The following is a 52516-nucleotide window of genomic DNA, read 5'->3' on the forward strand; positions in this document are numbered from 1 at the left end:
ACTCAATCTCGGCCGACGAATGCACAAACTACTTCGCTAATGCAGGATACGGACAAACCTAGATTCATCCCGCTCTAGCAGAAGAAGCGGCGTGGCCAAACCCGGACGGTAACGGCAGGACCATCGAGCATCCCCTTATCCTAGCAGAAGAAGCGGCGTGGCCAAACCCGGACCCATCGAGATTTCAGTCAGGTCGGTCCAATATCCTAGCAGAAGAAGCGGCGTGGCCAAACCCGGACTCGGCCAGCAGCAGCCCGGTGTCGCACTCCTATCCTAGCAGAAGAAGCGGCGTGGCCAAACCCGGACCACAGATTGTTGCTTCCGATGACGAGAATGATCCTAGCAGAAGAAGCGGCGTGGCCAAACCCGGACTCATCCACAGCGTCATCGCGGCGAGGTACCATCCTAGCAGAAGAAGCGGCGTGGCCAAACCCGGACATCTCGGAGGGTCTTGAGCCCCTGGTCAGGATCCTAGCAGAAGAAGCGGCGTGGCCAAACCCGGACCTGATACCGCTCTCTGCGCCGTCCACGCGGATCCTAGCAGAAGAAGCGGCGTGGCCAAACCCGGACGCGCTATCCTGGGCCTTCATCTCGTGCGACATCCTAGCAGAAGAAGCGGCGTGGCCAAACCCGGACCCGCTCGTTCGAAGCTGATGCCGAAAAAGCATCCTAGCAGAAGAAGCGGCGTGGCCAAACCCGGACGGAAAGCTGAGAAGTCGCCCCCCCCTCTTCGCTTCACTCACCGACGAGAGGACATCTTCGGTCTCAGAACTTCCGAACTCGGTCGCAGCAACCCCAAACACGACTCCAATCCAAGCAATTTCAGGGGCCTATATTTCATCAATATCTACAGTGGTTTAAAGGCAATTCACCAAATCCGCGCAGTCATGAGGTCCGGAGAAAATCGACCCTGAGAGACCGCTTCCGGGCCTCCTGGCGCGGGGGGCAGTGCTCAGCCCTTCCCGCATAACCCTCGAAAACAACGGAAAAATCCGGCCGCAGCCGGATGGGGAGAACGCTTTCGCGGGGGCAAGTGGCGGAGAGGGAGGGATTCGAACCCTCGATACGGTTGCCCGTATGCCGCATTTCGAGTGCGGTGCTTTCAACCACTCAGCCACCTCTCCAAGCCTTTGAAGACATTCACAAATTCGGCTTAGCGACTGTGGTTGAAACCGCCTTTTGCTACCGATTTGCTACCGAATGCCTTCGGCCGGGCGCTTCCTTAGCGCCAATTGCAGTGCTTCGTCAACGCGGGATGCCGCGTCTTCCTGCATTCCCGGCAGCACATGGGAGTAGATGTCAAGCGTGACGCCGACGCGGGAATGACCGAGGCGCTCGCTCGCTACCTTCGGATGCACGCCGCTTTGCAGGAGATGCGTCGCATGGGCGTGGCGCAAATCGTGGAAGCGAATACGTGGCAGATCGGTCTTGGCGATAGCCTTCGCCCAGGCGTGCGTTAGCGTGCGCGGCTGAAGCGGGCTGCCATCCTCCTGCGCATAGACGAATGTCGCTTCATCCTGCCGGATGCCAAAAGATAGGAGTTCTTCGGCCTGTCGCAAGCGGTGCTGGCGCAGCTCTTCCCGCACTGTGGCTGACAGCGCCACCGTGCGGCCCTTGCCCGACTTCGGCGCTTTATAGCGCACGCCTTCCCTTGTCTGCTCGGCGCTCTCGACAATCGACAGAACCCCGGCTTCAAGATCGACGTGACGCCAGCGCAATGCGACAATCTCACCGCGCCGAAGCCCGCACAGGACGGCCAACATGGCCGGTATGAGCATCCGCGATCCGCGCAGCCCTTCTATCAGGGCGGCGGTCTGTGGCATGTCGAGCGTCTTCAGACCGGCACGCTCGGCCTTCGGCGGCTTAACCGCATCGGCAGGATTGCGAACGAGCATCCCCCACTTTACCGCCTGCGCGAGCGCCTGCTTGATGATCCGGTGCATGTAGATGATAGTGGACGGAGCAAGCCCGCCCTTCCCGTCGCGCCGGCCGGATGCAAGCGCCTTCGCATAGGCGTCGGAAATCTGGACCGGGCGCAGCTTTGTCAGTGGAACGCTGCCGATCAGCGGCACGATGTTTTTTCGCGCGATCTCCGAATAGCGTTCGTGCGTGCGTGGCGTCACCTGCGACTTCATATGGTCAAGCCATGTCTCAAGGTGCTTCGCGATGGTGACCTTGCTCGGCTCGACGTACGTGCCGCCGCGCATCTCCGCGATAAGCCGGGCGCATTCCTCTTGCGCCTGCCGTTTGGTCCCGGCGAAGGAATGCCATTTTCTCCTTCGCTTGCCCGTTTCGTCGTAGATGTCGAGAACAATCGCCCACCGGCCGGGCGAACGTTCGCGGATGTGTCCTTTCATTTCCGATCCTCCTTCAACGCCGACATATGCACGTCAACCTTCTTCATGAGCGCGTCCACGTCGCTGGTGTCTTTCCCATCTTCGAGAATACCGGCGGCAGTCAGTGCGACATAGGCGGCGCGGGTTGCTTCCATTTGTTCATTGAGGGCGGCCGCAAGGCCGCCCCGCAGGCCCTTAGGAGCCTTCGCCAATTCGCCTTCGGTTTTTTCCAACAGCATGATGAGGGCCTTCGTGGCCCGCTCGGATCGCTTTTGGACCGTCTGTAGCTCGCGCTCGGCGGCAATGCCGATCTGGCAAAGCCGCCGAACGGCTTCGGATTTTGACGGGACGCGGTGCTTGTAGCGCCAGTCTTCTATCGCGGTCATCTCGTCGGCACTGATGACCATGTGCAGGCGTTCAGTCCCGCCCTCGCTCAGTCGTGGTCGAGCCATCCTCATCTCCTTCATTCATCCGACAATGCGGATACTTGCGTATTTTGCACATAAAAAGGTTGCGATCAATACGGATGATGGTAAGATGTGCAAGTTACACATCATTCAGGAGACATGGATATGACCCTGAGCCTTGACGAAGCGCTTTCGCGGCCGACGATTTCAGTGCCGGAGGCGGGCGCGATCTTCTTCAATCTCGGTCGCAACGCGGCCTACGAGGCCGCAAAGCGCGGCGACATCCCGACGATCCGAGTTGGCGGAATTATCCGCGTGCCCGTCGCGCCGCTGGCGCAGAAGCTTGGCCTTCAGCCCAACATCGGAAGGACAGGGAGAGGCGCGCGCAGCGAAGGCGAGGCGGACGGATGAGCCGCATCGACCACGCGCGCGCAAACGCGCGCGACCGCATGGCCCGGCAGGGCGTGGAGCGCATTGACGATTTTGACCTTCCCGCCGCCTTTCGCGCCCCGCCTAAGCGGCGGGCGAGCAAGGCCGGGCTTCGGGCGGAGCTTGAAGCAGCCACCGCGAAGATCACGCGCATCGTCCGCTGCCAAGGCTGCGGCCACGCGGCCACCGTCGCGCTGCCGCCCGCGCGCGTTGGCGCGCGGCTGCGCTGTTCAAAGTGTGGGGAGCTTGCAAGATGAGGATTAGCTTAGGCGGCACTTGCCTCGAATATTCACCGATGGAGGGAGCAAAAGCCTTCGTCCACCACATAGCCATCGCTCAGGAGATTTTCATGGCAATGGGTGAGCAGCACGACGGCCTATACGCCATCGCAGCACAGGAAATGGCCTCGGGGCAGGAAATGCTGGCGCGGATGGTGAACGCTGTCGTTCGCGAGGCAATCCAATATTGCGACGAACTGGAAGAAAGCCTCGGGGAAGCGGATGACGATGATCCTGAGCGCGAGGAATGACAGCCCCGAAAAGAAGGGCCGCCGCCAGGAAGGCGACGGCCCAAGTCCAAGCCGAAATCAGGAGTACGATAATGGCGGAAAAAAGTCCTAAAAGCAAGTCCGATAGCAGCCTCGCGTCGTGGAAGTTCGACGTTGAGAACATGGTCAACGCCGATCCTGACCTCCCGGCCTGCGCTCTGAACGTCGTACGTGTCTATCTGGAATTCTTCAACGAAGATAATCCGCACCCCTACTGCGCCATGTCGAAGCTGATCGCGCGGACGAAGCTTTCAGCGCCGACGATCAAGCGCGCAAGGGCAGCGCTTGTCCGGCATGGATACATGGTGCCAAAAGGGGCGTCGGCAGGCAAAGGCGCAACGCGTTACGAGTTGCGAAACCCGCGACGGGAGCTTGTCCAACGGCTCATTGCGGAGCGTGAAGCGGAATTGCAGGAGGCCAACGGCGGCAGGTGGAAGGCCGAGGACGACCAGAATATCAGGGATCAAATTTTTACCCCAAGTGCCAGAGGCGATGGGGATCAAGATCAGGTATCAAATTTTACCCCGCCTAAGGATCAAATTTTACCCCCCAAGGGGGCAAAAATTGATCCCCTAATTACCGTTGAGATTACCGGGGAGAATACCGGGGGGGCCGCTGAAGCGGCCCCCCATAACGGAGAGATTGCAGAAGATAATCTCTATGTAGGGGACGGCCCTAACGGCCGTCCCCCTACCGGCGGGGAAAAAGATACCCCCGTTCGCAAGCAGAAGCCAAATCCTGCCGCTGGTCAAAATCATCAAGGGCGCGCCTTGAAGGCATTCGAGCTTGTTATGAGCAAGCTCGACCTTTTGAACGACCCTAAACGCCAATTCATGGCCGAGCTTGAGGCTAAGCTCGACGCGGGCGCACCCATCAGTGATGACGACGCCGAGCGTCTGTGGTCCATCTATGACTTCGTCGCTCCCAACGATGAAGCTGGATTATCGCCGGTCGCATCAATCCCGTTTTGAAGGAGGCATGAATGCAACAGCTTGAATTTGACTTCACCGGCGCTGTCCCCGCGTCGCAACCCGACCGGCCGCGATCTGCCGCAAAACGGCGGGCCAAAGCTGCGCCGCAAAGCGCCAGGATTTTCCCCTTCCCGAATAAGCGGCGCGTCCATCTCGTCCGCTACGCCGCTGAGCAGATGGCACGCTTGCCGCCCGAGTTCGCGAAGGAGTGGTTGAGCAATCATCTGGCCGAGCTTCGGCGCGAAGCTTGGGCGGAGGCCGATGTTCGCGATGCCGTCCTAGTCCAGCGCGAGTACATGGCCGCCGTCCGTTGCCTAGAAGCTTACCTGCGCGCGGATCGCGGATGCCGGCCTTCCGGCCGCCCGACGCGGCGCGCGTGATTTCACCCCCCAAGCCACGGAGAGACCACGATGCTCAAGACCCTGATCGTCGCAGCCGCAGCCGCCCGCCTCGCCGCGCAGGCGATGAAGCCTGCCGCAGCCGCCGCCCGGCTGTCGCGCCGGGTTGCGCGGCGCTGACCCCGACCCACCGCGCGCGGCCGCTGAAGCGGCCCGCTCCAACTGAAGGAGATTATTCCTATGATCGAACCCAAGCCCACGATCACCGCCGAAGCGCTGGCGCTTTGCCGCGACCATCCGCTTGCCGAGGATACCGGCTTTCTGATCCAGCTTTCCGAAAGCCTCGCCCGACTTCACCCGACCGCACCGCTTTCCGAGCGCCTCGCTATTCTGAACAAGACGACCGCCGAGCACGCCGAACGCGCCGATGCCGACGCCGTTGCCAAGGCGCGGGCCGAAAGCGCGAAGGCCGAGCGCGAGCGGATTGCTGCAATCCTGCGCTCGCCCGAAGCCAATGGCCGGATGGCAACGGCAATGGCATTGGCGCTCGACGGCGATACGCCAGCCGACGCCGCAATCGCGGCCCTGAAAGCCGCGCCCAAGTCGTCAGCGCTCGACGCGTGGTCTCAGCAGCCCGCGCCGGCCGAACCGCCTGCGGTAGCAGGGCCGCGCACCCTCGACGGCGAAGGGCTTCTCACCCCGGATGGTTCGTTTGTCACCGTTGCGGCCGAGCCGGCCCCGGTAAAGGCCGCCGGAAGCGGCGCAAAGGCGCTGTGGCGGAAGGCCATCGCCGAGGTCAACCAGAAGGCCAAAGCTGGCTGACTGGGCGCGGCGGGCTTCTGCCCGCCGCCGCCAACGCGAGGACGAGGGCGATGAGCGATCCCGATCCTTCCAGCATAGACCTTAGCGACCGCCGCCGGTGGCTGACCACAGGGCAAGCAGCAACCGCGACCCGTCATAGCGAGCGGGCGGTTCAAAGGTGGATCGCTGAAGGCAAGGTTTTCGCCGTCCGAACGCCGTCCGGTCGCGTGTTTATCGACCGGCAGAGCCTATTCGAACCGCTTGCGCGTCGCGATTGTCGTGAACTGGCGTAACACGTCGAGCGCGCTCGCCGGTCGCGCACGCTACCGTGGCCGCAAAATAGGAGCCACCGATATGGAACTTGACCAAAAAGCCCTCGCCCTTCTCCCCGGCCCCAGCCGGGCCAAGCTTGAGCGGCTTGCCGCCGAGCGCGATGCCGCGCACGCCGCATTCCGCGCCGCTTCAGACCACGAGCAGGAAGCGAGAGGCGACCTTGCCCGTCTTGAAGCTCAGATGCGCGACCGCTTGGCCCTGCCGGCCGGCGTCGAGCTTGACCAGCACCCCGCCGCCGCTGTCGTGGCTGCCCGGTCGGGCCGAGCGGAGCGCGAGCGGGCGGAAGCCGAAGCGCGCCTAATTGAGCCCGTCGAGGCGGCGCGCCGCCGCCATCAAGCAACGCTCGACGCTCGCGAGCGAGCGGCCCAGCGCTGGCATCAATTCGCCTTTCTGGACGGATGCGCTGGCTGGCTTCAGCGCGCCGCTACGCTTGGGGTGGGCCGGCTCAAACACCATGCGCCGCCTGCGCCGAAGACGCGCGACGCAGTGGCCGAGATTGCCAAGCTGCGGGCCGAGCTTCAGGCGCTCGAAGCCCAGTGGGCCGAAGCCGAGGCCGCGCCTGTCCCGGCCCAAATCCTGCGGCAGCAGGCCATTGCCGAGATCGACGCGATGGCCGCCGCCGGCGCGCTGACCATCAGCGCGGGCGACCGCAGCGGGACGCCGCTTGGCCTCGCGCGGAAGCTTCAGCTTGGCCTTGTGCCCACGCCAGCAGGCCCGGACGGCGCGCCGCGCTTCTCCATCATTGGCGACGGCGGCGCGGCGCTTTTCACCTGGACGATGCGCGACGCGCTGGTTGAGCGCCTCGACGCGCTGATTGCGGCGCTCCCGCAGGACGGCGCGCTTTCCGATGATGAGCGCGATGAGCGCTTCCGTCAGATCGCAGCCAAGCGCCTCGATTTGGAGCGCGCGGAGGAAGCGCTGATCTGCGCGGCCGAAGCCGAAGGCCGGATCGTCCAACGCCGCCGTGACGCCGACCCGCGCGCCGTCCTCGAAGTCGCGGAGGTCTGATGCTTGCGCGGCGCGTCCAGCCATCGCGCGCCGCAAGGCGAGACCGGTTTGCGGCTCCGGTCTCGCCGCGCGGGGACCGGCCTTCAAGCCGGTCCCCGCTGCCCGCGCAGGCGGCCAGAAACGGCCGTGGAAGCGCGAGAGCTTCGGGCGGCTTCAACCTCATCCGAAGCGCCGAACGCGCGTCAGCGAGCGATTACGGGCGAAAGAGAGGCAATTAAAAAAGGGACCGTACACAGGGGTGAAGCCTGCGGCGCACGCCGCGCCCAGAATTTGCGTATTTCTTGGCTGAACAATTTCCGACTTTCGTTTTCGCTTTGTGAACAATGGGAGCCCGCAAATGACCGACCTTGCAGACCTCGACGCGCTGGTGTCCGCAAAGCACATGGCGGCCATTCTTGGCCTGACCACCGCCCGCCTGCGCCAGCTTGAAAAGGATGGAGTTATCCACAAGGCGGCGCGCGGGAAATACCGCTTGGGCGAGACCATCACTGACTATTTGGGTTTCCTGAAGCGCCGGGCTGCCGGTTCGGCCGCCGATGCCGCCGGCGCGGCGCTGGCCAACGCCAAAGCCCGCGAGATTAACCTGCGGGTCGCCCGGCGCGAAGCGCATCTGATCGACATTGAGGATGTGGAGCGCTTCCACCGCTTCTCGTCCGCCCTATACCGGCGGGAGCTATCCGGCCTGGGTGCAGCCGTGACGGCCGACCCTATCGTTGCTGGCCAGATCGACGCGGCGTTGAATGCGGCGCTCGACCGCTACGACCGTCGCTTCCGCGAAGCAATCGACCGCCTTCGGCGCGGCGAAGACCCGCTTGAGCCTTAACCGCCGCCGCCACGACGCGGCGGCGCTCAGCCGTGTGACGCCAAATCTGGCGTTTGCGACACGAAATCGCGCCGCTGTGACAGCTTTGGTGCGCCTTGCGACACGAAATCGGCTCCGTGTGACACGAAAGAGGCCGGTTGTGACATTCGGCCCGGCCTTAATGCCGGGCCGGATTACAGGCCCACCACATCAAGCTCGCTCACGAGCTTTTCCACAACTTTTCCCTGCATAGCCTTGCGCACGATCAGCGCCGCCAATTCGCCCGGCTCGCGGTCGAGCCTGTCCGCGAGCGCGTTGAGCCGCTCGCGATCTTCACGCTTCCAGCGAATTTGAAGGATATCCTCATTGCCGCGATTACGAAGCAGCGGGATGCCGTGCACGCGCAGCATTGCCCGGACCCGTTCCCCCGTGGTTCCGCCGATAACCGTTGCTATCTCGCCGCCACTCGCGCCTTGGCCGGCCATGTGGGCCGCCCGGATTATATCCCCTGTGCTCCACCTTTTGCGCGGCGGTGCCTTGTCCCCCTTCATGCCGCTTTCCTCGCGCCGTCCAGCGTCGCTAGGGCGAGCCGGACATTCATCGCCAGATTGCGAGCCCTGCGCGATTTTCGATTGGTCAATTCCGCCTCAAGCCGGCTAAGCCGGTTCATATCCCGGTGCGCGCGAGCCTCGATAAACTCGGCCGCCAATTCATGGATGTGCATTTTTCTCAGGGGGCGAGCGTCCATTCTTTCCTCCTTTTCTGCCTGCAGTGGGCGGGTGCAGCTTGCGCCGCACCCGCCCGGCCGGCAGGCGTTGGCCGCAGGGGAGGCGGCCGCATCATGCGTATTATCAATTCGCGCTCGGCGCAATAATGTGAGCCAAAATAGGCGCCTTCTCTGCCATCATTATTTGGAAATCTATAGCATTCAGTTTGCAAAACCGAATTTCTACGCAAGGATAAGGGATTAGACCTTTCCGGCTTCTGTGATAGTATTTGCCCGCGATATTCGCTTCTTCAATTGCAGCGGCAGGTGCAAAAATGAATTGGAAGACTGTTACCCATACGCTCAAATTCCCCCTTCAATTTGAGGGCCGGAAGATCGAGAAGATCACGCTTCGCGAGCCTGATGTTGAAGCATTGGAAAAAATTGACGAGCTCGACATTCAGCCCGGCAAGCCCGTTCGCGTCCGCCAAATGCGCGGGATGATCGCGGCCTTGGGCGACTGCCCCCCGGAAGCGCTCGGAAAGCTACACCGCGACGATCTTGCCGCGCTCGGAGAGCTTCTCGGCCCTTTATTAGAGGGGGAGCCGGAGACGGCGGCAGCGTCCTAATCGCCCTTCTCGAATGGCGGCGCGACCACGGAGATGAGGTTACTGCGATGGTCTCCCATTTCCTCTCCACTCCCTTCGCGGAAGTCCGCCGCACGCCAGTCAGCTTGCTGATGCGGATGTTCAACCAGCTTCCCGGGATCGTGAAGCTGCATCGCCCGAAATGAGGTATCACGACCGTGGCTAATCTGACTTCCACCCTCACGGTTCGCCTTCTGGACAAAGTGACCGCGCCGGCCCGCAAGGCCGCGCGGTCGATCCTGGGAATAAAGCAGGCCAGTGACGCGCTCGGCCGGGGTGGTCTTCAGGCGCGGCTCGAAAGCGCCTTGGCCGCCAACAATCGAGCGCTGGACCGCACGCGCGGTCGTATGCTGGACGCCGCTGCCGGCCTTTGGGCGCTACAGCGCGCCCTCAAGGGCGCGGTCAATCCGGCCATCGAGCTTGAAAGCGCTCTGGCCGATCTATCGAAGGTCTCTGGCCTCTCCGGCAAATCTCTGGACGCCTATGGCCGCTCTCTCCGCAAGTTGGCGACCACCGAAATTCCGATGGCGGTCACGGAATTGACTGCGCTTTCCGCAGCCGCCGCACAGTCCGGGGTTGCCGACCCCGAGCTATTCGACTTCACGCGTATGACCGCCAAGGTCGCCACGGCATGGGAGATGACCGGCGCGGCGGCGGGCGAAGCGCTGGCGAAGATCAAGACCCAGCTTCGCCTTACGACAAAGGAGACGAGCGACCTCGCCGACGCGATCAACCATCTGGCCGACAACAGCGCGGCGAGCGCGACGGATATGACCGAGTTCATGCGCCGAAGCGCGGCGCAGGGGCAGATTTTCGGCTTCACGCCGACGCAGACGGCCGCCTTCGGTTCCGCGATGATCGGTGCCGGCGCGCAGCCGGACACCGCCAGCACCTCATTCCGTGCCTTGGGCCGCGCGCTGGCGAAGGGCGCGAGCGCAACAAGAGGGCAGCGCGCGGCCTTCGATGCCATCGGTTTGGACGCCGAGGACGTGGCGCGCCGGATGTCCCAGGATGCCTTGGCCACCACGCTCGACGTGCTGGAAAGGCTTTCTGCCCTGCCTGATCACCTTCAGGCGTCCACGATGAGCGCGCTGTTTGGCGAGGAAGGGACGCGGGCGCTCGCGCCGGTGCTGAACAATCTCGAATTGCTTCGCGATGCGCTCGGCCTGGTCGCGGATGAAACCAGCTATCTCGGCAGCGTTCAGCGCGAGTTCGAGAAGCGAGCGCAGACGACAGAATATCGCCTACAGCGCTCCCGCAATCAGCTTAACGAGATCGGCCTTGCCGTAGGTGGTGCGCTTCTGCCGGCGCTGAACCGTGCCCTTGGCGCGCTCGGGCCGGTTGCCGAGAAGATCGCTGCCCTTGCCGAAAGGTTCCCGGCGCTAACGAGCGCGGTGGTTCTTGCGACGGGCGGGCTCATCGGCCTGCGCCTCGCCCTCATCGGCGTCAGGTGGGCTGCGCTGATGGCGCGCGGCGGCCTTTTGGCCGCCGCGCTGCCGGTCGTCAGGTTCGGCACGTGGGCGCGGAACGCGGCGACCGGCGCGGTCGCCCTGCAAGGCTCGCTCGCCGCCATGTCGGGCCTGAAGTTCGGGCCGCTGGCGAAGGCGGCGACGGCCTTCAGGGGCATCGCCCGCGCGATCCCCATCATTGGCGGCGTGCTGGCCGGCGGCGTAGCCGCTCCTGTGGTCGCCGGCCTTGCCGCCATCGCGGCGGCCGGCGCGGTGCTCTACAAGTACTGGGACCGCCTGTCTTCCATCTTCTCGGGCGTCGGGCGCGCGCTCGGTGAGCAGTTCGCCCCGGCTCTTGAAGCTGCGCGGCCTGTGCTCGAATGGCTCGCCCCCGTGGGCGATGCAATCGCGGCAGGATGGGACAAGGCCAGCGCGGCCCTGCGCAGCTTCTTCGGCTGGCTTGGCAGCTTCTTCAGCCGGGAGGTTCTTTCCGAGGATGCCAAGGCCGGTTTCGAGCAAGCTGGCTATGAGGCGGCTACACGGATGATCGAGGCCATCAAGGGCGTGTTTGCCGGGCTGGTCGATTGGGCGGCAGGGCTTGGAAGCCGCATCGGCAGCGCGCTCGGCGGCGCTGCCTCTCGCGCCGTCAGTACGGTGCGCGGGTTTTTCAGCGGCGGGACCGCGACGGTTGAGCCGCGCGCCATGGGCGGGCCTGTGCGGGCCGGCCGGGCTTATGTCGTGGGCGAGCGCGGCCCTGAATTGATGGTCGCGGGAAGCAATGGCCGCATCATCCCGACAAGCCAGACCATGGCCCTCCTGCGCGGCGGCGGATCATCATCGCCGGCCGCCGCCCGGAGCGGCGGCGCGGCGAATATCACCGTTAACGCGCGGTTTACAATCTCGGGCATGGCCGACCCGATGGAGGCCGCGCGTGAGGTTGTTCGGGCGCTGACAGACGAGCTTGGCCCCGCCCTTCGCGGCGTCCATGCCGATGTGGGGGTTTCGTGATATGACCGACGCAATCAAAACCGAGACAATCACCGTCCAGGACGACCAAATGACCCTGGACCTTCTGCTTTGGCGGCGCTTCCGGCGTCAAATCCCCGGCATTGTCGAGCGGACGCTGAAGATGAACCCGGGCCTCGCCGACCTCGGGATTTTCCTGCCGCTTGGCACCAAGGTCATAGTCCCGATTGACCAGCCGGACAGCGAACCGAAAGAGCGGCCGACCGTCCGCCTTTGGGATTGAGCCGGGGCCGGCTTCAAGGCCGGCCCCGCTTGATTAACCGGCTGGCAGCCCTGCTATCATAGCTTCGGCTTCATCATGCGATGCGGAGGAAACCATGGCAGGCATTCCCATAAGCGTGACCTTCCTTCCCGATGACTGTCGGGAAGCGCTCATCTCCCGCGCCCGGCAGAACGCTCAGGCGCGCGGCATATCCGATGCTCAATGGCAGCGCTGGCGCAAGGGTCGCGGTCTCGGCCCCGACCTGCTGATGGCGCTCGATCCCGACCGCGAAAGCGCGCTCGTCAAGCGAGGCGGGAAGCGCCGGTGATGGCAGGCGGCCGCCGCGCGCGCTCGCATTCTGCGCAGGACGCGCGTTCCGGCCTTCCCCCTATCCCGGACAGCCCCTTGGCGGGACACGCGCTCCTGGGCCGCTTCTGCGCGGAAGAAGCGGCTTTCCGTGCGCGGGCGGCCCCAAGGCCGCCGCGCGTCGCCGCAGCATGGCCGCTTTCCGAATAACAGGCCGAAGATCGGCACATTTGCAGCCGTCCGTGGCGGGCATGGGTTCCCCTACCTCTCGCCGCGTCCATTGCGAAAATCGTGCTCCTACAGGCCGATTTCGGGGAAAGCGGGCATGTCTGTGCGCGGGCGGCCCGCAAGCTGGCGTGCTTGGCTTACCGCTGCCGCACACACTGCGCCTCCATCACGCCTTCGTGGCAGGCTAGTCGTGTTCGAGGTGTCACCAATGCACATTGGGCATGTAAGCCCTGCGCCTTGAAGGCTGGACGAGGCGGGAACGTTCAGTATAGGAAATATCCAACCCACCGACGCCGAGCCGCGTCGGCAGCCTGGCTGGGGTCGAAGGAATGATTAGCGATCTTGTCGGCATCGGCATCTATACGCCGGCGGAAGCTGCCCGCCTGACGGGCGTTGGAGCGGGTCGCATTTCCCGTTGGCTGCGCGGTCATAGGGTGAAAGGCAGCCGCTACGAACCTCTTTGGCGTCCGCAGATCGACATCGATGATGGGCGCATCTACCTGGGCTTCCGCGATTTGATGGAGGTTCGAGTTGCTGCTGCCTTCATCAAGCAGGGACTAAGCCCGCAGAAGGTGCGCCGGGCTATCCAGATCGCTCGTGATCTCTTTGGCAAGGACCATCCGCTATCTACAACCAGTTTCCGCACCGATGGCCGCTCGGTCTTCCTTCAGCTTTCGCGGGAGGATGGTGATGACAGGCTGATTGACCTATTCCGCCAGCAATACGCGTTTCGCAAGGTGCTGGAACCGAGCCTGAAGCATATCGAGTTTGACGACAGCGGAGTGCCAAGCCGGTGGTATCCACGCGGCCCATCGGCTCATATCGTCATCGATCCCGCTCGGTCTTTCGGCCATCCAATTGAGACCGAAAGCGGCGTGCCCACGGCGGCGCTTGCTGCCGCCGCCCGAGCCGAAGGCAGCGCGGAAGCGGCGGCCAAGCTGTGGGATGTGCCGGTAAGGTCCGTGCGACGTTCAATAGACTTTGAGGAAGCCCTTCAAGGGCGGCAAGCGGCTTGAAGGTCTTCTTCGATAATTGCTGCTCTCCTGCTCTTGCTTCTGCCCTCAACGGGCTAATCTCTCACTCCGGTCACCGCGCCTGCCACATTGCGGACCTTCCCTGCGGTCGCCACGCGGCCGACGAAGAATGGATCGCCATGCTTGGCGAGGATGACGCGCATTGGATCGTCATCACCGGCGATTATCGAATTTATCGGAACAAGGCACAGCGCGCCGCCTTCCGTGCTAGTGGCTTGAGCGGCTTTGTGCTCGCGCCGGGATACCAGAAAACACCGGTACACCAGCAGGCGTCGATATTGCTTTGGCGGTGGCCCGACATGGAAGACCTCATGCGGCTTTCGCGTGGCCTTTATGAATTGCCCGTAACCCGTTCGGGGAAGATCAAGCAACTTCCGCTCTAGCAAGGGCTAGGGCACCCTCGTACTGCGCCATGGAGGTCAGACGCGGGCGCGGCTTCCCGGCCGCGACGAGCCCTGCCGACACGAAGAAAGACCGGGGAGAACAAGACAAGAATACCTTGCTACCATTTTGCTACCAAATTCGGTAGCACGAGCAGGGACGAAGCGGGAGAGAGTATTAGGCTTGTTGGCCTATCCCATTGAACTTACAGCATCTAATGGGATAGGCTGGTATTCATCGGGACGGCCCCGAACGAATTTCGAGTGCGGTGCTTTCAACCACTCAGCCACCTCTCCGCATGGGCCGCGCTTCGGCGCCCAAGGCAGCGGCGCCTAGATAGCGGCGAAAGGCGCCGCTTACAAGGCCAAATCGGATGCGGCCTTCGCTGCTGCCTTGACCTTTTCGCCGCACTTGGCTATGGAGCCCGCATCTGCGGCGTGGAGCATCCTCCGCGCCGCTTATTTCGTGGGCCCGAAGCCACGCAGGCCGGGCCCGGGCTTAAACGACTGACAAAAAGACGGCAGGCGTGCCTTCGGGCGGGCCCAAGCCGGACCGGACACCGAAAGGCAAGAAAGATGTTCGCAGTCATCAAAACCGGCGGCAAGCAGTATCGCGTTGCCGCCCAGGACGTCCTCAAGGTCGAGAAGATCGCGGGAGAGCCCGGCGAGATCGTCCAGTTCGACAGCGTGCTCGCCGTGGGCGAGGGCGACAACGTGACCATCGGCGTTCCCTTCGTCGAAGGCGCCAGCGTCGCCGCCGAAGTGGTCGAGCAGGGCCGCGGCCCCAAGGTCATCGCCTTCAAGAAGCGGCGGCGCAAGAACTCGCGGCGCCGGCGCGGCCATCGCCAGCTTCTGACCACCGTGCGCATCTCCGAAATCCTCGTGGGCGGCGCCAAACCCTCCAAGAAGGCAGCCAAGCCGGCGCCCAAGAGCGAACCCAAGGCCGACGCCGAAAAGCCGGCGCAGCCGCTGTTCACCGCGCCCGACGGGGCGGGCGACGACCTGACCAAGATCAAGGGCATCGGCCCGGTCGCCGCCGGTCAGCTGAAGGAGCAGGGAATCACCACCTTCGCGCAGATCGCCGCCCTTTCCGACGAGGACATCGCGCGCATCGACGCGGCCATGCCCTTCAGCGCCGATCAGATCAAGGACTGGCGCGAGCAGGCCAGGGCGCTGGCGCAATAAGGTCCGGGCATTGGCCCGAAGAAATGGATTTGCAAAAGAACGCCCGTGCGTTCATAAGAAAATGAAGCGTTCGGCGAACGCAAAGGAGTAGCACCATGGCACACAAGAAGGCTGGCGGTTCCTCGCGCAACGGTCGCGATTCGGAGTCGAAACGCCTCGGCGTGAAGAAGTTCGGCGGCGAGAAGGTGCTCGCCGGCAACATCATCGTGCGCCAGCGCGGGACGAAGTGGCACCCCGGCGCCAATGTCGGCATGGGCAAGGATCATACGCTTTTTGCGCTTGCGACGGGTGCCGTGTCCTTCGCCAGGAAGGCCAACGGGCGAACCTACGTGTCCGTAGACCCGATTATGGACCCCGCGGAGTAGCCGGTTCCGCGACACCAAACACCGGCAACCCATCTTTGGGAGCCGGTGTCCGGTAAGGCCGGAAAAGGTTCAGGGGAGATGGGTTGCCATCTCCCCTTTAACTTTGTCCGGAGGAAGAAAAATGGTTGCTGAAACCGAAGAGGTCGAAAGCGAAAGTCTGAGGATCGACTGTCCCGTCCTCGTCACGCAACGGCTTGTGCTGCGCCCGCCGCACGAGGACGACATTCCCGAGCTCGCGCAACTCGCCAACAACCGCCGCGTCGCCGAGATGCTGTCGCGCATGCCGCACCCCTACAGCGAGGCCGATGCGCGCGCCTTCGTTCTCGGCAGCCGCGCGCCAGGGCGCACCGGGTGCCACTATGCGGTGGCGCTGGCCGGCAGCGGCGCCTTCATCGGCTGTGCCGGGCTCGATGTCAGGCGCTACGGGCTGGAACTCGGATACTGGATCGGCGAGCCCTATTGGGGCCGCGGCTACGCCACGGAGGCAGCCCATGCGCTGGTCGACCTCGCCTTCCGCGCCACCGATGTGGACCGCCTCAACGTCTCCTGCCGCGTCATCAACGACGCCTCGCGCCGGGTCATTCACAAGTGCGGGTTCCAGTATGTCGGCCAGGCCATGATGGATTCGGTCATGACCGGCAAGGTGCCGGTGGAGCGCTACCAGCTCGACCGGCGAACCTGGGTGAGCCTGAGAAGCTGGGGCGGCTGAGAAGACAGGCCGCCCGTGGCGGCCCGTCTTGCGCCTCGCGCTTTGACGCGCGATGCGCTACAGGAGGCCCGAAACGGGGAAAGGCGCCATGAAGTTTCTCGACCAGGCCAAGGTCTATGTCCGCTCCGGCGACGGCGGGGCGGGCTCGGTCTCGTTCCGGCGCGAGAAGTTCATCGAGTTCGGCGGGCCCGACGGCGGCGACGGCGGGCGTGGCGGCGACGTGTGGGTGGAGGCGGTGGAGGGCCTCAACACGCTCATCGACTACCGCTACCAGCAGCACTTCAAGGCCAGGCCCGGCATGCACGGCATGGGCCGCAACCGCACCGGCGCCAAGGGGGCGGATGTGGTGCTGAAGGTGCCGGTGGGAACCCAGGTCTTCGAGGAGGACAACGAGACGCTGATCTGCGACCTGACCCGGGTGGGACAGCGCCATCGGCTGGCGGCCGGCGGCAATGGCGGTTTCGGCAACCAGCACTTCAAGTCGTCCACCAACCAGGCGCCGCGCCGCGCCAACCCCGGCCTGCCTGGGGAGGAGCGGTGGATATGGCTGCGCCTCAAGCTGATTGCCGATGCCGGGCTGGTCGGTCTGCCCAATGCCGGCAAGTCCACCTTTCTGGCCTCGGTCACGGCGGCCAAGCCGAAGATCGCCGACTATCCTTTCACCACGCTGCATCCCAATCTGGGTGTCGTGCGCATCGACGCGCGCGAGTTCGTGCTGGCCGATATTCCGGGCCTTATCGAAGGTGCGCATCAGGGGGTGGGCATCGGCGACCGTTTCCTGGGGCATGTGGAACGCACGCGCGTTCTCCTGCACCTCGTCTCGGCGCGCGAGGAGGATGTGGCGCATGCCTATGCCACGGTGCGCGGCGAGCTTGCCGCCTATGGGCACGGGCTTGCGCAGAAGCCCGAGGTGCTGGCGCTAAGCCAGGCAGACCTCCTCGACGGGGACGCCCGCAGGGAAAAGGCGGCCGCACTCGAGGCGGCGGCGGGGCGTGCACCGCTGCTGCTGTCGGCAGCCACCGGCGAGGGCGTCGAGGCCGTGCTGCGCGCGCTGATGCGGGTGATCGAGGACGCGCGAGCGCAGGAGGCGGCGGGCGAGGTTCCCGACGCGCGCTGGCAGAAATAGGGCCCCTTCCATGAACCGTCCCTCCCTCTTTACCTACCGACGCGTGACCGTGAAGATCGGCTCCGCCCTTCTGGTCGACCGGACATCGGGGCTGAAGCGGCAGTGGCTGGCGGCGCTGGTGGACGACATCGCCCGCCTTGCCGCAAGCGGCATCGAGGTGATGGTCGTCTCCTCCGGCGCCGTGGCCCTGGGGCGCACCGTTCTCGGGCTTTCCAGGCGGACCCTGAAGCTGGAGGAAAGCCAGGCCGCGGCCTCGGTGGGCCAGATCGCACTGGCCGGCGCCTGGGCCGAAGCCTTCGCCCGGCACGGGCTTACCTCCGGCCAGGTGCTGGTCACGCTGGGCGATACGGAGGAGCGGCGGCGCTATCTCAACGTGCGCGCCACCATCTCCGCCCTTCTCAAGATGAAGGCAATTCCCGTCATCAACGAGAACGACACGGTGGCCACCACCGAGATTCGCTACGGCGACAACGATCGTCTTGCGGCACGCGTCGCCACCATGATGGGCAGCGATCTGCTCATCCTGCTGTCCGATGTCGACGGCTTCTACACCGCCGCGCCCGAGCGCGATCCCGATGCGCGGTTCATACCCATCGTCGAGGCGATCACGCCGGAGATCATGGCGATGGGCGGCGAAGCGGCTTCGGAACTGTCCCGCGGCGGCATGCGCACGAAGCTCGATGCCGGGCGCATCGCCACCGCCGCCGGCACCGCGATGCTGATTGCCTCCGGCAAGCCGATGAACCCGCTGAAAGCCATCGAGGAGGGTGCGCGGGCCACCCTCTTCAAGCCGAGCCGCACGCCGGTGCGGGCCTACAAGACGTGGATTGCCGGGCAGCTCGAGCCGGCCGGCACGATTCGTGTCGATGCCGGGGCGCTGGCGGCGTTGCGGGCCGGCAAAAGTCTGTTGCCGGCGGGGGTCACGTCCGTTTCCGGTGCCTTCTCGCGTGGCGACACCGTGGCCATCCTGGGCCCCGACGGGCGCGAGGCGGGGCGGGGGCTGGTTGCCTATGACGCCGCCGATGCCGTAAAGATCGCCGGGCTCAAGACCGGCGACATCGCCGGTGTGCTGGGCTACGAGGCGCGCGGCGCGATGGTGCATCGCGACGACCTGGTGCTCTCGCCGCCGGCGGGTGCAAGCGAGGTGGAGAAAGAGAATGCTGAAGGCAAATGAGCAGGCGAGGGCGGATGTCGCCCGGCTGATGGCCGAGCTGGGCGCGCGCGCGCGCGCCGCCGCCCGCCCGCTGGCCATCGCTTCGGCGGAAGCCAAGAATGCAGCGCTTGCCGCCATGGCCGATGCGCTGGTGGCGCGCGCCGACGAGATCCTCGCCGCCAATGAGGACGACATGCGCCGCGGCGCGCAGGCCGGCCTCTCGGCCGCGCTGATGGACCGGCTGAAGCTCGACCGCCAGCGCATCGAGGCCATGGCGGCGGGCGTGCGCGCCATTGCCGGGCTCGACGATCCGGTGGGCAGTGTCATCGCCGCGTGGGAGCGGCCCAACGGTCTGTCCATCGAGCGCGTGCGCACGCCGCTCGGCGTCATCGGCGTCATCTACGAAAGCCGCCCCAACGTGACGGCGGATGCCGGCGCGCTGTGCCTGAAGGCCGGCAACGCGGTCATCCTGCGCGGCGGTTCGGATTCGGCACGGTCCTCCGCCGCCATTCATGCCTGCCTGACCGAGGGCCTCGCACGGGCCGGCCTGCCGCAGGACGCGATCCAGCGTGTGCCGGTCACCGACCGCGCCGCGGTGGGCGAGATGCTCAAGGGGCTCGATGGCAATCTCGACGTGATCGTGCCGCGCGGCGGGCGCGGCCTGGTGGAGCGCGTGCAGCGCGAGGCGCGGGTGCCCGTCTTCGCGCATCTGGAGGGCATCTGCCATCTGTATATCGACGCCTCCGCCATGCGCGACATGGCCGTTGCCGTTGCCCTCAATGCCAAGATGCGGCGCACCGGCATCTGCGGCGCGGCGGAGACGCTGCTCGTCGACCGGGCAGCCGCAGACACGCATCTTCTGCCGGTCCTCGAAGCGCTGGCGGCCGCCGGTTGCGAAATCCGAGGCGACGCAGCGGTCTGCGCGCGCTTTCCCGCCGCGCTTCCGGCCAGCGAGGAAGACTGGCGGACGGAATATCTCGATGCCATCATCTCGGTGAAGCTGGTGGACGGGGTGGACGAGGCCATCCGCCACATCGAGACCTATTCCTCCCACCACACCGAGGCCATCGTGGCCGAGGATCCGCGGGCGGTGGAGCGCTTTTTCAACGAGATCGATTCGGCCATCCTGCTGCACAACGCCTCCACTCAGTTCGCCGATGGCGGCGAGTTCGGCATGGGCGCGGAGATCGGCATCGCGACGGGCAAGATGCATGCACGCGGGCCGGTGGGCGTGGAGCAGCTCACCTCCTTCAAGTACCGCGTGCGCGGTTCCGGCCAGGTCCGGCCCTGAACCCATGACGCGGCAAGGGGAGGAGGTTCCGGCACGCTGCCTGCGCATGCCGCATGTGGAGCGGGGAATGGCCGTCGGCCTGTTCGGCGGTTCCTTCAACCCGCCCCATGCCGGCCATGTCCTGGTGGCCGAGACGGCGCTGCGGCGGCTTCGCCTGCATCAGCTCTGGTGGATCGTCACACCCGGCAACCCCCTGAAGGACAACAGCGGGCTGGCGCCACTGGCCACCCGCATCGCCTGGTCGGAAGCCTGCGCGGCCGATCCGCGCATCAAGGTGACGGCGTTCGAGGCGGCGCACCGCCTGCGCTATACGGCGGATACCATCGGTCTCGTGTGCCGGCGCAATCCGGGCGTCGACTTCGTGTGGGTCATGGGGGCGGATTCGCTGCGCGATTTCCATCGCTGGGAACGCTGGCGCGACATCGCGCGCAAGGTTCCCATCGCCGTGTTCGACCGGCCGGGCGCCACGCTTTCCTTCCTCTCCTCGGTGATGGCCAAGACTTTCGATGATGCCCGAATCGACGAGAGCGATGCGCCGCGCCTGGCGCGATTGCGGCCGCCCGCATGGACATTCATCCACGGCCCCCGCTCCTCCCTCTCCTCCACCGCCCTGCGCGAGGCGGGCGTCGGCGGCCCCGATGGCCGCTGAAGCGGCGGCGGGCGGCAATCCTGTCTTGAAACTGACAAGCTTGTCTGCCTATCTATTGGGTATCGTGCGGCAGGTGCCGCGCGGTACGGTTGTTCTTGCTGGAAGGGAAAGACACTGAGAACAGCACTACAGAAGAAGGCAGACATCATGCCTTCGCCGGCCGGGGCGGCTGAGAGCAGCGTGTCCCGCGCCGTAAGCGCAGCGCTGAAGAGTCTGGAAGACTCGAAGGCCGAGAACATCGTCTCCATCGACATTCAGGGCAAGTCTCCGCTGGCGGATTACATGATCGTCGCCTCCGGCCGGTCACACCGCCATGTGGCGGCTGTCGCCGAACACCTCATCCGCGCGCTCAAGGATGCCGGCCTCGGCACCGCACGGGTGGAGGGGCTTGCCGGCGCCGACTGGGTGTTGATCGATTCGGGCGACATCATCGTTCACGTGTTCCGCCCGGAGGTTCGGGAGTTCTACAACATCGAGAAGATGTGGCAGGCACCGGACCTCGATGGAGAGACGGTGCACTAGCGGCCCGACCGGGCGCGCGCCCCGCAGCTTCTGCCGGGGCGTGCCGGACCGGAGGCCAGCGGCCTGAAGGCATGAAACTTGCCGGACCCTGCGCCGGAAGGCCGGGTTCTGGCGTGTCTGTCCTTGCTCAAGCGCTTGTCGCGCCCGGACAGGGAGGATTTCCCGATACGTATTGCCGTGCATGCCGTGGGCCGCATGAAGGCCGGCGCCGAGAAGGAACTTGCGGAGCGCTACTTCCAGCGGCTGGCAAAGGCCGGTCCGGCCGTGGGGCTGGAGTTCGCCGGCGTGGGCGAGGCGTCCGAAAGCCGGGCACGCACGGCGGCCGAGCGCCGGCGGGAGGAGGGGCAGCGTCTGCTGGAGGCGGCAGCCGGCGCCTCGCTGATCCTGCTCGACGAGCGCGGCAGAAATCTGTCCTCGCGCCAGATTGCCGACAGGCTCGCCACGCTGCGCGATGGTGGAGAGCGGCGTCTTGTCGTCGCCATTGGCGGGCCCGACGGCCACGACGAGGCCCTGCGCAGGCAGGCCGCTCTCTGCCTCTCCTTCGGCGCCCAGACCTGGCCGCATCAGCTGGTCCGCGTCATGCTGGCTGAACAGCTCTATCGTGTCGTGACCATCCTCTCCGGCCACCCCTATCACCGCGAATGAGGCGGCGCGGGGCGCGGGCCGCCGCAACGGTTGCCCGCCAGCCGCGCTATGGTTGATGCTTCCTTAACGAACTTTGCCCTATGATGGAGGCGACACTTTTCCTGCGACGGTGAGATGAAGGCGAGAGGGATCAGCCATGCCGGACGGGGCGCGCGCTTGCTGGCGGCCGGGCTTCTGGTCGCCGGCCTTTTCCTGCCGGGAATGGCGGGCGCGCAGGGGCTCGACGGGCTGGAGCTGCGCCACAACGAGAACGTGGAGGAATATCGCCGCCTGTCGCAGCAGCTCGTGGTGTCCGAAAGGCGTCAGCAGGAGCTGACCGCCGAGATCGCGGCAATCCGCGACGACAGCGCGGCGCTGACCGCGGCGCTGATCCAGACGGTCAAGACCCAGCGCAAGCTCGCCGAGGACATCGAGGACATCGAGGCGCGTCTGGCCGCGCTTACCCGGCGGCGCGACGAGCTGCGGCACTCCCTCGACCGCCGCCGCGGCACGCTGGCGGAGGTGCTTGGCGCGCTGCAGCGCATGGGGCTCAACCCCCCGCCGGCCATCCTTGTGGAGCCGGAGGACGCGCTGTCATCCGTGCGTAGCGCCATTCTGCTGGGGGCCGTGGTGCCGGAAATGCGCGCCGAGACGGAGATGCTCGTCACCGATCTGCGCGAGCTGACGCGCATCATGACCTCCATCGGCGGCGAGCAGGAACGCCTTCACGAAAAAATGACCGCGCAGGCGGAAGAGCAGGAGCGCCTGACCCTGCTGCTCAAGGAGAAGCAGCGCCTGCAGGCCGAGGCGGAGAAGCGCATGGCGCAGGAGCGCGCGCGCGCCGAGGAGATGGCGGCCCGGGCACAGAGCCTGCAGGAGCTCATTGCCACGCTGGAAAAGGAGATCGAGACCCTGCGCGAGGCCATGGCCGAGGCGGGACCGGGCGAGCTTTCCGAGGCCCTGCCCTTCGCCGAACGCAAGGGCCTGGTTCCGCTTCCCGTTTCGGGCCGCCTCGCCCGCCGTTTCGGCGAGGAGGACGGCATGGGAGGCACTCTTAAGGGCGACATCCTAAGAACACAATCGGGCGCGATCGTCACCGCGCCAGCGGACGGGACGGTTCTCTATGCTGGACCGTTCCGCTCCTACGGGCAGCTCTTGATACTCAATCCCGGCGACGGGTATCATATCGTCCTTGCCGGGATGGACCGGCTCAACGTCTCGTTGGGCCAGCCGGTGCTGGCGGGAGAGCCGGTGGGCATGATGGGTGAGGCGCGGCTGGCAAGTATCCAGGCTTCGACGGTGGGCAACACGACGCCGGAGCTTTATATTGAGTTCAGGAAGGACGGGAAACCGATCGATCCGAAGCCCTGGTGGGCGCGAGAGCTATCTGGAAGGACGGGAAATGATACGTAAATTGTCGCTGCTGCTTGCCGGAGCATTGATCGGCGCCTCGACCGTAAGCCTCGTCTACGGCAATGCGGGCTCGGCGGCCAACGCGGCAGGGACGGAGACCTACCGGCAGCTCGCCATCTTCGGCGACATCTTCGAGCGCGTGCGCGCGCAGTATGTGACGCCGCCGGACGAAAAAGAGCTGGTGGAAAGCGCCATCAACGGCATGCTTTCCTCGCTCGATCCGCATTCCTCCTACCTCAATCCGGAAGCCGCGCAGGATATGCGCGTCCAGACGAAAGGCGAGTTCGGCGGCCTCGGCATCGAGGTGACGATGGAGAACGAGCTCGTCAAGGTGGTCGCGCCCATCGAGGACACGCCGGCCGCCCGCGCCGGTGTGCTGGCCGGCGACCTGATCGAGAAGATCGACGGCGCGCCGGTGCGCGGCATGACGTTGAGCGATGCGGTGGACAAGATGCGTGGTCCCGTCGACACGCCGATCGAGCTCACGATCCTGCGCGAGGGCCAGCCCAAGCCGCTCACCATCACCATCGTGCGCGACATCATCAAGGTGAAGGCGGTCAAGTACCGTGTGGAGGAGGATGTCGGCTATCTGAAGATCACCTCGTTCACCGAGAAGACGACCGACGATCTGCGCGAGGCCATCGAGGCGATCCAGGCCGAGGTGCCGGAGGATGAGCTCAAGGGCTATGTGCTCGATCTGCGGCTCAATCCCGGCGGCCTGCTCGATCAGGCGGTCAATGTTTCCGACATCTTCCTGGATCGCGGCGAAATCGTCTCCACCCGCGGGCGCGAGCCCGGCGACATCGCGCGCTTCTCCGCGCGTGCCGGCGACCTTGCGGACGGCAAGCCGCTGATCGTCCTCATCAATGGCGGCTCGGCAAGCGCATCGGAGATCGTTGCCGGCGCGCTTCAGGACCACCGCCGCGCCACGCTTCTGGGCACCCGCTCCTTCGGGAAGGGGTCGGTGCAGACCATCATTCCGCTGGGCGAGAACGGTGCCCTGCGGCTGACCACGGCGCTTTACTACACGCCGTCCGGCCAGTCGATCCAGGGCAAGGGGATCACCCCCGACATCCGCGTCGAACAGCCGCTTCCCGAAGAGCTTCAGGGTCTCGACGTGACGCGCGGCGAATCGGAGCTGCCGGGCCATATTCGCGGCTCCGAGGAGAGCGAGGAAGGCTCCGGCTCCATCGCCTATGTGCCACCGGATCCGGCGGACGACCTGCAGCTTGCCCACGCGCTGGATCTCCTGCGTGGCGTGAAGACCGATCCCGCCTTCCCGCCCAATCCGGACAAGGCGGTGATGAACAACCAGTAGGACAGCCGGCGCCCCGCTTCGGGGCGCCGCGCTCGGCCGCGGCGGGGTCTGGGGGAGACGCGGGAGCGCATGGAACCTGTTGGCAACGGCATCGACCAGCCGCTTGGGCAGGAAAAGGCCAGGACACATCCATTGCGCCGCCGGCTGCTGCCGCCCGGGCGGCTGGCCCTTCTGGTTCTTTCGCTGGCCGTGTTTGGCGGTTCCGGCGCCATCGCGCTGCGCGAGCGGCCGTTCCGCGATCCGCCGCCACCGGCGCTTTCCGAGCCGCAGGTCGCCGGGGCCGTGGAGGCGCACACACCTCGGGAGCCGGCGGAGAACAAGCCTGCAAGCGGTGCGCCCGGTGCGGCCATCATCCGCGTCGATCCGCAAGCTCCGCCCCCGGGGGGAAACGTCGTCATCGTCCGCGATCCCTCGGCGCTCGGTCAGAACCCGCGGCTTGCCCATCTTCCCGATCCCGCCCTGGTCGAGCAGTCGGATGTCGGCCCCTTGCCGGTGCGCGACGCGGCGGGCCGGCGGCCTTTCGACGTCTATGCGCGCGGCTGGTCGGGCGCGCGGGGTGCGCGCATCGCACTGCTGATCGGCGGCCTCGGCATCTCGCAGACCGGCACGCAGGAGGCGATCAGCAAGCTGCCCTCGGAGATCACCCTGGCCTTTGCGCCGCTTGGCAACAGCCTCGCGCGCTGGATGCGCACCGCGCGCCAGGAGGGCCATGAGGTGATGCTGCAGGTGCCCATGGAGCCGTTCGGCACGCCGAGCGGCAGCACGGGCAAGCACATGCTGCGCGTCGCTGCCGCTGAGGAGGAAAACCTGCAGAAGCTGCGCTGGATGCTGGCGCGCATCACCAACTATACCGGCATCGTCAACTACACCGGCGCGCGTTTTACCGCCGACCGGCAGGCGATGGATGTGCTGATGGGAGAGCTTGGCCGGCGCGGGCTTGGCTATCTCGATGACGGCACCTCCGCGCGCAGCGTGGCGCAGGAGGCCGCACTTGCAAGCGGCGTTCCCTTCGCGGCGGGCGATGCCGTGATCGATGCCGAGGGCGGCCGCGGCGCCATCCTGGAAAGGCTCGACGAGCTGGAGCGCATCGCGCGGGTGCGCGGCTTCGCCGTGGGCACCGGCTCCGCACTCACCTTGACGGTGGATACCGTGGCGGCGTGGGCGCAGGAGGTCACGAAACGCGGTATAGAGCTGGTCCCGGTGTCGGCGGTGGCATTCGACCCCGAGCGCAACTGAGGGGGAGGCGATGACGAAGGCGCATGATCTGCCCTACCGACCCTGCGTGGGCATGATGGTGCTCAACGCGGCAGGCGAGGTGTGGGCCGGTCGTCGCAAGGTCAGGCCCGCAGACGAGCTCGATGGCGCCGCCATGCTGTGGCAGCTTCCCCAGGGCGGCATCGACGAGGGGGAGGAGCCGCTCGCAGCGGCCCGCCGCGAGCTCTACGAGGAAACAGGCATCCGCAGCGTCTCTCTCCTTGCCGAGGCACCGGGTTGGATCACCTATGACCTGCCGGAGCACCTGGTGGGCGTTGCGCTGAAGGGGCGCTTTCGCGGGCAGAAGCAGAAGTGGTTTGCCTTCCGCTTCGAGGGCGACGAGAGCGAGATCGCCATCGACCCGCCGCCGGGCGGCCACGCGGCGGAGTTCGACGCCTGGGCATGGAAGCCCATGGAGGCGCTGCCCGGGCTCATCGTGCCGTTCAAGCGCCGCGCCTATGAGCAGGTGGTGGCCGCCTTCCGCCATCTCGCCCCATAGGCCCCCCCAGCCGGGGCCGGTGCACAAGCGGCGGAAAGCCGCCTCCCGCCTAGCGCCACTCGCGGATGTCGACGAAATGCCCGGCAATCGCCGCCGCGGCCGCCATGGCCGGCGAGACGAGGTGCGTGCGGCCCTTGAAGCCCTGGCGACCCTCGAAGTTGCGGTTCGAGGTGGAGGCGCAGCGCTCGCCCGGCTTCAGGCGGTCGTCGTTCATGGCCAGACACATGGAGCAGCCAGGCTCGCGCCAATCGAAACCGGCGGCCTTGAAGATCTTGTCCAGCCCTTCGGCCTCCGCCTGTGCCTTGACGACGCCGGAGCCCGGCACGATCATGGCATTCACGCGCTCGTGGACACGCTTTCCTTCCACGACACGCGCCACCGCCCGCAGATCCTCGATCCGGCCATTGGTGCAGGAGCCGATGAAGACGCGATCGACCGCGATGTCGGTGATCCTGGTGCCGGGCGTCAGGCCCATATAGTCGAGCGCCCGCTTCTTCGAGGCGCGCTTGGTCTCGTCCTCGATCAGATCCGGATCGGGCACCGTGCCGGTGACCGACACCACATCCTCGGGCGATGAACCCCAGGTCACCAGAGGCGGCAGATTGGCGGCATCGAGCCGGACGATGCGGTCGAAATGCGCCCCTTCGTCCGTGCGCAGCGTTTCCCAATAGGCGCGGGCCATATCCCAGGCCCTGCCTTTCGGCGCGCGCGGGCGGTCCTTGATGTATTCGAAGGTCGTCTCGTCGGGAGCGATCATGCCGGCGCGCGCGCCGCCTTCGATGGACATGTTGCAGACCGTCATGCGGCCTTCCATGGAAAGGGCGCGGATCGCCTCGCCCGCATATTCGATCACATGGCCGGTGCCGCCGGCCGTGCCGATCTCGCCGATGATGGCGAGGATGATGTCCTTTGCCGTGACGCCGTGCGGCAGCTTGCCGTCCACCTGGACCAGCATGTTCCTCGCTTTGCGCTGGATCAGCGTCTGGGTGGCAAGCACATGCTCCACCTCGGAGGTGCCGATGCCGTGGGCCAGCGCGCCGAAGGCGCCGTGGGTGGAGGTGTGGGAATCGCCGCACACGATGGTCATGCCCGGCAGGGTGAAGCCCTGCTCGGGGCCGACAATGTGCACGATGCCCTGCCGCTGGTCGGCCTCGTTGTAGTATTCGATGCCGAACTCGGCGGCATTCCTCGCCAGCGCCTCGACCTGGATACGGCTTTCCTCGTTCTTGATGCCGAACTTGCGATCCGGCGAGGTGGGCACGTTGTGGTCGACGACGGCCAGCGTCTTCTCCGGGTGCCGCACGGTGCGCGCGGCCATCCTCAGGCCCTCGAAGGCCTGCGGGCTCGTCACCTCATGCACCAGATGGCGGTCGATATAGATCAGGCAGGTGCCGTCCTCCTGCCGGTCGACCACGTGGTCGTCGAATACCTTGTCGTAGAGGGTGCGCGGTTCGCTCATCGTCAAAAGTCCTCGGTCGCGGAAAAGGAAAGCCCTTGCGGGCGGCGTCTCGTCCGCTCAGCCAAGTCGGCACAGAAGCGCGCCGGAGATGCGCGCAAAAAAGCGCCCCGGCAGGCGCTTCACATCCTGCAGCACGAACGGCCTGCAGGGCAAAGGTGCGCAAAATGCCTTCATGGCCCGGTCATACCAATGTTTTGGCCCTTCGGCAATCGGGCGCGCCCGGCTCGAAGCCCCGCAAAAGACAGGGGAGCACGCAGACGCGCTCCCCCGCCGAAAGACGCGATGGGCTGAGGCTTATTCGCCCTTGGCCTCGGCGTTCTGCCGGTTTTCGGCCTCGGCGGCTTCCTGGGCCGCCTTCTCCGCGGCCAGGGCCTCGGCGGCGGCGATCTTCTCGGCCTCGATACGGGCCTTCTCCTCGGCGGCCACCTGGCGTTCGGCCTCGTTCAGCTTGCGGGCGCGGGCGCCGGTGTTCTCGCTGATGCGGGCCGACTTGCCGCGACGCTCACGCAGGTAGTAGAGCTTGGCGCGGCGCACCTTGCCGCGGCGCACCACCTCGACGCCTTCGACCAGCGGCGAGTAGACGGGGAAGACACGCTCCACGCCCTCACCGTAGGAAATCTTGCGCACCGTGAAGCTCTCGTTGAGGCCGGCCCCCGAACGGCCGATGCACACGCCCTCGAAAGCCTGCACGCGGGTGCGGCTTCCCTCGGTCACGCGCACCAGCACACGCAGGGTGTCGCCTGGTGAAAAGTCGGGAAGGGTGCGCTGGGCGGCGATCTTGGCGGCCTGCTCGGCCTCGAGCTGACGGATAAGGTCCATCGTCTTGTCCTCTTTGTTCTTGAGACCGCCAGAGCGCTCGTCCCGCCGGCAGTCCTGGACCGCCTGAAGGGTGCGCTTCCCGGGAAGCGCAGGAGCGAATGCGCGTTCTTTAAGCTTAAACGTCGGCCATGGACCTCCCATGGCAGCTACGATGGGCTGCGCACATACACGAGAATGACCGGAGAATCAACAGCAGAAGGCCGCGCCTGATGCCCCGCCAGGGCCGCCGGCCGCCCGATGCGCTGCCCGTTTCAGCCGCCGATGCGCCCCAGATGCGTATCCTTGAAGCCGCTCTCGCGCTTCAGCCCATAGCCCAAGGCGCGATCGATGGCGATGTGAGCGGCCAGAACGAGGGCGATCTGGGCCATGAGCGGCTGGCCCGCCGCAATGCCGAGGAGATAGAGCAAGACCGGCGCGAGCCAGCTATGCACGGCATTGTAGCACCAGGCACCGACGCGCGGGCCGGCCAGATAGCCCAGCATGGAAAGATCGGGGACCAGGACAAGCAGCAGAAACAACCACCAGCCACCACCGCTCAGATGATAGGCATAGAGGGCCGCCGCGGCCAGCGCGGCGTGCTCGATTCTCAAAAGCTGTTTCATTGCTCAGTCTCGCCCTTGGTGTAGGCGGCCCAAAGATCCGGCCGGCGCTCGGCGGTCAGCCGCTCCGCCTCCTGCCGTCGCCATTCGGCGATTCGGCGGTGGTTTCCGGAGGTCAGCACGTCAGGGATCGGCCGGCCCTCGAAGAGCGGGGGGCGCGTGTAGTGGGGATGCTCCAGAAGCCCGCCCTCGAAGCTTTCCTCCGTGCCGGAGGTCTCGTTGCCCATCACGCCAGGCAGAAGGCGCACAACGGCGTCGAGCAGCACAAGCGCCGCCGGCTCGCCGCCCGACAGCACGTAGTCGCCGATCGACACCTCTTCCAGATCGCGTGCCTCGATGACACGCTGGTCCACGCCCTCGAAACGGCCGCAGACGATGAGCGCGCCGGTGCCGGCTGCCAGCGCGCGCACCCGCGCCTGGGTAAGCGGGCGGCCGCGCGGGCTCATCAGGAGCCTGGGGCGCTCGTCGCCCGGCGCCGCCGCCCGGTCGATGGCGCGGGCCAGCACGTCGGCGCGCATCACCATGCCGGCGCCGCCGCCTGCCGGCGTGTCGTCGACGCTGCGATGTCTGTCCTGCGCGAAATCCCGGATCTGCACCGTCTCCAGCGACCAGATGCCCGCCGCGCGGGCGCGCCCGGCGAGCGACAGGTCGAGCGGGCCGGGAAACATCTCGGGATAGAGGGTGAGCACGGTGGCGCGAAAGCTCAACGGTTGCCTCCCGCTTCCTTCGGCCCGCGCGGGCGTGCCCGGGGGTCCACGGGCGCGGCACCGGCGCTCTCCTGCCTGCGGTCGAGCCCGGCGGCCACGCTGTCGAGCCGCACCGCCCCCTCGTCGAGGTCCACCTCCGGCACTGCATCATGCGTGAAGGGCACCATCAGGGTCGGTCCCGCCGCAGGGCGGATTTCCAGGATGTCGCCGGCGCCGAAATTGTGAACGGCGATCACCGTGCCGATCTCCTCCCCCGTCTCGTCGAAGGCCGGCAGTCCGATCAGGTCCGCGTGGTAGAACTCCTCTTCCTCCAGCGCCTGGGGCAGGGCCGCGCGATCCACGAACAGCGCCTCGCCCGTCAGCGTCTCCGCACCGTCCCGGTCGTCGACGCCGTCGAACCGCACGATGACGACGTTGCGGGCCGGGCGCATGCGCACGATCTTCAGCATCCGTCCCGCGGCGGTATAGAGCGGGCCGTAGCGGCCGAGCGCCAGAGGATCGTCGGTGAAGGGCTTGACGCGCACCTCGCCGCGGATGCCGTGGGCGGCCCCCACGACGCCGAGCTGCACCGGGTTCCGGGGGCCGCCTGCCGGTCGCGTGTCCTTCCTGTCGCCGGTCTCCCGCCTGCGCGTCATTGCCCGTCCTCCGCCCGCCTGCCCGGAAGGGACCCGATGCCGCCTGCCGCGCCCATGGTCAGGACTTGGCAAGCCGCGCCGCCACCGCCTCGATGCGCTCGGCAAGCTGGGTGAGCGCGCTGGTGAGCGCGGCGTCGTTCTTGTCGGCCTTCAGCAATGCCTCGTCGCGCGTCTTGCGCAGCGTTGCGATCTCGCTCTCCATGCCGCGCACACGCTTCTGCAGCTCGTTGAACTCGTCCATCACCATGATGCCGGCCATCACCGTCAGGCGCTGGTCGCCAATCTCGCCGAAGGCATCCTTGAGATGGCGGATATAGCGGTCGAAGCGCTGGGCAAGGTCGATCAGATGTTCTTCCTGCCCCTCGTCGCAGGCCATCCGATAGGCCTTGCCGTCTATGGTCACGGTCACCTGTGCCATGGCAGGCCCTACCGATCCAGGACGGCGCGGATCGTCTCCATGGCCGTCACCAGGCGGCGCGAGACCTCGCGGTTCACCTCCGCCAAGCGCTCCGCGCGCGCCTCGCATTTGTCGATTTCCTGCGCCAGGCGTGCACGGTCGGCGCCCATGCGCTGCACCTCCGCCTCCGCCTCGGCATAGTCGCGCTCCTTCTCCAACCGGGCGTCGGCGGCCGCTTCCAGCCCCTCCACGGCCTTGCCCAGGCGGTCGATCGCTTCCCGGAGTGTGGTGTCAGCGTTCATTGCAACCCGTTCCCAGCCGCCCCGCCTGCGAATTGCGCGCAATCGTAAGATTTTACCCGCGAAAGATTACGCGGCGGGTGAACCCGCCGTCAACTCAATTGGCGCCTATCCCCCGATTTGCCGGCTGCCGCGGGGTGTGGCGCGGAGGCGCGCGCGCCCCGGCATTTATTGACTTGGGCTGCGCACCTGCTATGTGTCGCCGTGCTTTCCGGGTGCTATGCGCCCATTGCCTGAAACCGCCGGCAGCCGATCAGCGAGCAGAGATGATTTCACGCGAAAAACACGACCGGATGGCGAATGCGATCCGCTTCCTTTCCATGGATGCTGTCGAGAAGGCGAAGTCGGGCCACCCCGGCCTGCCCATGGGCGCGGCCGACATCGCCACGGTGCTGTTCACCCGTTTTATGACGCACGACCCCAAGAACCCTCACTGGGCGGATCGCGACCGTTTCGTCCTGTCGGCGGGCCACGGCTCGATGCTGCTCTACTCCCTGCTCTATCTGCTGGGTTACGAAGACATCACCATCGACGAGATCAAGAACTTCCGGCAGCTCGGTTCGCGCACCGCCGGACATCCCGAATACGGCCACGCCGCAGGCATCGAGACGACCACCGGTCCGCTCGGCCAGGGCTTTGCCAATGCGGTGGGCATGGCGCTTGCCGAGCGGCTTTTGAACGCCCGCTTCGGCGACGATCTGGTCAACCACTACACCTACGCGCTGGTGGGCGATGGCTGCCTGATGGAAGGCATCAGCCAGGAGGCGCTGGCGCTGGCCGGCCATCTGCGGCTCAACAAGCTCATCGTGCTGTTCGACGACAACCAGATCTCCATCGACGGGCCGGTGTCGCTTGCCGATTCCACCGACCAGTGCGCGCGCTTCGAGGCATCCGGCTGGAAGACCTTGCGGGTGGACGGGCACGACCCGGACGCCATCGCCGCAGCCATCGAGGAGGCGCGCGGCGCCGACCGGCCGACCATGATCGCCTTCCGCACCACCATCGGCTGGGGCGCGCCCACCAAGGCGGGCACCAACAAGGCGCACGGCTCGCCGCTGGGCGCGGAAGAGATCGCCAAGACCCGCGAGGCGCTGGGATGGGATGCCGAGCCCTTCACGGTGCCCTCCGACATTCTCGACGACTGGCGGCTTGCCGGCCTGCGCTCGGCCAAGGAGCGCAAGGCCTGGGAGGAGCGGCTGGCGGCGGCGGATGCCGAGACGCGCGCCGAGTTCGAGCGGTGCATGCGCGGCGACCTGCCGGAGGCGCTCGACCAGGCGATCGACGACTACAAGAAGAAGCTTGCTGCCGAGAACCCCAAGGTTGCCACCCGCAACGCCTCGCAGATGGCGCTCGAGGTCATCAATGGCTGCGTGGCCGAGACGGTGGGCGGCTCGGCGGACCTGACCGGCTCCAACAACACCAAGACCAGCCAGACCGAGGCCGTGACGCCGGGGAACTATAGCGGCCGCTACATCCACTATGGCATCCGCGAGCACGCCATGGCCGCCGCCATGAACGGAATCGCACTGCATGGCGGCCTCATCCCCTATGGCGGCACCTTTCTCACCTTCTCCGACTATGCGCGCCCGGCCATGCGGCTTGCCGCGCTGATGGGCGTGCGCTCCATTTTCGTGATGACGCACGATTCCATAGGACTCGGCGAGGATGGACCGACGCACCAGCCCGTCGAGCACCTGGCCGCGCTCAGGGCGATTCCCAACCTGCTCGTCTTCCGCCCGGCGGACGCCGTGGAAACCGCGGAGTGCTGGCAGCTCGCCCTGAAGTCGAAGAAGACGCCTTCCACCCTGGCGCTGACCCGACAGAAGCTGGAGCCTGTGCGCACCGAATACGAGGAGGAGAACCTGTGCGCGCGCGGCGCCTACGAGCTGCTGCCGGCCGGCGACGAGGCGAAGGTCACGCTGTTCGCCAGCGGCTCGGAGGTGGAGATCGCCGTGGCCGCCAAGGCGCTTCTGGAGGCGCGGGGCCATCCCACGCGGGTCGTCTCCGTGCCGTGTTTCGAGCTTTTCGAGGCGCAGGACGAGGACTACCGTGCCGCCATCATCGGGCAGGCCCCGGTGCGAATCGCCATCGAGGCCGGCGTGCGCCAGGGCTGGGACCGCTTCATCGGGACCGATGGCGCCTTCGTCGGCATGAGCGGCTTCGGCGCCAGCGCGCCTGCGGAAGAGCTCTACAAGCATTTCGGAATCACGGCGGAAGCCGTGGTGGCGGCGGCGGAGGCGCGCCTGGCCGCCGCCTGAGGGTTGCCGGGTGCCCAGCCGGCACGGCCGGGGGCGCCCGTTTCTGTGTCGGGTGCCGCCTGGGGCGGGCCCTTGTCGCCGTGCCGGGCACGGCATCATGTTCGCCGGAGGTAGTTCATGACCGTCAAAGTAGCCGTCAACGGATTTGGCCGCATCGGCCGCAACATCGTGCGTGCCATCTATGAATCCGGCCGCAAGGACATCGACGTCGTTGCCGTCAACGACCTCGGTCCGGTTGAAACCAATGCGCATCTTCTGCGCTACGACAGCGTGCACGGCCGTTTCCCCGGCGAGGTGAAGGTGGAGGGCGACACCATCGTGGTCGGTTCGGAATCCTTCAAGGTGCTGGCGGAGCGCGATCCGTCCAAGCTGCCCTGGAAGGAGCTGGGCATCGACATCGTGCTGGAGTGCACGGGCATCTTCACCTCCAAGGAGAAGGCGTCGATGCATCTCGAGGCCGGCGCCAAGCGCGTGCTCGTCTCCGCCCCCGCCTCCGGTGCGGATCTGACGGTGGTCTATGGCGTCAACCACGACAAGATCACCGCCGAGCACAAGGTGATCTCCAACGCCTCCTGCACCACCAACTGCCTGGCCCCCGTGGCCAAGGTGCTGCACGAGGCGTTCGGCATCGAGCGCGGCTTCATGACGACGATCCATGCCTATACGGGCGACCAGCCGACGCTCGACACCCTGCACAAGGATCTCTACCGCGCCCGTGCGGCCGCCATGTCGATGATCCCGACCTCCACCGGCGCTGCCAAGGCCGTCGGCCTCGTCCTGCCGGAGCTCAACGGGAAGCTCGACGGCGTGTCGATCCGCGTGCCGACCCCCAATGTCTCGGTCATCGACTTCAAGTTCGTGCCCAAGAGGAAGGTGAGCGTGGACGAGGTGAACAAGGCGCTGATCGCCGCCGCCGAGGGCGAGCTCAAGGGCATCCTCGCCTATACGGACGAGCCCCTGGTCTCCGTCGACATGAACCACAATTCCGCCTCCTCGACCTTCGCGCTCGATCAGACGAAGGTCATCGAGGGCGAGCTGGTGCGGGTGATGTCGTGGTACGACAACGAGTGGGGCTTCTCCAACCGCATGGCGGATACGGCGGTGGCCATCGGCAAGACCCTCGCCTGACCCGCCTTTTCCCGCCGTTTCATGCCGCGCCCGGCCTCTTCGGCCGGGCGTTTTCCTTTGTGCAAGGGGCATCCTCGTCGCAAAACCCGCCCCTGCCTGGTCCTCGGCTCTTGCCTGATCGCTCGCTTCACCGCAATTTGGCCGCGAAACGCTGTTCAGAGAGGCTTATGGATCAAGGCATTTATCTGATTACGCTCATCGGCACCGCGCTTGTGCTGTTTGCCGCCTTTTCCAGCCTGATCGCCTTCCGTTTCGGCGCGCCATTGCTGCTCGTCTTTCTCGGCATCGGCCTTGCGGCCGGAACCGACGGGCTGGGTCTCGATTTCGACAATGCGTCCGTCGCCTTCTTCGTCGGCTCGCTGGCGCTCGCCGTCATCCTGTTCGATTCCGGCTTCGGCACGTCGCTTGCGAGCTTCCGCGCCGCCGCACTGCCGGCGGTGGTGCTTGCCACCTTCGGCGTGGTCATCACGGCGGGGCTGGTGGGGGTGGCCGCTCACTATGCGACGGGCCTCGACTGGCTGGAATCCCTGCTGCTCGGCGCCACCGTCGCTTCCACCGACGCGGCGGCGGTCTTCTTCCTGCTGCGCGTGGGAAACATCTTCGTGCGCGAGCGCGTGCGCTCCACGCTGGAGGTGGAGTCGGGCTCGAACGATCCCATGGCCATCTTCCTCACGCTCGCCCTTGTCGGGCTCATCGCCACGGGTGCGCCGCTGGAGCCGGAAAAGCTCGCCACAGACGTGGCGCTCGGTTTCCTCAGGCAGATGAGCATCGGGCTGGTCGCCGGGCTGGCCGGCGGCTATGTGATCGTGCGGCTGGTCATGCGCCTCAAGCTCGAACAGGGGCTTCTTCCGATCTTCGTGCTGGCCCTGTCGCTGCTCGTTTTCGCGCTTGCCGGCGCGCTCGGCGGCTCCGGCTTCCTGGCCGTCTATGTGGCCGGCCTCGTCGCCGGCAACGCGAAGCTGCGCTCCACGGCGGCCCTGAAGCGCTTTCAGGACGGGGTGACATGGGCCGCGCAGATCATCATGTTCCTGGTTCTGGGCCTGTTTGCGACGCCCTCCCAGTTCGGGGAGATCGCCCTGCCGGCGCTGTTCCTGGGGCTTTTCCTGATCTTCGTCGCCCGTCCCCTGGCGGTGGCGCTGTGTCTCATGCCGTTCCGCTTCTCGCGCGCCGAGACGGCCTTCATCTCCTGGGTCGGCCTGCGCGGCGCCGTCTCCATCCTGCTGGCCATCACGCCGCTGATCGACGGGCTGGAAGCCGGGCGCAACCTCTTCAACATCGTCTTCATCATCGTGCTCGTCTCGCTGGTGGTGCAGGGGTGGAGCGTCGCGCCGCTGGCCCGGCGGCTCGGCCTCGTGGTGCCGGCGCGCATGGGGCCGGTGGACAAGGTGGAGCTGGAGTTGCCGGGCTCTGCCCGCCATGAGCTGCTCGCCTACCGTGTCGTGCCCGGCAGCCCCGTGGCGCGCGGCGAGCGCATTCCCCGCTGGGCACGCCCGTCGCTCGTGGTGCGCGGCGACCGCTCCATGACCTATCAATATGCCGGCCGCCTGCAGGCGGGCGACCACGTCTATATCTTCGTGCCCGACCGCTATCCGCGGCTGCTCGACCGGCTGTTCGCCAGCCCCGCCGAGGTAGACCCGGAGGACGCGGAGTTCTTTGGCGCGTTCGCGGTGGACCCCGACCGCCCCGCCGCCGACATCGAGGCGGCCTATGCGCTGGGACTCGACGAGCAGGAGCAGGCGCTCACCATCGCGGAGCTGGTGCGCAAGCGCCTCGGCGGGCGCGCGGAATATGGCGACCGGGTACCCCTCGGCTCCATCGAGCTCATCGTGCGCGAGGTGGACGAGAAGGGCACGATCACCAGCATCGGCCTGTCCGTCGACCCGCCGGCAAGGGAGGCGGAGGTGCCCGTCTTCATCAGCGTGGGCGAGGCGGCGAGCCGGCTCTGGGCGATGCTGCGGCGCTGGTGGGCGCAGCGGCGCGACAGCACCGCAAAAACCGCCGAAGAAGGCCCGCAGGAATGAGCGCGCGCTCTTGCCTCGCGCGCCGGGCTCTGTATCCTCCCCGCGCAAACACCCGGATCTTTTCGAGGCATTGATTGATGGCCGATTTCAGAACCCTGGACGACCTGGAGGACATCACCGGCAAGCGCGTGCTGCTGCGTGTCGATCTCAACGTGCCCGTCAAGGACGGCGCCGTGACCGATGCCACGCGCATCGAGCGCGTCGCCCCCACCATCACCGAGCTTTCCGACCGGCGGGCGAAGGTCATCCTGCTCGCCCATTTCGGGCGGCCGAAGGGCAAGCCGGTGCCGGAATTCTCGCTGCGGCCGGTGGCCGGCGCCGTGGAGGCCACGCTCGACCGCAGGGTCCTCTTCGCCGCCGACTGCGTGGGCGAGACGGCCCGTGCGGCGATAGAGGAGATGACCGAGGGCGACATCCTGCTTCTCGAGAACACGCGCTTCCACGCCGGCGAGGAGGCGAACGACCCCGACTTTGCCCGCGCGCTGGCCGAGAACGGCGACATCTATGTGAACGATGCCTTCTCCGCCGCCCATCGCGCACATGCCTCCACGGAGGGCCTGGCGCACCATCTGCCCGCCTATGCCGGGCGCGCCATGCAGGCGGAGCTCGAGGCGCTGGAGAAGGGGCTCGGCAATCCCAAGCGCCCGGTGGTCGCCATCGTCGGCGGCGCCAAGGTGTCCACCAAGATCGACCTGCTGCTCAACCTCGTCAAGAAGGTGGACGGGTTGGTGATCGGCGGCGGCATGGCCAACACCTTCCTCGCCGCGCGCGGCACGGAGGTGGGAAAGTCGCTGTGCGAACATGAGCTGGCGGACACCGCCAGGCAGATCATGATCGACGCCGCGAGCGCCGGCTGCGCCGTCATTCTGCCGGTCGATGCGGTGGTGGCCAGAGCCTTCGAGGCCGGCGCGCAGAGCGCGGTGGTGGACATCGCCGCCGTGCCGCAGGATGCGATGATCCTCGATGTCGGACCGAAGAGCGTGCAGACCGTGAACGAATGGCTCGACCGGGCCGATACGGTGGTCTGGAACGGCCCGCTCGGCGCCTTCGAGATCGAGCCTTTCGACAAGGCCACCATGGCCGCTGCGCGCCACGCGGCAAGCCGCACCCGCGAGGGGCTTCTGGTTTCCGTCGCCGGCGGCGGGGACACGGTGGCCGCCCTCAACAAGGCTGGCGTCGCGGAGGATTTCACCTATGTATCCACCGCGGGTGGCGCCTTTCTGGAGTGGATGGAGGGCAAGACCCTGCCCGGCGTGGCAGCGCTCATGAAGTAGGACGAAATACTTTTTATTTCAATCGATTAGGGGTGTCCGACCTGCATTCCGTTTTGTTTCTTCTTCTGTTATCGGCTTCTTGACCGCAACGGAGGCATGGAAGATGAGCGAACGGCTTGAGGACATCGCGGCCCGGATGCTGGCCGAGGGCAAGGGCATTCTGGCCGCCGACGAAAGCACCGGCACCATCAAGAAGCGTCTCGATTCGATCGGCGTCGAATCGACGCCCGAGACGCGCCGCGACTATCGCGAGATGCTGTTTTCCGCCGAAGAGGCGATGCGCGAATATATTTCCGGCGTCATCCTCTACGACGAGACCATTCGTCAGCAGGCCCGGGACGGCACGCCGCTTGTGGAGCTGATTGCGCGCGCCGGCGCGGTGCCCGGCATCAAGGTCGACAAGGGTGCCAAGCCCCTGGCGGGCTTTCCCGAGGAGAAGATCACCGAAGGGCTGGACGGACTGCGCGAGCGGCTGGCGGAGTATCATGCGCTCGGCGCGCGCTTTGCCAAGTGGCGCGGCGTGATCGCCATTTCCGATGTGCTGCCCTCCTGGGGCGCGGTCAAGCAGAACGCCCAGGCGCTGGCGCGCTATGCGGCGCTGTGCCAGGAGGCGGGCATCGTGCCCATTGTGGAGCCGGAAGTGCTGATGGACGGCGCGCCGGGAGACCACTCCATCGACCGTTGTCACACGGTCACGGAGTGGGTGCTGAAGACGGTGTTCCAGGAGCTCTATGATGCGCGGGTGAAGCTCGAAGGCATGGTGCTGAAGCCGAACATGGTCATCGACGGCAAGAACGCCCGCAAGGCAAGCCGCGAGGAGGTGGCGGAGAAGACCGTGCGCTGCCTGAAGGCCAGCGTGCCGGCGGCCGTGCCGGGCATCGCCTTCCTTTCCGGCGGGCAGTCGGACGAGGAGGCCACGGCTCATCTGTCGCTGATGAATGCCGGCTTCGACGTGCCCTGGCGCCTCACCTTCTCCTATGGGCGGGCGCTTCAGGCGCCGGCGCTCAAGGCATGGGGCGGCAAGCCGGAGAATGTTGCCGCCGGCCAGCGCGCCTTCGCGCACCGGGCACGGATGAACGCGCTTGCCGCGCGCGGAGACTGGCGGCAGGAGCTGGAGAAGGCCGCCTGAGGAGCCGCTGTCGCGCTCAGCCCGACCCGTGGCTGAGCGCGACGGTCACCAGGATGGCGCCGAGCGCCACCAGCGCAAGCTTCCAGAAGTCGCTGCGTTTGCGCAGGCCGGGAAGGCCGAGCGGCCGGATGAGATGCAGGATCATCATGGCGACGACCAGAAGCGAGAGGATTTTTGTCATCGGGCGCCCGTGCTTTGTGATTGCGTCCTTTTGCCCTTCTTCGGGGCAGCCTGTCAAAAAGGCCCGCCGCCCGATGCAGGGCGGCTTGACCCCGCCGCGGCGCCGGCCCAGTCTCCTGCCGGGTGAAAACGCGCGAGGTTGAGAATGGCACTGGACGGCAAGACAGCCATCGTGACGGGGGCGGCAGGCGGCATCGGCTATGCCATCGCCGAGCGATTCCTGCGCGAGGGGGTGCGTGTCATGATCGCCGATGTCAACGCCGAGAAGGGGGCACAGGCGGTCAAGGATCTCGAAAAGCTCGGCGAGGCCCGCTTCGTCAAGGCCGATGTGGGCAAGAGTCTCGACGTGCACAATCTCGTCGCCTCCGCCATCGACGCGCTGGGCGACATCGACATCCTGGTCAACAATGCCGGCATCGTGCACGGGGCGGACTTCCTGGAGCTGAAGGAGGAGGATTTCGACCGCGTGCTCCGGGTCAACCTCAAGGGCCCCTTCCTGGTGGGACAGGCCGTCGCCCGCTACATGGTGGAGAAGGTGCGCGGTGGCGGCTCTCCCGGCACGATCATCAACATGTCGTCGGTCAACGCCGTCTTCGCCATCGCAAGCCAGCTTCCCTATTCGGTCTCGAAAGGGGGCGTGAACCAGCTCACCAAGGCCATGGCGCTGGCGCTCGCGCCCCATGGCATCCGCGTCAATGCCATCGGCCCCGGCTCGATCATGACCGACATGCTGGCCAGCGTGAACGCCGACCCGGCAGCGCGCGACCGCATCCTCTCGCGCACGCCGCTCGGACGGATCGGAGACCCGCAGGAAATCGCCTCCATCGCCGCCTTCCTGGCCTCCGACGATGCCAGCTATATCACCGGCCAGACCATCTATGCCGATGGCGGGCGCCTGCCGCTCAACTACACCGTCGAGGTGCGACGCGAGGAGGAGGATTAGAACCACGCCGTGGTTCGACCTCCCCGCTCAGCCCGGCGTTCAGGCCCTAAGACCGGGCCTCTTCGCCTTCCGGCCGCCGCCGGCGTCTTGCCAGGTTCCTGACAAAACGCTGGCCGCACGGCCGTGTCATGATCCCCCGACAGTCTCAAGCGGAGGATCGAAAGCCATGAACACGGAACGCAACACGATCTCGCACGTGGTCGAACGCTGGTTCGGCGCCTATATGCGCCGCAGGCGCCGGAAGATGGGAGAACGGATCATGAACGAGTTGCCACCCAGCCTGCAGAGAGATATCGGTTGGCAGCCGACAGGGCCGGCGCGGCGGCGTTAGGGCGTCCGGCCCGCGACCGCCGGCGGCCCAGACGGTTCGAGCGGCCGCAACAGAGAGGAAGGGCCCATGCATCACCCCGGCACGATCGGTCTCGTTCTCATCGAGAAGTACGCCGACTGGGAGTTCGGCCTGCTTGCCGCGTCCGCGGCGGCGTGGTTCGGAGGCCGCGTGGTGGCGCTGACGACGGATGCGACGCCCGCGCGCTCCATGGCGGGCCTGGAGCTTGTCGGCCAGCGCGGCCTCGCGCCGCAGGAGAATGAAGATCTCGATGCCGTGGCCGTCATCGGCTCGGAGGTCTGGACGACGCCGGACGCGCCGGACATCACGCCGCTTCTTGGTGCCGTTTCCGGCCGCGGCGGCGCTGTCGGCGGCATATGCGCCGGCACCCTGGCGCTTGCGCGGGCCGGCCTTTTCGCCGGTCGGCGCCACACGAGCAACGGCCGCCAGTGGATCAGCACGTTTGCGCCCGGCTATGCGGGCGCCGAGGCTTATGAGGATGTGCCCCACGCGGTGGCCGATGGCCGGGTGGTCAGCGCGCCGGGCTCGGCACCCGGCACCTTCGCGGCGGCCTTTCTGGAGGTCCTGCTGCCCGGCCAGGCGGCAAGGATCGGCGAGATGCGCGCGCTTTTCGCGCGCGAGCACGCGGCCGGCTGAAAGGCGCCGCCAGCGGCTTCACCCCTCCTGACAGTATGTTGTCAGGAGAGGTGTGCCAATCTCCGGCAACCGCCAGCGAGAGGAGTTCAGCGATGCAGCCGTTTCAGCCCGACAACGCGGCCGTCTGGTTCGAGATTCCGGTCACCGACATGGACCGGGCCAAGGCCTTTTACGGTGCCGTCTTGAACAACACGCTCACCGACGAGGACAATGGACCGAACCCGATGGCGCTGTTTCGCGTCAAGGACCCCAAGGACGGGGTCGGCGGTCATGTCTACCCCGGCCGGCCGGCGGCGAAAGGAACGGGGCCGACGATCCACCTCGCCGTTCCCGCTCCGCTTGAGGAGGCGATGGAGCGCTTGGTCGCCCATGGCGGCGAGGTCGTCTCGCCCATCATCACCATTCCCGCCGGGCGTTTCGTGTATTGTCTCGATCCCGATGGCAACAGCATCGGGCTGTTTGCGTGAGGAGCGGCCTTCATGCGGCGCGCCGACCGGCTCTTTCAGATCGTTCAGCATCTGCGCGGCGGCCGCCTCGTCACCGCACGGCTTCTCTCCGAGCGGCTCGAGGTTTCCGAGCGCACCATCTACCGCGACATCGCCGACCTGCAATCGACGGGCGTGCCCATCGACGGGGAGGCGGGGGTGGGCTATCTCATGCGCGAGGGCTTCGAGCTTCCGCCGCTGATGTTCACCCGTGACGAGATCGTGGCGCTGGTGGCGGGTGCGCGCATGGTGCGTGCCTTCGGGGGCGCGGCCATGGCGCGCGCGGCGGAGGAGGCGCTGGTCAAGATCGGCACCGTCCTGCCCGAGAACGAGCGCGAGCGCATAGCGCGCACCGAGATCCACACGCCCGACTGGGTGATCAGCGATACCGAGCGTCAGGCCATCGACGCGCTGGAGCGCGCGGTGGAGAACCGGCGCGTGCTCACCCTCGACTATCGTGACGAGGCAGGACAGATGACCCGGCGGGACGTGCGCCCGCTCGGCCTGTGGTTCTGGGGCAAGGTGTGGACGCTGGTCGCCTGGTGCGAGCTGCGCAACGATTTCCGCGCCTTCCGCATCGACCGCATCGTGGTGATGCAGGAGGCCGGCCGCAGCTTCAAGCCCGAGCGCGGCAAGCAGCTCGGCGACTTCTACCGGCGGCTGGAGCTGCGCGAGGGCAACGGCAACGGGCAGGGCTGAGGGGTTTCACCCCCGCCTGCGCGCCGCCAGCGTTCTCAGCCGCAGCGCATTCAAGCGGATGAAGCCCTCGGCGTCCTTCTGGTCATAGGCACCGCGGTCGTCCTCGAAGGTCACCAGAGCGTCGGAATAGAGCGACCTTTCGGACCTGCGGCCGGTGACGATGACATTGCCCTTGTAGAGCTTCAATCGCACCTCGCCTTCCACGTCCTCCTGGCTCTTGTCGATCGCCGCCTGAAGCATCTCGCGCTCGGGCGAGAACCAGAAGCCGTTGTAGATGAGCTCGGCATAGCGGGGCATCAGCTCGTCCTTCAGGTGCGCGGCCCCCCGGTCGAGCGTGATCGATTCGATGGCCCGGTGCGCGGCGAGCAGGATGGTGCCGCCCGGCGTCTCGTAGACGCCGCGCGACTTCATGCCGACGAAGCGGTTTTCCACCAGGTCGATGCGGCCGATGCCGTTGTCGCGGCCCAGATCGTTGAGCGCGGCAAGCAGCGTGGCTGGCGACATCGCCTTGCCGTCGAGCGAGACGGCGTCGCCGCGTTCGAAGCCGATGACGATTTCCCGCGCCTCGTCCGGCGCGTCGAAGGGCGAGATCGTGCGCTGGTGAACATACTCCGGCGGCTCGCTCCACGGATCTTCGAGCACCTTTCCCTCTGACGAGGAGTGCAGCAGATTGGCATCGACGGAGAAGGGCGCTTCCCCCCGCTTGTCCCTGGGCACCGGGATCTGGTGCGCCTCGGCGAAGTTCAGAAGGTCGGTGCGCGACTTGAAGCTCCAGTCGCGCCACGGCGCGATGACCTTGATGTCCGGGTTGAGCGCATAGGCCGACAGCTCGAAGCGCACCTGGTCGTTGCCCTTGCCGGTGGCGCCGTGGGCGATGGCGTCAGCCCCCGTCTCGGCGGCAATCTCCACCAGCCGCTTGGCGATCAGCGGGCGGGCGATCGAGGTGCCCAGCAGATAGACGCCCTCATAAAGGGCGTTGGCGCGGAACATCGGGAAGACGAAGTCGCGCACGAACTCCTCGCGCAGATCCTCGATGTAGATTTCCCGAATGCCCAGCATCTCGGCCTTGCGGCGCGCCGGCTCCAGCTCCTCGCCCTGGCCGAGGTCGGCGGTGAAGGTCACCACCTCCGCGCCGAGCTCGGTCTGCAGCCACTTCAGGATGATGGACGTGTCGAGGCCGCCCGAATAGGCCAGGACGACCTTCTTGACATCTGTGTGCTTTGCCATGGTCTTTTCCGCTGAAAAAGGCCGCCCGGCGCGCCCGGGCCCCGTTTGCGCCGCACTATTATCAGGAAAAGACGCAGGGGCAAGGCCGCCCCGGCAGGCTAGTTGCAGGAGCGGATGGAATCGAGCGCCGCGGTGAGCCCGAGCAGCGAGAAGGTATAGCGCGTGCTGTTGCCGCGCCCGGAGGTCGCGGAGACCGTCATGTCGGCGCCGGCCTTCATGGCGGCAACGAGCTGCGGCTCCTCGGCTGCGTTTTCGAGCCATGCGGACTGGCCCTGGGTGAACATGGTGAAGGAGCGGTTGCCCACCGTCACCGTCACCTTCGAGCCTTCCTGCAGGCTGTAGTCGGCGATGAACTGCGGCTCATAGGCGACGTTCTGGCCCGGCTTCTGGCTGACGAAGAAGAAGATGTCCCCGTGATTGAGATTGGAGGGCTCCTTGGTCTTCGGCACGCTCATCGCATAGCAGACCTTGCCGTTGTCCGACTGATAGCTGTAGGTGCCCCAGTCGCGGTGCTGGCCGATGGCTGTCGCCTGCGCGAAGGCCGGTCCGGCAACGGCGACCGCGCACAGCAGAATTAGCGACGAAAAGATCCCACGCATTGTCCCTGACCGTATCTTTGCTGCGGTTGTTTATGAAGCGCATCAGTAGCTTACGCCCGATCGCTTCATTTTTATTTAATCTGGGTTACCAAAGAGTGAAGCTTGCAAGGATTATCGCACGCCAATGCCGGATGGAACTTTCACGCGCCGTCTGTCGCCTTGGCGTCCGCACCCCACGGGCACCGTTGAATCGGAGGAAAAAGGCAAGAGTTTGACTGGCCCGCCCACGCGCGATGCCCGGCCTATTCCTCGCCGTCCAGCGCCTGCCTGGCTGCAAGGCGGTGCGCCGGCGTGATATGGGCACGCACCGCGCTCAAGGCGGCCATCAGCACCGCCACGTCGTCGGTGAAGCCGAACCCCGCCAGAAAGTCGGGAACGGTGTCGAGCGGCAGCACGAAATAGGCCAGCGCCGCAAGCAGGATGCCGCGCACCCTGGCCGGCGTCTGGCGGTCGAGCGCGCAGTAATAGCCGGCCACCACGTCTTCCATGAAGGGCACCTGGCGGGCCGCTTTCCTCACCGTGCGCCAGAACCGGCGACGCACGTTTTCCTCGCGCCGCCCGTTCTCCTCGGCGCTGCCCGGCAGGAGGATTTCACCGATCTTCACGTCTTCCATCGTCCTTGCTCCCGGCCCGGAATGTGGGGAGGCAGGCCGCCGGCTGCAATGGCTGCGGCGCGCTCAACGCCCGGCGAAGGCGTTCATCCTCTTCGCCAGCTTCACGTCCAGCTCCGTCAGGCCGCCGGCATCGTGCGTGGTCAGCCGCACATCCACCGTCCTGTAGACATTCGTCCATTCGGGATGGTGGTCGAGCTTCTCCGCCGCCAGCGCTGCGCGCGTCATGAAGCCGAAGGCCTCGTTGAAGCCGGAGAAGGTGAAGCGGCGCTCGATGGCCTTGCCGTCATCCGCAAGCCGCCAGCCCTCAAGCCCGGCCAGCGCCTCCTGCACCTGTTTTGCGTCGAGCTTGTCCCTTGCCATTGCGTCTCTCCGTGCTATCGCGTGGAAGCATGAAGCATAACGCAGCAGAAGCGGGCGAACAGGCCCGCACCGCCGTTCTTTTCGTCTGCCTCGGCAACATCTGCCGCTCGCCGCTTGCCGAGGGTGTCTTCCGTGCGGTGATTGCCGAACAGGGAATGGAAGACGCCTTCCACGTCGAATCGGCCGGCACCGGCGCCTGGCATGTCGGCGCGCCGCCCGACCCGCGCTCCATTGCCGTGGCACGCCGTTTCGGGCTCGACATTTCCGGCCAGCGGGCCCGCCGGGTGGTGGCGGAGGACTTCTCCCGCTTCGATGTGATTCTCGGCATGGACCGTGCCAATGTGCGGGCGCTTTCCCAACGGGCGCCCAGACAGGCCCAGGGCCGCATTCACCTGTTTCTGGACTTCGCGCTTGGCCGCCGGGAGGACATTCCCGACCCGTATTATGGCGGCGAGGACGGCTTTGCCGCCGTCTACTGGAGGATCCGCGAGGCGTCGGAGGCGCTGGCCACGAGGCTGCGCGACGGCTCGGCGCGCATCAGCGGCCAGGCTTCCTCGACGATGTAGGGGCCGCCGCCGATCGAATCGCGCGACGACATGAGCACGAAGCGCCCGACGCGGAAGGGCGCCGCGGCGAAATTGCCCCGCGCCGAAAGATAGGCGGCGACGGAGCGGGGCGTCACGTTCTTCAGACGCGCCAGAGTCACATGCGGGGTGAACTTGCGCGGATCCGCGGGAAGGCCGAGGCGCTGGCAGATGCGCTCGATCTCGCCCTGCAGGGCGAAGAGGTCCGGCGAGGCGGCGACGCCCGCCCACACCGCGTGCGGCTTCCTGCCCCCGAAGGCGCCGACACCGGAAAGCGTGAGATTGAAGGCCGGCCGGCGAACCCGGTCGAGCGCATTGGCGATCTCGTCGGCCACGTGGCCTTCCACATCGCCGATGAAGCGCAGCGTGAGGTGGTAGTTCTCGACATCGACCCACCGGGCTCCCGGGAGGCCGCCGCGCAGAAGCGAAAGGGAGAGGGCTGCATCGCGCGGAATCTCGAGGGCGGTGAACAGTCGCGGCATGGCAACCTCCTCGAATCGCTATGTCAACGCCAGCGAATCACCGATTGGACGGTGGGGCAAGCGCTTTCTGGCGCCGCTGATTCACATCTTCGCTTTTTCCTCCGCCATCTCCCGCGCGACGAGGGGCTCGACCACGGGCAGCACGTTCTCCACCATCACCTCCACGCCGGCGGCGTTGGGGTGCATCCCGTCCTCCAGAAGAAGCTGGGGCTTGGCCGCCACGCCGTCGAGGAAGAAGGGCACGAGCGGCACCTCGTGCCGCTCCGCCAGGCGCGGATAGATGGCGTTGAAGGCCGCGGCATAGTCCTCGCCCAGATTGGGCGCGGCGTACATGCCCAGCAGCACGACGGCGGTTCCCCGCTGTTTCAGGCGGCGGATCATCGCCTCCAGGTTCTGCTCGATGGTCTGTGGCGCAAGCCCGCGCAGCATGTCGTTGGCGCCGAGCTCGAGAAGCACCAGATCTGTGCCCTCCGGCACCGACCAGTCGAGCCGCGACAGGCCGCCGCTGGTGGTGTCGCCGGAAACGCCGGCGTTGACCACGCGCACCAAATGGCCCCGTGCGGCAAGCGCGCTTTCCAGCTTCTCGGCAAAGCCCTCCCCCGGCGCAAGCTGGTAGCCGGCCGTCAGGCTGTCGCCGAAGGCGACGATGCGCCAGGGCTCGGCCGCCGAGAGCCGCGCGGTAAACGCCAGCAGCAGGGCGAGAATCACCGCCGATGACATTTTCGTGAGCGGCAAAACCCGCGCCGCAATCTTGTCCCAGCCTTTGAATGTCATGAAACTTACCCCATATCAGCCGCAATCCGCGCCCGCCGAACCCTTCATATAGGACGCCCCATCCGTGACCGCACCCGTCATCGAACTCATCGACGTCTCCCTGCGCCTCGGCGAAGGCGCATCCACCGTGCAGGTTCTCGACGGTGTCAGTCTGACGGTGGAACGTGGCCGTTCCACGGCCATCGTCGGCCCCTCCGGCTCCGGCAAGTCGACGCTGCTCATGGTGATCGCCGGGCTCGAACGGGTGGACGCCGGCACGGTGCGTGTCGCCGGCCAGACGTTGAACGGCCTCGGCGAGGACGCCGTGGCGGCCTTTCGCGGCCGCACCATCGGCATCGTCTTTCAGTCCTTCCACCTCATTCCCAACATGACGGCGCTGGAAAACGTTGCCGTGCCGCTGGAGCTTGCCGGCCACGACGCCCCCTTTGCGCTGGCCGAGCGGGAGCTTGCGGCGGTGGGGCTCAAGGACAGGCTGACCCACTATCCGGGGGAGCTTTCGGGCGGTGAGCAGCAGCGCGTGGCCATCGCGCGGGCGCTGGCGCCGGCGCCGGCCATCGTGATCGCCGACGAGCCGACGGGCAATCTCGATCAGGCGACGGGCCGCCAGATTGCCGATCTTCTCTTCGAGACGGCGGGCGAGCGTGGCACCACGCTGGTGCTCGTCACCCATGACCCGCGTCTTGCCGAGCGCTGCGAGCGGCAGGTGGCCATGCGCTCCGGCCGCGTCGAGGAGGCGGCGCGCGCGGCCGCTCCGGCGGGCTGAGGCGCTTCCCATGTTCCGCACCGATGCCATCGACGAGAAGAGCGATGATCTTTCCGCCGCCGGGCGGCGCCCCGGCCGCGGCGGGGCGGGGCCGGCCCTGGCGCTGCGCTTCGCGCTGCGCGAAATGCGCGGCGGTCTTTCCGGCTTCTTCATCTTCCTGGCCTGCATCGCGCTCGGCGTGGCGGCCATCGGCGGGGTAAACTCGGTCGCCCGCGCCATCAGCACCGGGGTCGCCACGGAGGGGCAGGCGCTTCTGGGGGGCGACATCCGTTTCGAGCTCAATCAGCGCCGCGCCGGCGTGGCCGAGCGCGCCTGGCTCGAAAGCCTGGGCCAGGTGGCCGAGAGCGCCAACATGCGCTCCATGGCCCGCCTTGCCGACGGCTCCGACCAGGCGCTGGTGGAAGTGAAGGCGGTCGACGGGCACTATCCGCTCTACGGCCGTTTCGTCACCGAGCCGGCGCTCTCCCACGAGGCGCTGTTCGGCCTCGTCGACGGCGCCCATGGGGCGGTCGCTCCGCCCATCCTGTTCGAGCGGCTGGGTCTTGCCGTGGGCGACAGGGTGATGCTGGGCAACCAGGCGTTCGCGCTGCGCGCCGTGCTGGTCAACGAGCCCGACGCCGTTTCCGACGGCTTCGGCTTTGCGCCGCGCCTCATGGTCTCCCTCGACGGGCTTGCCGCAAGCGGCCTGGTGCAGCCCGGCAGCATGGTGGAACACACCTACAAGCTGCGGCTTGCCGAAGGCACGGGCAATGCCGCGCTGGAGGCGGTGCGCGCGGCGGCAGGAGAACGCTTTCCCGAGGCCGGCTGGAGCATCCGCACCCGGCTCAACGCCGCACCGGCTTTATCGTCCAACATCGAGCGTTTCTCGCAGTTCCTCACCCTGGTGGGGCTCACCGCGCTGGTGGTGGGCGGCGTGGGTGTGGCCAATGCCGTGCGCGCCTATCTCGACGGCAAGCGCGCGGTGATCGCCACCTTCAAGAGCCTCGGCGCCTCCGGCGGTTTCGTCTTCGCCGTCTATCTCGCGCAGATCATGGTGATCGCCCTGATCGGCATCGCTGCAGGGCTCGTGCTTGCCGCTCTCATGCCCTTCGTGGCGGGCGCGATGCTCTCCTCCCTCCTGCCGGTGCCCGCGGCCGGCGGCCTCTATCCGTCGGCGCTGGGGCTTGCCGCGCTGTTCGGGCTTCTTGTCACGCTCGCCTTCGCGCTTCTGCCGCTCGGGCGGGCGCGCGACGTGCCGGCCACGGCGCTGTTCCGCGAGATGGGCATCGACGCCAAAGGCTGGCCGCGGCCCTTCTATGTGGCGCTTGCCGCGGCCATTGCCGCGCTTCTGGCCGCCCTTGCCATCCTCTATGCCGAGGAGCGGGACGTTGCGGCCATCTTCGTGGGCGCCGCCGTCTTCGCCTTTCTGGTGCTGCGTGCCGTGGGCTGGGGGGTGCAGGCGCTCGCCCGGCGCGCCCCGCGCGTGCGCTCCACGGCATTGCGGCTTGCCGTCGGCAACATCCACCGCCCCGGCGCGCTCACCCCGTCCGTCGTGCTGGCGCTCGGGCTTGGGCTTACGCTTCTCGCAACGCTGGCGCTGATTGACGGCAACCTGCGCCGCCAGATTGCCGGCAACCTGCCGGAGGTGGCTCCCAACTTCTTCTTCGTCGACATCCAGGCCCATGAGGTGGAGGATTTCGCAGCCCTCATCGCGGCCGAGGCGCCGGGCGGCACGCTGCAGCGCGTGCCGATGCTGCGCGGGCGCATCGTGGCGCTCAATGGCGTCGACGTGCGCGAGATCGAGATGCCGCCGGAGGGCGGATGGGTGCTGCGCGGCGACCGGGGAATCACCTACTCTGCCACCCGGCCGGACGGCGCCACCCTGACGGCCGGCACGTGGTGGCCGCAGGACTACGAGGGCGAGCCGCTCGTCTCCTTCACCGCCGAGGAGGGGCGCGAGCTGGGCCTCCAACTGGGCGATACGCTGACGGTCAACGTGCTCGGCCGCAACGTCACCGCCCGCATCGCCAGCTTCCGGCAGGTGGAATGGGAGACCCTGTCCATGAACTTCGTCATGGTCTTCTCGCCCAACACCTTTGCCGGCGCTCCCCACGCCTGGCTCGCTACGCTGACGGACGCCAGCGCTACGGGCGAGGACGAGGCGCGCATCCTCAACGCCGTCACCCGCGCCTTTCCCACCGTCACCACCGTGCGCGTGAAGGACGCGCTCGACGTCGTCAACCGGCTGGTGGGCCAGCTTGCCACCGCCATCCGCGCCGCCGCGGCGGTCGCCCTCGTCTCCTCGGTGCTGGTGCTTTCCGGGGCGCTCGCCGCTGGCAATCGCGCCCGCGTGCACGATGCGGTGGTGCTGAAGACGCTGGGCGCCACCCGGCGCACGCTGATCGCCGCCTTCGCGCTGGAATATCTGATGATCGGGCTTGCCACCGCGCTCTTCGCGCTGGCCGCCGGGGGGGCTGCGGCCTGGTATGTGGTGGCCCGCATCATGACTCTGCCCTTCGCCTTCCTGCCGCAGGTGGCGTTCGCCACCATAGCCGCCGCGCTGGTGCTCACCGTGGGTTTCGGGCTCGTCGGCACCTGGCGCGTGCTCGGCCACAAGGCCGCCCCCGTTCTGCGCAATCTCTAGACCGGTTCATCGTTTCAATGAAACGCTGATCCGGTCCATCTATTTGTTTTTGCGGCATTTGTGCGACGCCAGATGATTCCATCTGGCTGCAAAATGCTGTAGGGGGGCCGCGTATCGAGAGCCGGTTCGCGAATCGTGTTGAAGGCCGCGCGCCCCGCACAAAAGGCGCCGCCCGGCGCTTTTCGCGGCGGCCAGGTCTTGCCCTCGTCACAAACTGACATCATATTTGAGCTCACGCATGCTGGACTCCCGCCAGCGGCGAGCGGCCCCTTGGCCGGCACCCGACGGGAGAGTAGCGAGAAATGAGGAACACATGGCTGACCTTCGCAACTATCAGGCCCGCGTAGCGACCGGCGCTCGCGCTGACGCGGCCATCGACGAGGGCCTGCGCGCCTACATGATCCGGGTCTACAACCTCATGGCGCTGGGCCTGGCCATCACCGGCCTTGCCGCGTGGGGTGCCTTCAACTTCGCGGTGGCGGACGGCCAGCTTACGGCCTTCGGCCAGCTCATCTATGCCAGCGCCTTCCGCTGGGTGGTCATCCTGGCTCCGCTGGCGCTGGTCTTCTTCATGAGCTTCCGCATCCACACGCTCAGCGTTTCGGCGGCGCAAACCACCTTCTGGGTCTACTCGGCCCTGGTGGGCCTGTCGCTGTCCACGATCTTCCTCGTCTATACGGGCGAGAGCATCGTGCGCACCTTCTTCATCACCGCCGCCTCTTTCGGCGCCCTGTCCCTTTGGGGCTACACGACGCGGCGTGACCTCTCCGGCATGGGCTCCTTCCTGTTCATGGGGCTCATCGGGCTCATCATCGCCTCGATCGTCAACATCTTCCTCGGATCCTCGGCGCTGCAGTTCGCCATCTCGGTGATCGGCGTCCTGGTCTTCGCGGGCCTGACGGCCTACGACACGCAGCAGATCAAGGAGATGTATTACGAGGGCGACAGCGAGCTGGTGGCCGGCCGCAAGGCGATCATGGGCGCGCTCAGGCTGTATCTCGACTTCATCAACCTGTTCATGTTCCTGCTGCAGTTCCTGGGCAATCGCGAGTAGGACGGCAGCGGCCAAGCCGATACGGAAAGGCGGCTTGCGGGCCGCCTTTTCTTTTTCCCGGCTTCCTGCCATGAAGGGGAGAGGAAACCTGCAGGAGCTGCCCTGGATGTGCGCCATCACCATCCGCCCCTCCGTTCCCGCCGACATTCCCGCCATCACCCGCATCTATGCCCATGCCGTCGAGGCAGGCACGGCAAGCTATGAGCTGGAGCCGCCGGACGAGGCGGAGATGGCCGCGCGCCGCGAGGCGCTGGTGGCCCGTTCCTACCCCTATCTGGTCGCCGAGGCGGAAGCCGGGGTGGTGGGCTACGCCTATGCGGGGCCATTTCGTGCGCGCCGGGCCTATCGGTTCATGGTCGAGGATTCGGTCTATGTGGCGCCCGAGGCGCAGGGCCGCGGGGTCGGGCGCCGCCTGGTGGCGGCGCTGATCGAGGAATGCCGCGCCCTGGGCTTCCGGCAGATCGCCGCCGTCATCGGAGACGGCTCGCCCGAAAGTGCCTCGGTGCGCCTGCATTCCGCCCTGGGATTCCGCCATGCCGGCGTTCTTGCGGGCAGCGGCTACAAGCATGGCCGCTGGCTGGACACGGTCTTCATGCAGCTTGAACTCAACGGCGGCACCGCCACGCCGCCCGATCCCGATTCATTGCCCGAGCGGCTGTTTCGCGCGGGAAGGCTGTAGGGCGGGGCCGGCCGGCTGCTCTCCTGCCGCCTTCCGGCGGAAAGGTCAGGCGCGCACCACCTTCAGCTTGCGGTCGAAGACGGCCAGCACGCGGGAAAGCTCCGGGCCACGTTTCAGGATGGCGCCGCTGGCGGCAACCACGCTGTAGGCGCCCTGCCTGCGCGCCAGCCGGGGGTTCTTGACGATCTGGAAGAGCGGCACCTCGCTGGTGCGCCGGAAGACGGAGAAGACGGCCCTGTCCTTCAGATGGTCGATGGCATAGTCGCGCCACTCGCCGGCGGCCACCATTTGCCCGTAGATGCGCAGGATCTGGTCGAGCTCGCGGCGGTCGAAGGTGACGGGCAGGTCCTGCCGCGCCCGCCGCACTTCGCTCAACCGCACCAGAACCCCGGAGGCTTCGCCGTCCTCCCCGGCGCTCGAAAAGTCGCTCATGCCCGTTCGCGTCCCTTGTGACGGTTTATGACAGAGGGTGACGCGGCGCGCCGGCAAATGCAACCCCGCATGTGCAACCCCTGCGCCGTCGCCGCCTCGCCTCTTGCGCTTCGCGGCGGCAGCGTCCACACTGGCAGCGTGTTCAACGAAGCGAAAGGAGGTGATCCGATGTCGAGTGGTTTCAATTCCAGCGTGGCCTCGGCGGATTGCCTTTTCCGGGAGCAGCCTCTCGGGTGAAGCGCATGACGCGC

General features: G+C 66.6%; 61 protein-coding genes, 1 tRNA gene and 1 CRISPR repeat array. Of the genes, 42 read left to right on the plus strand and 20 right to left on the minus strand.

Translation table 11 applies throughout. The features are described from left to right. Positions 1-71 precede the first annotated feature (71 nt). A CRISPR array of direct repeats spans positions 72-702; the repeat unit is 36 nt; unit sequence ATCCTAGCAGAAGAAGCGGCGTGGCCAAACCCGGAC. Between the two features lie 332 nt (positions 703-1034). The 3 genes from NYR58_RS12495 to NYR58_RS12505 all read right to left on the minus strand — a co-directional run bounded on the left by NYR58_RS12495 (position 1035) and on the right by NYR58_RS12505 (position 2788). Then, positions 1035-1124: transfer RNA gene (locus NYR58_RS12495), tRNA-Ser, on the minus strand. Positions 1125-1193: 69 nt separating this feature from the next. Then, a complete protein-coding gene (locus NYR58_RS12500; protein WP_261521195.1) occupies positions 1194-2357 on the minus strand; it encodes a site-specific integrase in 1164 nt (387 codons plus the stop codon). Then, a complete protein-coding gene (locus tag NYR58_RS12505) occupies positions 2354-2788 on the minus strand; it encodes a hypothetical protein (RefSeq protein ID WP_261521196.1) in 435 nt (144 codons plus the stop codon). Before NYR58_RS12505 ends, NYR58_RS12500 begins: the two co-directional genes overlap by 4 nt. Positions 2789-2908: 120 nt before the next feature. Here NYR58_RS12505 and NYR58_RS12510 point away from each other — a divergent pair, with 120 nt between their 5' ends. The 8 genes from NYR58_RS12510 to NYR58_RS12545 all read left to right on the plus strand — a co-directional run bounded on the left by NYR58_RS12510 (position 2909) and on the right by NYR58_RS12545 (position 7993). After that, the gene (locus NYR58_RS12510; RefSeq protein ID WP_261521197.1) at positions 2909-3154 is read left to right on the plus strand and encodes a helix-turn-helix domain-containing protein; all 246 of its coding nucleotides are present in this window, start codon (positions 2909-2911) and stop codon (positions 3152-3154) included. Further along, positions 3151-3429: a hypothetical protein gene (locus tag NYR58_RS12515; RefSeq protein WP_261521198.1), complete on the plus strand. Its 279-nt coding sequence runs from the start codon at positions 3151-3153 to the stop codon at positions 3427-3429. The genes NYR58_RS12510 and NYR58_RS12515 overlap by 4 nt, the downstream gene beginning before the upstream one ends. Then, the gene (locus NYR58_RS12520; protein WP_261521199.1) at positions 3426-3701 is read left to right on the plus strand and encodes a hypothetical protein; all 276 of its coding nucleotides are present in this window, start codon (positions 3426-3428) and stop codon (positions 3699-3701) included. Before NYR58_RS12515 ends, NYR58_RS12520 begins: the two co-directional genes overlap by 4 nt. Before the next feature lie 71 nt (positions 3702-3772). Next, positions 3773-4690: a hypothetical protein gene (locus tag NYR58_RS12525; protein WP_261521200.1), complete on the plus strand. Its 918-nt coding sequence runs from the start codon at positions 3773-3775 to the stop codon at positions 4688-4690. Between the two features lie 11 nt (positions 4691-4701). Then, on the plus strand, positions 4702-5070 hold the full coding sequence (locus tag NYR58_RS12530) for a DUF6074 family protein (RefSeq protein ID WP_261521201.1): 369 nt from the start codon (positions 4702-4704) through the stop codon (positions 5068-5070). Positions 5071-5268: 198 nt separating this feature from the next. Beyond that, positions 5269-5850, plus strand: coding sequence for a hypothetical protein (locus tag NYR58_RS12535; RefSeq protein ID WP_261521202.1), 582 nt, complete (start codon positions 5269-5271; stop codon positions 5848-5850). 240 nt (positions 5851-6090) lie between these two features. Further along, a complete protein-coding gene (locus tag NYR58_RS12540) occupies positions 6091-7170 on the plus strand; it encodes a hypothetical protein (RefSeq protein WP_261521203.1) in 1080 nt (359 codons plus the stop codon). Between the two features lie 337 nt (positions 7171-7507). Next, the gene (locus NYR58_RS12545) at positions 7508-7993 is read left to right on the plus strand and encodes a hypothetical protein (protein WP_261521204.1); all 486 of its coding nucleotides are present in this window, start codon (positions 7508-7510) and stop codon (positions 7991-7993) included. A gap of 173 nt (positions 7994-8166) precedes the next feature. Here NYR58_RS12545 and NYR58_RS12550 read toward each other — a convergent pair whose 3' ends face one another. Together NYR58_RS12550 and NYR58_RS12555 are read right to left on the minus strand one after the other, a co-directional pair. Beyond that, complete coding sequence (locus NYR58_RS12550) at positions 8167-8523, minus strand: hypothetical protein (protein ID WP_261521205.1); 357 nt, start codon at positions 8521-8523, stop codon at positions 8167-8169. Beyond that, on the minus strand, positions 8520-8720 hold the full coding sequence (locus NYR58_RS12555; RefSeq protein WP_261521206.1) for a hypothetical protein: 201 nt from the start codon (positions 8718-8720) through the stop codon (positions 8520-8522). The genes NYR58_RS12550 and NYR58_RS12555 overlap by 4 nt, the downstream gene beginning before the upstream one ends. 293 nt (positions 8721-9013) lie before the next feature. Here NYR58_RS12555 and NYR58_RS12560 point away from each other — a divergent pair, with 293 nt between their 5' ends. The 19 genes from NYR58_RS12560 to NYR58_RS12650 all read left to right on the plus strand — a co-directional run bounded on the left by NYR58_RS12560 (position 9014) and on the right by NYR58_RS12650 (position 26057). Next, positions 9014-9307 (plus strand): phage tail assembly protein, encoded by a 294-nt coding sequence (locus tag NYR58_RS12560; protein WP_261521207.1) that lies wholly within the window; start codon positions 9014-9016, stop codon positions 9305-9307. Positions 9308-9483: 176 nt separating this feature from the next. Next, positions 9484-11781 carry a phage tail tape measure protein gene (locus NYR58_RS12565; RefSeq protein WP_261521208.1) on the plus strand — a complete coding sequence of 766 codons (2298 nt, stop codon included), beginning with the start codon at positions 9484-9486 and terminating at the stop codon, positions 11779-11781. A gap of 1 nt (position 11782) precedes the next feature. Continuing rightward, positions 11783-12022, plus strand: a complete 240-nt coding sequence (locus NYR58_RS12570; protein ID WP_261521209.1) for a tail protein X — start codon at positions 11783-11785, stop codon at positions 12020-12022. A 94-nt stretch (positions 12023-12116) separates the two neighbouring features. Beyond that, positions 12117-12329, plus strand: a complete 213-nt coding sequence (locus tag NYR58_RS12575; protein ID WP_261521210.1) for a hypothetical protein — start codon at positions 12117-12119, stop codon at positions 12327-12329. 535 nt (positions 12330-12864) lie between these two features. Next, positions 12865-13551 (plus strand): hypothetical protein, encoded by a 687-nt coding sequence (locus NYR58_RS12580; protein WP_261521211.1) that lies wholly within the window; start codon positions 12865-12867, stop codon positions 13549-13551. Beyond that, complete coding sequence (locus NYR58_RS12585; protein ID WP_261521212.1) at positions 13548-13952, plus strand: PIN-like domain-containing protein; 405 nt, start codon at positions 13548-13550, stop codon at positions 13950-13952. Before NYR58_RS12580 ends, NYR58_RS12585 begins: the two co-directional genes overlap by 4 nt. A gap of 573 nt (positions 13953-14525) precedes the next feature. Further along, complete coding sequence (gene rplU, locus NYR58_RS12590) at positions 14526-15134, plus strand: 50S ribosomal protein L21 (RefSeq protein ID WP_261521213.1); 609 nt, start codon at positions 14526-14528, stop codon at positions 15132-15134. 95 nt (positions 15135-15229) lie between these two features. Next, a complete protein-coding gene (rpmA, locus tag NYR58_RS12595) occupies positions 15230-15499 on the plus strand; it encodes a 50S ribosomal protein L27 (protein ID WP_261521214.1) in 270 nt (89 codons plus the stop codon). A gap of 121 nt (positions 15500-15620) precedes the next feature. After that, positions 15621-16208 (plus strand): GNAT family N-acetyltransferase, encoded by a 588-nt coding sequence (locus NYR58_RS12600; RefSeq protein ID WP_261521215.1) that lies wholly within the window; start codon positions 15621-15623, stop codon positions 16206-16208. 88 nt (positions 16209-16296) lie between these two features. Next, positions 16297-17334 carry a GTPase ObgE gene (gene obgE, locus NYR58_RS12605; protein ID WP_261521216.1) on the plus strand — a complete coding sequence of 346 codons (1038 nt, stop codon included), beginning with the start codon at positions 16297-16299 and terminating at the stop codon, positions 17332-17334. A gap of 10 nt (positions 17335-17344) precedes the next feature. Continuing rightward, complete coding sequence (proB, locus tag NYR58_RS12610) at positions 17345-18508, plus strand: glutamate 5-kinase (protein ID WP_261521217.1); 1164 nt, start codon at positions 17345-17347, stop codon at positions 18506-18508. Continuing rightward, complete coding sequence (locus tag NYR58_RS12615; RefSeq protein ID WP_261521218.1) at positions 18492-19778, plus strand: glutamate-5-semialdehyde dehydrogenase; 1287 nt, start codon at positions 18492-18494, stop codon at positions 19776-19778. Before proB ends, NYR58_RS12615 begins: the two co-directional genes overlap by 17 nt. A gap of 4 nt (positions 19779-19782) precedes the next feature. Beyond that, on the plus strand, positions 19783-20427 hold the full coding sequence (locus NYR58_RS12620) for a nicotinate-nucleotide adenylyltransferase (protein WP_261521219.1): 645 nt from the start codon (positions 19783-19785) through the stop codon (positions 20425-20427). A gap of 147 nt (positions 20428-20574) precedes the next feature. Further along, a complete protein-coding gene (gene rsfS / locus NYR58_RS12625) occupies positions 20575-20949 on the plus strand; it encodes a ribosome silencing factor (protein WP_261521220.1) in 375 nt (124 codons plus the stop codon). 165 nt (positions 20950-21114) lie between these two features. Next, positions 21115-21594 carry a 23S rRNA (pseudouridine(1915)-N(3))-methyltransferase RlmH gene (rlmH, locus tag NYR58_RS12630; RefSeq protein ID WP_261521337.1) on the plus strand — a complete coding sequence of 160 codons (480 nt, stop codon included), beginning with the start codon at positions 21115-21117 and terminating at the stop codon, positions 21592-21594. Between the two features lie 114 nt (positions 21595-21708). Beyond that, entirely contained in the window at positions 21709-22986 is a 1278-nt protein-coding gene (locus NYR58_RS12635) for a murein hydrolase activator EnvC family protein (RefSeq protein WP_315903336.1), read from the plus strand. Beyond that, positions 22976-24304, plus strand: coding sequence for a S41 family peptidase (locus tag NYR58_RS12640; RefSeq protein ID WP_261521221.1), 1329 nt, complete (start codon positions 22976-22978; stop codon positions 24302-24304). Before NYR58_RS12635 ends, NYR58_RS12640 begins: the two co-directional genes overlap by 11 nt. Positions 24305-24373: 69 nt before the next feature. Continuing rightward, positions 24374-25540 carry a divergent polysaccharide deacetylase family protein gene (locus NYR58_RS12645; protein WP_261521222.1) on the plus strand — a complete coding sequence of 389 codons (1167 nt, stop codon included), beginning with the start codon at positions 24374-24376 and terminating at the stop codon, positions 25538-25540. A gap of 10 nt (positions 25541-25550) precedes the next feature. Further along, entirely contained in the window at positions 25551-26057 is a 507-nt protein-coding gene (locus NYR58_RS12650; protein WP_261521223.1) for an RNA pyrophosphohydrolase, read from the plus strand. A 49-nt stretch (positions 26058-26106) separates the two neighbouring features. Here the strand turns inward: NYR58_RS12650 and leuC are convergent, their stop codons facing one another. The 7 genes from leuC to NYR58_RS12685 form a co-directional block, all read right to left on the minus strand. Beyond that, positions 26107-27516 (minus strand): 3-isopropylmalate dehydratase large subunit, encoded by a 1410-nt coding sequence (gene leuC / locus NYR58_RS12655; RefSeq protein ID WP_261521224.1) that lies wholly within the window; start codon positions 27514-27516, stop codon positions 26107-26109. Positions 27517-27810: 294 nt separating this feature from the next. Beyond that, entirely contained in the window at positions 27811-28335 is a 525-nt protein-coding gene (rplS, locus tag NYR58_RS12660; protein WP_261521225.1) for a 50S ribosomal protein L19, read from the minus strand. Between the two features lie 251 nt (positions 28336-28586). Next, entirely contained in the window at positions 28587-28937 is a 351-nt protein-coding gene (locus NYR58_RS12665; protein ID WP_261521226.1) for a DUF4260 domain-containing protein, read from the minus strand. Beyond that, positions 28934-29641 (minus strand): tRNA (guanosine(37)-N1)-methyltransferase TrmD, encoded by a 708-nt coding sequence (gene trmD, locus NYR58_RS12670; protein ID WP_261521227.1) that lies wholly within the window; start codon positions 29639-29641, stop codon positions 28934-28936. Before trmD ends, NYR58_RS12665 begins: the two co-directional genes overlap by 4 nt. Continuing rightward, the gene (gene rimM, locus NYR58_RS12675; RefSeq protein ID WP_261521228.1) at positions 29638-30276 is read right to left on the minus strand and encodes a ribosome maturation factor RimM; all 639 of its coding nucleotides are present in this window, start codon (positions 30274-30276) and stop codon (positions 29638-29640) included. Before rimM ends, trmD begins: the two co-directional genes overlap by 4 nt. A 58-nt stretch (positions 30277-30334) precedes the next feature. Then, a complete protein-coding gene (locus tag NYR58_RS12680; RefSeq protein ID WP_261521229.1) occupies positions 30335-30694 on the minus strand; it encodes a cell division protein ZapA in 360 nt (119 codons plus the stop codon). 8 nt (positions 30695-30702) lie between these two features. Next, complete coding sequence (locus NYR58_RS12685; protein WP_261521230.1) at positions 30703-30975, minus strand: DUF4164 domain-containing protein; 273 nt, start codon at positions 30973-30975, stop codon at positions 30703-30705. 263 nt (positions 30976-31238) lie between these two features. On the opposite strand from NYR58_RS12685, the gene tkt reads away from it, so the two are divergent. From tkt to NYR58_RS12710, 5 genes are all read left to right on the plus strand, one after another. Further along, complete coding sequence (gene tkt / locus NYR58_RS12690) at positions 31239-33230, plus strand: transketolase (protein ID WP_261521231.1); 1992 nt, start codon at positions 31239-31241, stop codon at positions 33228-33230. A gap of 117 nt (positions 33231-33347) precedes the next feature. Then, entirely contained in the window at positions 33348-34358 is a 1011-nt protein-coding gene (gap, locus tag NYR58_RS12695; RefSeq protein ID WP_261521232.1) for a type I glyceraldehyde-3-phosphate dehydrogenase, read from the plus strand. Positions 34359-34525: 167 nt separating this feature from the next. Further along, positions 34526-36379, plus strand: coding sequence for a potassium/proton antiporter (locus NYR58_RS12700; RefSeq protein ID WP_261521233.1), 1854 nt, complete (start codon positions 34526-34528; stop codon positions 36377-36379). Between the two features lie 77 nt (positions 36380-36456). After that, entirely contained in the window at positions 36457-37653 is a 1197-nt protein-coding gene (locus NYR58_RS12705) for a phosphoglycerate kinase (protein ID WP_261521234.1), read from the plus strand. Between the two features lie 103 nt (positions 37654-37756). Next, positions 37757-38782, plus strand: coding sequence for a class I fructose-bisphosphate aldolase (locus NYR58_RS12710; RefSeq protein WP_261521235.1), 1026 nt, complete (start codon positions 37757-37759; stop codon positions 38780-38782). A gap of 16 nt (positions 38783-38798) precedes the next feature. On the opposite strand, the gene NYR58_RS12715 is transcribed toward NYR58_RS12710, so the two are convergent. After that, positions 38799-38963, minus strand: a complete 165-nt coding sequence (locus NYR58_RS12715; protein WP_261521236.1) for a hypothetical protein — start codon at positions 38961-38963, stop codon at positions 38799-38801. A gap of 144 nt (positions 38964-39107) precedes the next feature. Between NYR58_RS12715 and NYR58_RS12720 the strand changes: the two genes are divergently transcribed. The 5 genes from NYR58_RS12720 to NYR58_RS12740 all read left to right on the plus strand — a co-directional run bounded on the left by NYR58_RS12720 (position 39108) and on the right by NYR58_RS12740 (position 42074). Then, a complete protein-coding gene (locus tag NYR58_RS12720) occupies positions 39108-39905 on the plus strand; it encodes an SDR family NAD(P)-dependent oxidoreductase (protein WP_261521237.1) in 798 nt (265 codons plus the stop codon). Positions 39906-40071: 166 nt separating this feature from the next. Further along, entirely contained in the window at positions 40072-40236 is a 165-nt protein-coding gene (locus NYR58_RS12725; protein WP_261521238.1) for a hypothetical protein, read from the plus strand. A 66-nt stretch (positions 40237-40302) separates the two neighbouring features. Then, complete coding sequence (locus tag NYR58_RS12730; protein ID WP_261521239.1) at positions 40303-40890, plus strand: DJ-1/PfpI family protein; 588 nt, start codon at positions 40303-40305, stop codon at positions 40888-40890. A gap of 92 nt (positions 40891-40982) precedes the next feature. Next, on the plus strand, positions 40983-41357 hold the full coding sequence (locus NYR58_RS12735; RefSeq protein WP_261521240.1) for a VOC family protein: 375 nt from the start codon (positions 40983-40985) through the stop codon (positions 41355-41357). Between the two features lie 12 nt (positions 41358-41369). Then, positions 41370-42074, plus strand: coding sequence for a helix-turn-helix transcriptional regulator (locus NYR58_RS12740; RefSeq protein ID WP_261521241.1), 705 nt, complete (start codon positions 41370-41372; stop codon positions 42072-42074). 6 nt (positions 42075-42080) lie between these two features. On the opposite strand, the gene NYR58_RS12745 is transcribed toward NYR58_RS12740, so the two are convergent. The 4 genes from NYR58_RS12745 to NYR58_RS12760 all read right to left on the minus strand — a co-directional run bounded on the left by NYR58_RS12745 (position 42081) and on the right by NYR58_RS12760 (position 44874). After that, on the minus strand, positions 42081-43301 hold the full coding sequence (locus NYR58_RS12745) for an argininosuccinate synthase (RefSeq protein ID WP_261521242.1): 1221 nt from the start codon (positions 43299-43301) through the stop codon (positions 42081-42083). Positions 43302-43399: 98 nt separating this feature from the next. Further along, positions 43400-43900, minus strand: coding sequence for an invasion associated locus B family protein (locus tag NYR58_RS12750; protein WP_261521243.1), 501 nt, complete (start codon positions 43898-43900; stop codon positions 43400-43402). A 242-nt stretch (positions 43901-44142) separates the two neighbouring features. Further along, the gene (locus NYR58_RS12755; protein ID WP_261521244.1) at positions 44143-44514 is read right to left on the minus strand and encodes a YkvA family protein; all 372 of its coding nucleotides are present in this window, start codon (positions 44512-44514) and stop codon (positions 44143-44145) included. Between the two features lie 63 nt (positions 44515-44577). Next, positions 44578-44874, minus strand: a complete 297-nt coding sequence (locus NYR58_RS12760) for a 4a-hydroxytetrahydrobiopterin dehydratase (protein WP_261521245.1) — start codon at positions 44872-44874, stop codon at positions 44578-44580. A gap of 29 nt (positions 44875-44903) precedes the next feature. Between NYR58_RS12760 and NYR58_RS12765 the strand changes: the two genes are divergently transcribed. Further along, on the plus strand, positions 44904-45440 hold the full coding sequence (locus NYR58_RS12765) for a low molecular weight protein-tyrosine-phosphatase (RefSeq protein WP_261521246.1): 537 nt from the start codon (positions 44904-44906) through the stop codon (positions 45438-45440). Here the strand turns inward: NYR58_RS12765 and thpR are convergent. Both thpR and NYR58_RS12775 read right to left on the minus strand, forming a co-directional pair. Beyond that, positions 45347-45940 carry an RNA 2',3'-cyclic phosphodiesterase gene (gene thpR / locus NYR58_RS12770; RefSeq protein WP_261521247.1) on the minus strand — a complete coding sequence of 198 codons (594 nt, stop codon included), beginning with the start codon at positions 45938-45940 and terminating at the stop codon, positions 45347-45349. The two genes, NYR58_RS12765 and thpR, sit on opposite strands and share 94 nt — an antisense overlap. Positions 45941-46021: 81 nt before the next feature. Further along, the gene (locus NYR58_RS12775) at positions 46022-46714 is read right to left on the minus strand and encodes an arylesterase (RefSeq protein WP_261521248.1); all 693 of its coding nucleotides are present in this window, start codon (positions 46712-46714) and stop codon (positions 46022-46024) included. Positions 46715-46778: 64 nt separating this feature from the next. Between NYR58_RS12775 and NYR58_RS12780 the strand changes: the two genes are divergently transcribed. From NYR58_RS12780 to NYR58_RS12795, 4 genes are all read left to right on the plus strand, one after another. Continuing rightward, entirely contained in the window at positions 46779-47477 is a 699-nt protein-coding gene (locus tag NYR58_RS12780) for an ABC transporter ATP-binding protein (protein WP_261521249.1), read from the plus strand. 124 nt (positions 47478-47601) lie between these two features. After that, a complete protein-coding gene (locus NYR58_RS12785; protein ID WP_261521339.1) occupies positions 47602-50100 on the plus strand; it encodes an ABC transporter permease in 2499 nt (832 codons plus the stop codon). Between the two features lie 313 nt (positions 50101-50413). Further along, positions 50414-51154, plus strand: a complete 741-nt coding sequence (locus NYR58_RS12790; RefSeq protein ID WP_261521250.1) for a Bax inhibitor-1/YccA family protein — start codon at positions 50414-50416, stop codon at positions 51152-51154. A gap of 106 nt (positions 51155-51260) precedes the next feature. Beyond that, positions 51261-51833 carry a GNAT family N-acetyltransferase gene (locus NYR58_RS12795; protein ID WP_261521340.1) on the plus strand — a complete coding sequence of 191 codons (573 nt, stop codon included), beginning with the start codon at positions 51261-51263 and terminating at the stop codon, positions 51831-51833. A 45-nt stretch (positions 51834-51878) separates the two neighbouring features. On the opposite strand, the gene NYR58_RS12800 is transcribed toward NYR58_RS12795, so the two are convergent. Then, positions 51879-52265: a DUF2794 domain-containing protein gene (locus NYR58_RS12800; protein ID WP_261521251.1), complete on the minus strand. Its 387-nt coding sequence runs from the start codon at positions 52263-52265 to the stop codon at positions 51879-51881. Positions 52266-52516 lie beyond the last annotated feature (251 nt).

The sequence above is a fragment of the Chelativorans intermedius genome, assembly GCF_025398255.1.
In the GTDB taxonomy this organism is placed as follows: domain Bacteria; phylum Pseudomonadota; class Alphaproteobacteria; order Rhizobiales; family Rhizobiaceae; genus Chelativorans; species Chelativorans intermedius.

What these genes read in the sequence shown, in the direction of transcription:
- NYR58_RS12725 (WP_261521238.1), top strand. Translation starts at nt 40,072, where the DNA reads ATGAACACGGAACGCAACACGATCTCGCACGTGGTCGAACGCTGGTTC.
- NYR58_RS12715 (WP_261521236.1), bottom strand. Translation starts at nt 38,963, where the DNA reads ATGACAAAAATCCTCTCGCTTCTGGTCGTCGCCATGATGATCCTGCAT.
- NYR58_RS12525 (WP_261521200.1), top strand. Translation starts at nt 3,773, where the DNA reads ATGGCGGAAAAAAGTCCTAAAAGCAAGTCCGATAGCAGCCTCGCGTCG.
- NYR58_RS12705 (WP_261521234.1), top strand. Translation starts at nt 36,457, where the DNA reads ATGGCCGATTTCAGAACCCTGGACGACCTGGAGGACATCACCGGCAAG.
- NYR58_RS12685 (WP_261521230.1), bottom strand. Translation starts at nt 30,975, where the DNA reads ATGAACGCTGACACCACACTCCGGGAAGCGATCGACCGCCTGGGCAAG.
- NYR58_RS12560 (WP_261521207.1), top strand. Translation starts at nt 9,014, where the DNA reads ATGAATTGGAAGACTGTTACCCATACGCTCAAATTCCCCCTTCAATTT.
- NYR58_RS12645 (WP_261521222.1), top strand. Translation starts at nt 24,374, where the DNA reads ATGGAACCTGTTGGCAACGGCATCGACCAGCCGCTTGGGCAGGAAAAG.
- gap (WP_261521232.1), top strand. Translation starts at nt 33,348, where the DNA reads ATGACCGTCAAAGTAGCCGTCAACGGATTTGGCCGCATCGGCCGCAAC.
- NYR58_RS12575 (WP_261521210.1), top strand. Translation starts at nt 12,117, where the DNA reads ATGGCAGGCATTCCCATAAGCGTGACCTTCCTTCCCGATGACTGTCGG.
- NYR58_RS12785 (WP_261521339.1), top strand. Translation starts at nt 47,602, where the DNA reads ATGCGCGGCGGTCTTTCCGGCTTCTTCATCTTCCTGGCCTGCATCGCG.
- NYR58_RS12555 (WP_261521206.1), bottom strand. Translation starts at nt 8,720, where the DNA reads ATGGACGCTCGCCCCCTGAGAAAAATGCACATCCATGAATTGGCGGCC.
- NYR58_RS12580 (WP_261521211.1), top strand. Translation starts at nt 12,865, where the DNA reads ATGATTAGCGATCTTGTCGGCATCGGCATCTATACGCCGGCGGAAGCT.
- rplS (WP_261521225.1), bottom strand. Translation starts at nt 28,335, where the DNA reads ATGGACCTTATCCGTCAGCTCGAGGCCGAGCAGGCCGCCAAGATCGCC.
- rsfS (WP_261521220.1), top strand. Translation starts at nt 20,575, where the DNA reads ATGCCTTCGCCGGCCGGGGCGGCTGAGAGCAGCGTGTCCCGCGCCGTA.
- NYR58_RS12760 (WP_261521245.1), bottom strand. Translation starts at nt 44,874, where the DNA reads ATGGCAAGGGACAAGCTCGACGCAAAACAGGTGCAGGAGGCGCTGGCC.
- NYR58_RS12745 (WP_261521242.1), bottom strand. Translation starts at nt 43,301, where the DNA reads ATGGCAAAGCACACAGATGTCAAGAAGGTCGTCCTGGCCTATTCGGGC.
- NYR58_RS12535 (WP_261521202.1), top strand. Translation starts at nt 5,269, where the DNA reads ATGATCGAACCCAAGCCCACGATCACCGCCGAAGCGCTGGCGCTTTGC.
- NYR58_RS12545 (WP_261521204.1), top strand. Translation starts at nt 7,508, where the DNA reads ATGACCGACCTTGCAGACCTCGACGCGCTGGTGTCCGCAAAGCACATG.
- tkt (WP_261521231.1), top strand. Translation starts at nt 31,239, where the DNA reads ATGATTTCACGCGAAAAACACGACCGGATGGCGAATGCGATCCGCTTC.
- NYR58_RS12775 (WP_261521248.1), bottom strand. Translation starts at nt 46,714, where the DNA reads ATGACATTCAAAGGCTGGGACAAGATTGCGGCGCGGGTTTTGCCGCTC.
- rimM (WP_261521228.1), bottom strand. Translation starts at nt 30,276, where the DNA reads ATGACGCGCAGGCGGGAGACCGGCGACAGGAAGGACACGCGACCGGCA.
- rplU (WP_261521213.1), top strand. Translation starts at nt 14,526, where the DNA reads ATGTTCGCAGTCATCAAAACCGGCGGCAAGCAGTATCGCGTTGCCGCC.
- NYR58_RS12520 (WP_261521199.1), top strand. Translation starts at nt 3,426, where the DNA reads ATGAGGATTAGCTTAGGCGGCACTTGCCTCGAATATTCACCGATGGAG.
- NYR58_RS12795 (WP_261521340.1), top strand. Translation starts at nt 51,261, where the DNA reads ATGTGCGCCATCACCATCCGCCCCTCCGTTCCCGCCGACATTCCCGCC.
- NYR58_RS12730 (WP_261521239.1), top strand. Translation starts at nt 40,303, where the DNA reads ATGCATCACCCCGGCACGATCGGTCTCGTTCTCATCGAGAAGTACGCC.
- NYR58_RS12510 (WP_261521197.1), top strand. Translation starts at nt 2,909, where the DNA reads ATGACCCTGAGCCTTGACGAAGCGCTTTCGCGGCCGACGATTTCAGTG.
- leuC (WP_261521224.1), bottom strand. Translation starts at nt 27,516, where the DNA reads ATGAGCGAACCGCGCACCCTCTACGACAAGGTATTCGACGACCACGTG.
- NYR58_RS12680 (WP_261521229.1), bottom strand. Translation starts at nt 30,694, where the DNA reads ATGGCACAGGTGACCGTGACCATAGACGGCAAGGCCTATCGGATGGCC.
- NYR58_RS12740 (WP_261521241.1), top strand. Translation starts at nt 41,370, where the DNA reads ATGCGGCGCGCCGACCGGCTCTTTCAGATCGTTCAGCATCTGCGCGGC.
- NYR58_RS12800 (WP_261521251.1), bottom strand. Translation starts at nt 52,265, where the DNA reads ATGAGCGACTTTTCGAGCGCCGGGGAGGACGGCGAAGCCTCCGGGGTT.
- NYR58_RS12515 (WP_261521198.1), top strand. Translation starts at nt 3,151, where the DNA reads ATGAGCCGCATCGACCACGCGCGCGCAAACGCGCGCGACCGCATGGCC.
- NYR58_RS12640 (WP_261521221.1), top strand. Translation starts at nt 22,976, where the DNA reads ATGATACGTAAATTGTCGCTGCTGCTTGCCGGAGCATTGATCGGCGCC.
- NYR58_RS12530 (WP_261521201.1), top strand. Translation starts at nt 4,702, where the DNA reads ATGCAACAGCTTGAATTTGACTTCACCGGCGCTGTCCCCGCGTCGCAA.
- NYR58_RS12750 (WP_261521243.1), bottom strand. Translation starts at nt 43,900, where the DNA reads ATGCGTGGGATCTTTTCGTCGCTAATTCTGCTGTGCGCGGTCGCCGTT.
- NYR58_RS12570 (WP_261521209.1), top strand. Translation starts at nt 11,783, where the DNA reads ATGACCGACGCAATCAAAACCGAGACAATCACCGTCCAGGACGACCAA.
- NYR58_RS12700 (WP_261521233.1), top strand. Translation starts at nt 34,526, where the DNA reads ATGGATCAAGGCATTTATCTGATTACGCTCATCGGCACCGCGCTTGTG.
- NYR58_RS12755 (WP_261521244.1), bottom strand. Translation starts at nt 44,514, where the DNA reads ATGGAAGACGTGAAGATCGGTGAAATCCTCCTGCCGGGCAGCGCCGAG.
- NYR58_RS12620 (WP_261521219.1), top strand. Translation starts at nt 19,783, where the DNA reads ATGACGCGGCAAGGGGAGGAGGTTCCGGCACGCTGCCTGCGCATGCCG.
- NYR58_RS12765 (WP_261521246.1), top strand. Translation starts at nt 44,904, where the DNA reads ATGAAGCATAACGCAGCAGAAGCGGGCGAACAGGCCCGCACCGCCGTT.
- NYR58_RS12650 (WP_261521223.1), top strand. Translation starts at nt 25,551, where the DNA reads ATGACGAAGGCGCATGATCTGCCCTACCGACCCTGCGTGGGCATGATG.
- proB (WP_261521217.1), top strand. Translation starts at nt 17,345, where the DNA reads ATGAACCGTCCCTCCCTCTTTACCTACCGACGCGTGACCGTGAAGATC.
- NYR58_RS12710 (WP_261521235.1), top strand. Translation starts at nt 37,757, where the DNA reads ATGAGCGAACGGCTTGAGGACATCGCGGCCCGGATGCTGGCCGAGGGC.
- NYR58_RS12790 (WP_261521250.1), top strand. Translation starts at nt 50,414, where the DNA reads ATGGCTGACCTTCGCAACTATCAGGCCCGCGTAGCGACCGGCGCTCGC.
- NYR58_RS12500 (WP_261521195.1), bottom strand. Translation starts at nt 2,357, where the DNA reads ATGAAAGGACACATCCGCGAACGTTCGCCCGGCCGGTGGGCGATTGTT.
- rpmA (WP_261521214.1), top strand. Translation starts at nt 15,230, where the DNA reads ATGGCACACAAGAAGGCTGGCGGTTCCTCGCGCAACGGTCGCGATTCG.
- NYR58_RS12615 (WP_261521218.1), top strand. Translation starts at nt 18,492, where the DNA reads ATGCTGAAGGCAAATGAGCAGGCGAGGGCGGATGTCGCCCGGCTGATG.
- obgE (WP_261521216.1), top strand. Translation starts at nt 16,297, where the DNA reads ATGAAGTTTCTCGACCAGGCCAAGGTCTATGTCCGCTCCGGCGACGGC.
- NYR58_RS12665 (WP_261521226.1), bottom strand. Translation starts at nt 28,937, where the DNA reads ATGAAACAGCTTTTGAGAATCGAGCACGCCGCGCTGGCCGCGGCGGCC.
- NYR58_RS12600 (WP_261521215.1), top strand. Translation starts at nt 15,621, where the DNA reads ATGGTTGCTGAAACCGAAGAGGTCGAAAGCGAAAGTCTGAGGATCGAC.
- NYR58_RS12720 (WP_261521237.1), top strand. Translation starts at nt 39,108, where the DNA reads ATGGCACTGGACGGCAAGACAGCCATCGTGACGGGGGCGGCAGGCGGC.
- NYR58_RS12550 (WP_261521205.1), bottom strand. Translation starts at nt 8,523, where the DNA reads ATGAAGGGGGACAAGGCACCGCCGCGCAAAAGGTGGAGCACAGGGGAT.
- thpR (WP_261521247.1), bottom strand. Translation starts at nt 45,940, where the DNA reads ATGCCGCGACTGTTCACCGCCCTCGAGATTCCGCGCGATGCAGCCCTC.
- NYR58_RS12635 (WP_315903336.1), top strand. Translation starts at nt 21,709, where the DNA reads ATGAAGGCGAGAGGGATCAGCCATGCCGGACGGGGCGCGCGCTTGCTG.
- NYR58_RS12735 (WP_261521240.1), top strand. Translation starts at nt 40,983, where the DNA reads ATGCAGCCGTTTCAGCCCGACAACGCGGCCGTCTGGTTCGAGATTCCG.
- NYR58_RS12505 (WP_261521196.1), bottom strand. Translation starts at nt 2,788, where the DNA reads ATGGCTCGACCACGACTGAGCGAGGGCGGGACTGAACGCCTGCACATG.